The 57,671-nt window shown below is 62.5% G+C and carries 52 protein-coding genes (2 of these 52 running past the window's edge); 38 read left to right on the top strand and 14 right to left on the bottom strand.

All coding sequences use genetic code 11. The annotated features are described in order from the left end of the window. The 14 genes from PQR67_RS26040 to PQR67_RS26105 form a co-directional block, all read left to right on the top strand. Positions 1-1,280, top strand: partial view of a sugar ABC transporter ATP-binding protein gene (locus PQR67_RS26040; protein ID WP_408465630.1) — the 3' portion only. Its footprint begins 286 nt before the window's first position; the window shows 1,280 of its 1,566 coding nt (coding positions 287-1,566); the start codon falls outside the window, past its left edge; it ends in the stop codon at positions 1,278-1,280. Further along, positions 1,270-2,307, top strand: coding sequence for an ABC transporter permease (locus PQR67_RS26045; protein ID WP_408465518.1), 1,038 nt, complete (start codon positions 1,270-1,272; stop codon positions 2,305-2,307). The genes PQR67_RS26040 and PQR67_RS26045 overlap by 11 nt, the downstream gene beginning before the upstream one ends. A 29-nt stretch (positions 2,308-2,336) precedes the next feature. Beyond that, positions 2,337-3,296, top strand: coding sequence for an ABC transporter permease (locus PQR67_RS26050; RefSeq protein ID WP_408465520.1), 960 nt, complete (start codon positions 2,337-2,339; stop codon positions 3,294-3,296). Positions 3,297-3,720: 424 nt separating this feature from the next. Next, complete coding sequence (locus PQR67_RS26055; protein ID WP_408465522.1) at positions 3,721-4,491, top strand: ferredoxin--NADP reductase; 771 nt, start codon at positions 3,721-3,723, stop codon at positions 4,489-4,491. Between the two features lie 428 nt (positions 4,492-4,919). Further along, positions 4,920-5,768: a sensor histidine kinase gene (locus PQR67_RS26060; RefSeq protein ID WP_408465524.1), complete on the top strand. Its 849-nt coding sequence runs from the start codon at positions 4,920-4,922 to the stop codon at positions 5,766-5,768. A 10-nt stretch (positions 5,769-5,778) separates the two neighbouring features. Continuing rightward, positions 5,779-6,435, top strand: a complete 657-nt coding sequence (gene rqpR, locus PQR67_RS26065; RefSeq protein WP_408465526.1) for a response regulator transcription factor RqpR — start codon at positions 5,779-5,781, stop codon at positions 6,433-6,435. A 189-nt stretch (positions 6,436-6,624) separates the two neighbouring features. Further along, positions 6,625-8,016 carry a branched-chain amino acid transporter BcaP gene (gene bcaP / locus PQR67_RS26070; RefSeq protein WP_408465528.1) on the top strand — a complete coding sequence of 464 codons (1,392 nt, stop codon included), beginning with the start codon at positions 6,625-6,627 and terminating at the stop codon, positions 8,014-8,016. Positions 8,017-8,844: 828 nt separating this feature from the next. Beyond that, positions 8,845-9,363, top strand: a complete 519-nt coding sequence (locus PQR67_RS26075) for a (2Fe-2S)-binding protein (protein WP_408465530.1) — start codon at positions 8,845-8,847, stop codon at positions 9,361-9,363. A 10-nt stretch (positions 9,364-9,373) separates the two neighbouring features. Continuing rightward, positions 9,374-11,752 (top strand): xanthine dehydrogenase family protein molybdopterin-binding subunit, encoded by a 2,379-nt coding sequence (locus PQR67_RS26080; RefSeq protein ID WP_408465532.1) that lies wholly within the window; start codon positions 9,374-9,376, stop codon positions 11,750-11,752. Between the two features lie 22 nt (positions 11,753-11,774). Then, positions 11,775-12,572, top strand: a complete 798-nt coding sequence (locus tag PQR67_RS26085; RefSeq protein ID WP_408465534.1) for an FAD binding domain-containing protein — start codon at positions 11,775-11,777, stop codon at positions 12,570-12,572. Between the two features lie 178 nt (positions 12,573-12,750). Next, the gene (locus PQR67_RS26090; RefSeq protein WP_408465536.1) at positions 12,751-13,638 is read left to right on the top strand and encodes an AAA family ATPase; all 888 of its coding nucleotides are present in this window, start codon (positions 12,751-12,753) and stop codon (positions 13,636-13,638) included. 5 nt (positions 13,639-13,643) lie between these two features. Beyond that, entirely contained in the window at positions 13,644-14,984 is a 1,341-nt protein-coding gene (locus PQR67_RS26095) for a vWA domain-containing protein (protein WP_408465538.1), read from the top strand. After that, positions 14,975-15,571: an SRPBCC family protein gene (locus tag PQR67_RS26100; RefSeq protein WP_408465540.1), complete on the top strand. Its 597-nt coding sequence runs from the start codon at positions 14,975-14,977 to the stop codon at positions 15,569-15,571. Before PQR67_RS26095 ends, PQR67_RS26100 begins: the two co-directional genes overlap by 10 nt. Further along, a complete protein-coding gene (locus PQR67_RS26105) occupies positions 15,544-16,566 on the top strand; it encodes an XdhC family protein (RefSeq protein ID WP_408465542.1) in 1,023 nt (340 codons plus the stop codon). The genes PQR67_RS26100 and PQR67_RS26105 overlap by 28 nt, the downstream gene beginning before the upstream one ends. Positions 16,567-17,196: 630 nt before the next feature. Here PQR67_RS26105 and PQR67_RS26110 read toward each other — a convergent pair. Continuing rightward, a complete protein-coding gene (locus PQR67_RS26110; protein WP_408465632.1) occupies positions 17,197-17,937 on the bottom strand; it encodes a PepSY-associated TM helix domain-containing protein in 741 nt (246 codons plus the stop codon). Positions 17,938-18,275: 338 nt separating this feature from the next. On the opposite strand from PQR67_RS26110, the gene PQR67_RS26115 reads away from it, so the two are divergent. Next, positions 18,276-20,177, top strand: a complete 1,902-nt coding sequence (locus tag PQR67_RS26115; protein ID WP_408465544.1) for a DUF3857 domain-containing transglutaminase family protein — start codon at positions 18,276-18,278, stop codon at positions 20,175-20,177. A gap of 30 nt (positions 20,178-20,207) precedes the next feature. On the opposite strand, the gene PQR67_RS26120 is transcribed toward PQR67_RS26115, so the two are convergent. Both PQR67_RS26120 and PQR67_RS26125 read right to left on the bottom strand, forming a co-directional pair. Beyond that, a complete protein-coding gene (locus tag PQR67_RS26120; RefSeq protein ID WP_408465546.1) occupies positions 20,208-21,236 on the bottom strand; it encodes a serine/threonine protein kinase in 1,029 nt (342 codons plus the stop codon). A 134-nt stretch (positions 21,237-21,370) separates the two neighbouring features. Next, positions 21,371-21,583: a hypothetical protein gene (locus PQR67_RS26125; protein ID WP_028197750.1), complete on the bottom strand. Its 213-nt coding sequence runs from the start codon at positions 21,581-21,583 to the stop codon at positions 21,371-21,373. 515 nt (positions 21,584-22,098) lie between these two features. Between PQR67_RS26125 and PQR67_RS26130 the strand changes: the two genes are divergently transcribed. Together PQR67_RS26130 and PQR67_RS26135 are read left to right on the top strand one after the other, a co-directional pair. Continuing rightward, on the top strand, positions 22,099-23,310 hold the full coding sequence (locus PQR67_RS26130; protein ID WP_408465634.1) for an MFS transporter: 1,212 nt from the start codon (positions 22,099-22,101) through the stop codon (positions 23,308-23,310). A 360-nt stretch (positions 23,311-23,670) separates the two neighbouring features. Continuing rightward, positions 23,671-23,856, top strand: coding sequence for a hypothetical protein (locus PQR67_RS26135; protein ID WP_006050504.1), 186 nt, complete (start codon positions 23,671-23,673; stop codon positions 23,854-23,856). A gap of 160 nt (positions 23,857-24,016) precedes the next feature. On the opposite strand, the gene mgrA is transcribed toward PQR67_RS26135, so the two are convergent. After that, positions 24,017-25,060 (bottom strand): L-glyceraldehyde 3-phosphate reductase, encoded by a 1,044-nt coding sequence (gene mgrA / locus PQR67_RS26140; RefSeq protein ID WP_408465549.1) that lies wholly within the window; start codon positions 25,058-25,060, stop codon positions 24,017-24,019. A 223-nt stretch (positions 25,061-25,283) separates the two neighbouring features. On the opposite strand from mgrA, the gene PQR67_RS26145 reads away from it, so the two are divergent. Continuing rightward, entirely contained in the window at positions 25,284-25,490 is a 207-nt protein-coding gene (locus PQR67_RS26145; RefSeq protein ID WP_408433492.1) for a DUF3185 family protein, read from the top strand. Between the two features lie 61 nt (positions 25,491-25,551). Here the strand turns inward: PQR67_RS26145 and PQR67_RS26150 are convergent, their stop codons facing one another. Continuing rightward, on the bottom strand, positions 25,552-26,313 hold the full coding sequence (locus tag PQR67_RS26150) for a phytanoyl-CoA dioxygenase family protein (RefSeq protein ID WP_408465551.1): 762 nt from the start codon (positions 26,311-26,313) through the stop codon (positions 25,552-25,554). 472 nt (positions 26,314-26,785) lie between these two features. On the opposite strand from PQR67_RS26150, the gene PQR67_RS26155 reads away from it, so the two are divergent. Further along, entirely contained in the window at positions 26,786-27,160 is a 375-nt protein-coding gene (locus PQR67_RS26155) for a hypothetical protein (RefSeq protein ID WP_408465553.1), read from the top strand. A gap of 122 nt (positions 27,161-27,282) precedes the next feature. Here the strand turns inward: PQR67_RS26155 and metK are convergent, their stop codons facing one another. Beyond that, positions 27,283-28,470: a methionine adenosyltransferase gene (gene metK, locus PQR67_RS26160; protein ID WP_408465555.1), complete on the bottom strand. Its 1,188-nt coding sequence runs from the start codon at positions 28,468-28,470 to the stop codon at positions 27,283-27,285. 277 nt (positions 28,471-28,747) lie between these two features. On the opposite strand from metK, the gene PQR67_RS26165 reads away from it, so the two are divergent. From PQR67_RS26165 to hslU, 9 genes are all read left to right on the top strand, one after another. Beyond that, a complete protein-coding gene (locus tag PQR67_RS26165; protein WP_408465557.1) occupies positions 28,748-29,632 on the top strand; it encodes a lipid A biosynthesis lauroyl acyltransferase in 885 nt (294 codons plus the stop codon). A 103-nt stretch (positions 29,633-29,735) separates the two neighbouring features. After that, positions 29,736-30,599 carry a diaminopimelate epimerase gene (gene dapF / locus PQR67_RS26170; RefSeq protein ID WP_408465559.1) on the top strand — a complete coding sequence of 288 codons (864 nt, stop codon included), beginning with the start codon at positions 29,736-29,738 and terminating at the stop codon, positions 30,597-30,599. Between the two features lie 198 nt (positions 30,600-30,797). After that, positions 30,798-31,523 carry a DUF484 family protein gene (locus PQR67_RS26175; RefSeq protein WP_408465561.1) on the top strand — a complete coding sequence of 242 codons (726 nt, stop codon included), beginning with the start codon at positions 30,798-30,800 and terminating at the stop codon, positions 31,521-31,523. Positions 31,524-31,548: 25 nt separating this feature from the next. After that, the gene (xerC, locus tag PQR67_RS26180) at positions 31,549-32,472 is read left to right on the top strand and encodes a tyrosine recombinase XerC (RefSeq protein ID WP_408465563.1); all 924 of its coding nucleotides are present in this window, start codon (positions 31,549-31,551) and stop codon (positions 32,470-32,472) included. Positions 32,473-32,570: 98 nt separating this feature from the next. Beyond that, on the top strand, positions 32,571-33,773 hold the full coding sequence (locus PQR67_RS26185) for a class I SAM-dependent rRNA methyltransferase (RefSeq protein ID WP_408465565.1): 1,203 nt from the start codon (positions 32,571-32,573) through the stop codon (positions 33,771-33,773). A gap of 281 nt (positions 33,774-34,054) precedes the next feature. Continuing rightward, positions 34,055-35,158, top strand: a complete 1,104-nt coding sequence (locus PQR67_RS26190) for a CobW family GTP-binding protein (protein ID WP_408465567.1) — start codon at positions 34,055-34,057, stop codon at positions 35,156-35,158. A 652-nt stretch (positions 35,159-35,810) separates the two neighbouring features. Continuing rightward, positions 35,811-36,230, top strand: a complete 420-nt coding sequence (dksA, locus tag PQR67_RS26195) for an RNA polymerase-binding protein DksA (protein WP_035554081.1) — start codon at positions 35,811-35,813, stop codon at positions 36,228-36,230. Between the two features lie 420 nt (positions 36,231-36,650). Further along, positions 36,651-37,187, top strand: coding sequence for an ATP-dependent protease subunit HslV (hslV, locus tag PQR67_RS26200; RefSeq protein ID WP_028197737.1), 537 nt, complete (start codon positions 36,651-36,653; stop codon positions 37,185-37,187). Between the two features lie 9 nt (positions 37,188-37,196). Continuing rightward, positions 37,197-38,543: an ATP-dependent protease ATPase subunit HslU gene (gene hslU, locus PQR67_RS26205; RefSeq protein WP_408465570.1), complete on the top strand. Its 1,347-nt coding sequence runs from the start codon at positions 37,197-37,199 to the stop codon at positions 38,541-38,543. Positions 38,544-38,707: 164 nt separating this feature from the next. Here hslU and PQR67_RS26210 read toward each other — a convergent pair whose 3' ends face one another. Beyond that, entirely contained in the window at positions 38,708-39,250 is a 543-nt protein-coding gene (locus PQR67_RS26210) for a response regulator transcription factor (protein WP_408465572.1), read from the bottom strand. Continuing rightward, entirely contained in the window at positions 39,247-40,557 is a 1,311-nt protein-coding gene (locus PQR67_RS26215; protein ID WP_408465574.1) for an ATP-binding protein, read from the bottom strand. The genes PQR67_RS26210 and PQR67_RS26215 overlap by 4 nt, the downstream gene beginning before the upstream one ends. A gap of 129 nt (positions 40,558-40,686) precedes the next feature. On the opposite strand from PQR67_RS26215, the gene PQR67_RS26220 reads away from it, so the two are divergent. Then, positions 40,687-42,393: a tetratricopeptide repeat protein gene (locus tag PQR67_RS26220; RefSeq protein ID WP_408465576.1), complete on the top strand. Its 1,707-nt coding sequence runs from the start codon at positions 40,687-40,689 to the stop codon at positions 42,391-42,393. Here PQR67_RS26220 and PQR67_RS26225 read toward each other — a convergent pair. Then, the gene (locus PQR67_RS26225; RefSeq protein ID WP_408465578.1) at positions 42,363-42,587 is read right to left on the bottom strand and encodes a cysteine-rich CWC family protein; all 225 of its coding nucleotides are present in this window, start codon (positions 42,585-42,587) and stop codon (positions 42,363-42,365) included. The two genes, PQR67_RS26220 and PQR67_RS26225, sit on opposite strands and share 31 nt — an antisense overlap. Positions 42,588-42,850: 263 nt before the next feature. Between PQR67_RS26225 and argB the strand changes: the two genes are divergently transcribed. The 7 genes from argB (at position 42,851) to PQR67_RS26260 (ending at position 50,168) form a co-directional block, all read left to right on the top strand. Next, positions 42,851-43,750 (top strand): acetylglutamate kinase, encoded by a 900-nt coding sequence (argB, locus tag PQR67_RS26230; protein ID WP_028197732.1) that lies wholly within the window; start codon positions 42,851-42,853, stop codon positions 43,748-43,750. Positions 43,751-43,958: 208 nt separating this feature from the next. Then, positions 43,959-44,750 (top strand): pyrimidine 5'-nucleotidase, encoded by a 792-nt coding sequence (locus tag PQR67_RS26235; RefSeq protein WP_408465580.1) that lies wholly within the window; start codon positions 43,959-43,961, stop codon positions 44,748-44,750. Further along, positions 44,728-45,402, top strand: a complete 675-nt coding sequence (gene slmA / locus PQR67_RS26240) for a nucleoid occlusion factor SlmA (protein WP_408465582.1) — start codon at positions 44,728-44,730, stop codon at positions 45,400-45,402. The genes PQR67_RS26235 and slmA overlap by 23 nt, the downstream gene beginning before the upstream one ends. A gap of 308 nt (positions 45,403-45,710) precedes the next feature. Continuing rightward, positions 45,711-46,856, top strand: coding sequence for a homoserine O-succinyltransferase MetX (gene metX, locus PQR67_RS26245; protein ID WP_408465584.1), 1,146 nt, complete (start codon positions 45,711-45,713; stop codon positions 46,854-46,856). Then, positions 46,853-47,461 carry a methionine biosynthesis protein MetW gene (metW, locus tag PQR67_RS26250; RefSeq protein WP_408465586.1) on the top strand — a complete coding sequence of 203 codons (609 nt, stop codon included), beginning with the start codon at positions 46,853-46,855 and terminating at the stop codon, positions 47,459-47,461. Before metX ends, metW begins: the two co-directional genes overlap by 4 nt. Positions 47,462-47,475: 14 nt before the next feature. Next, a complete protein-coding gene (locus PQR67_RS26255) occupies positions 47,476-48,870 on the top strand; it encodes an AmpG family muropeptide MFS transporter (RefSeq protein WP_408465588.1) in 1,395 nt (464 codons plus the stop codon). 8 nt (positions 48,871-48,878) lie between these two features. Further along, positions 48,879-50,168 carry a M48 family metallopeptidase gene (locus PQR67_RS26260; protein WP_408465636.1) on the top strand — a complete coding sequence of 430 codons (1,290 nt, stop codon included), beginning with the start codon at positions 48,879-48,881 and terminating at the stop codon, positions 50,166-50,168. Between the two features lie 3 nt (positions 50,169-50,171). Here PQR67_RS26260 and PQR67_RS26265 read toward each other — a convergent pair whose 3' ends face one another. From PQR67_RS26265 to gatC, 5 genes are all read right to left on the bottom strand, one after another. After that, positions 50,172-50,951 carry an exodeoxyribonuclease III gene (locus PQR67_RS26265; RefSeq protein ID WP_408465590.1) on the bottom strand — a complete coding sequence of 260 codons (780 nt, stop codon included), beginning with the start codon at positions 50,949-50,951 and terminating at the stop codon, positions 50,172-50,174. A gap of 54 nt (positions 50,952-51,005) precedes the next feature. Next, positions 51,006-51,845 carry a PPK2 family polyphosphate kinase gene (locus PQR67_RS26270; RefSeq protein WP_408465592.1) on the bottom strand — a complete coding sequence of 280 codons (840 nt, stop codon included), beginning with the start codon at positions 51,843-51,845 and terminating at the stop codon, positions 51,006-51,008. Between the two features lie 132 nt (positions 51,846-51,977). Further along, positions 51,978-53,453 (bottom strand): Asp-tRNA(Asn)/Glu-tRNA(Gln) amidotransferase subunit GatB, encoded by a 1,476-nt coding sequence (gene gatB, locus PQR67_RS26275; protein ID WP_408465594.1) that lies wholly within the window; start codon positions 53,451-53,453, stop codon positions 51,978-51,980. Positions 53,454-53,458: 5 nt separating this feature from the next. Continuing rightward, the gene (gene gatA / locus PQR67_RS26280; RefSeq protein WP_408465596.1) at positions 53,459-54,946 is read right to left on the bottom strand and encodes an Asp-tRNA(Asn)/Glu-tRNA(Gln) amidotransferase subunit GatA; all 1,488 of its coding nucleotides are present in this window, start codon (positions 54,944-54,946) and stop codon (positions 53,459-53,461) included. Positions 54,947-54,989: 43 nt separating this feature from the next. Further along, the gene (gene gatC / locus PQR67_RS26285) at positions 54,990-55,289 is read right to left on the bottom strand and encodes an Asp-tRNA(Asn)/Glu-tRNA(Gln) amidotransferase subunit GatC (RefSeq protein WP_120345797.1); all 300 of its coding nucleotides are present in this window, start codon (positions 55,287-55,289) and stop codon (positions 54,990-54,992) included. Positions 55,290-55,669: 380 nt separating this feature from the next. Between gatC and PQR67_RS26290 the strand changes: the two genes are divergently transcribed. Both PQR67_RS26290 and mreC read left to right on the top strand, forming a co-directional pair. Next, positions 55,670-56,713, top strand: coding sequence for a rod shape-determining protein (locus tag PQR67_RS26290; protein ID WP_004189550.1), 1,044 nt, complete (start codon positions 55,670-55,672; stop codon positions 56,711-56,713). Positions 56,714-56,866: 153 nt separating this feature from the next. Next, positions 56,867-57,671: the 5' portion of a rod shape-determining protein MreC gene (gene mreC, locus PQR67_RS26295; protein ID WP_408465599.1), read on the top strand. Its footprint extends 296 nt past the window's final position; 805 of the gene's 1,101 nt are visible here — the first part of the coding sequence; the start codon lies at positions 56,867-56,869; its stop codon lies beyond the right edge, outside the window.

The raw sequence follows: 57,671 nt of genomic DNA on the forward strand, positions 1-57,671 counted from the left end.
TCGGCCGCGAGCCGCGCCGTTTCGGTCTGATCGACTGGCGCGCGGTGCAAACGCGCGCCGCCGCGCTGCTCGAATCGTTCGGCTTGCAGATCGATGTGAAGAAGCCGGTCGGCCGCTATTCGACCGCGATCCAGCAGATGGTGGCGCTGGCGCGCGCGGTGTCGTCGGACGCGAAGATGGTCATCATGGACGAGTCCACCTCCTCGCTCGACGAACGCGAAGTGGAACTGCTCTTCACCGTCGTGCGCAAACTGCGCGACGACGGCCGCGCGGTGATCTTCGTGTCGCACCGGCTCGACGAACTGTATGCCTTGTGCGACCGCGTCACCGTGATGCGCGACGGCCAGACGGTCGCGCAAAGCACGATGGCGGAGATGGACAAATTGCAACTCGTCACGACGATGCTCGGCCGCACGCTTGCCGCCGTCGTACAGGAAGACGCCGCCGCGCGCGAAGCGAACCTCGCGCGACGCGGCAAAGAGGCCATCGCCGTGACGCAACTGAGCGCGCATCCGAAAGTGAGCGACGTGTCGCTGCAAGTGCATGCGGGCGAAGCCGTCGGGCTCGCGGGCCTGCTGGGCTCGGGCCGGACCGAAACCATGCGCCTGATGTTCGGCGCGGATCCGCTCGAACGAGGCGCGCTGTCGATCGGCGGCGAAACAGTGACGTTGAAGTCGCCGCAGGACGCGATCGCGCGCGGCCTCGCTTACCTCACCGAAGACCGCAAGGCCGAAGGCATCGTCCCCGAACTCTCGGTGCGCGACAACCTCACGCTCGTCTGCTTGCGTACGCTGGCGAAGAACGGCGTGGTGGACGTGAAGAAACAGCAGGCGATCGTCGAGCGTTTCATTGCATCGCTCGGCATCAAGCTGCGTTCGGCCGATCAACCGATTCGCGAGTTGTCCGGCGGCAATCAGCAGAAGGTTCTGCTCGCCCGCTGGCTCGCCGCGCAGCCTTCACTCCTGCTGCTCGACGAACCGACCCGCGGCATCGACGTCGGCGCGAAAGCCGACGTGGCGAAGATCGTGCGCGAACTGCGCGATGCGGGGCTCGCGGTACTGCTGTCCGCTTCTGAACTTGAGGAACTGACCGCCGTGGCCGACCGCGCGGTGGTGATCCGCGACGGCCGCACCGTCGCCGAACTGAATGGCGCCGAGATGAGCGAGACCGCCATCATGGACGCCATCGCCTACGGCAGTGAAGGCCCGTCGCCACTGGCCGAAGCCGCCCAGTCCGCCCATATCGAAGACGCGTTGGAGGGCGACCGTCATGGCGCTTAAGTTGCACACCGAGTCGTTGCGCCCCCAGGCTAACCAAGCCGCACAGCCCATGCCGGCCGCCGCCGCGCCCCGCGCCACTGCGGCGTCGACGGTGAAAAAATGGCGGCATCTCGCCATGCAGCGCGAAGTGATCGTGCTGCTCGCGATGGTGCTCTTCAACCTGATCTTCACCCCGCACTTCTGGTCGCTGCAAACCTTCAACGTCAACATGACGCAGGTGGTGACGATCGTGATCGTCGGCATCGGCATGACACTGGTCGTGGCGACGGGCGGCATCGACCTGTCGGTGGGCGCGTCGATGGCGATCTCGGGCGCGCTCGCGCCGATGCTGTTCCTGAACATTGCGGGACCGGGCGGCATTGCGCTCGCGTTCGTGCTGCCGGTGCTGGCGGCGGCCGCGTGCGGTGTCTTCAACGGCTGGCTGGTGACGCGGCTATCCGTCCAGCCAATTGTCGCGACGCTGGTGCTGTTCATCGCCGGGCGGGGCATCGCCCAGGTCGTCACCGACGGCAGCCTGCAGGCGTTCAACACGCCCGCGTTCCAGTGGATCGCCTTAGGCAAGGTCGCCGGCGTGCCGTTTCAGGTGCTGCTGATGCTCGCGCTGGTCGTGCTGTTCGCGTGGATCGTGCGCAAAACGCTGTTCGGCCAGTATCTGCTGATCACCGGCGGCAACGAAAAGGCGGCCTATCTGTGCGGCGTGCCGACGGCCACCGTGAAGCTGATCGCCTACACGCTGTGCGCCGCGCTCGCGGGGCTGGCGGGACTGATCTCGATCTCGGTGAATTCGTCGTCGGATGCGAACGTGGTGGGGCTCGGCGTCGAACTCGATGCGATCGCCGCGGTGGCGGTCGGCGGCACGGCGCTGACCGGCGGCAAGGCGTATATCGGCGGCACGCTGATCGGGGCGCTGATTATCCAGTTGCTGCGCTATACGCTGCTCGCGCACGGCATTCCCGACGCGGCGGCGCTGGTGGTGAAGGCCGGCATCATCGTCGCGGCCGTTTATGTGCAGCGGCGCTCGCGGTAACGCCTCCAGGACACTTCGGATTCGATGCGATGAAAAAGAACCTTCCCATCCTGCTTGCCCTCGTCGCGCTCATCGTGCTCGGCCTCGTGCGCTATGACCATTTCGGCTCGGCCTACAACATCACCTCGTTCTGGCGCTACAACTCGATGTTCGCGCTCATCTCGATCGGCATGGCCTTCGTGATCATTACGGGCGGGATCGACCTGTCGGTCGGCACGGTGGCGGCTTTGGCGAGCGTAGTCGCCGCGTTGACCAGCGGGTACGGCGGCTGGGTCGCCGTCGTGGCGGGTTGCGCGGCGGGCACGGCCGTCGGCGTGCTCAACGGCCTGATCATCACGCGGCTGAAAATCCTGCCCTTCATCGTGACGCTCGCCACCAGTCTCGGCGCGCACGGCGTCGCGCTGCTGCTTGGCAAGAACGACGCCGTGTCGATTGCCGCCGATTCGAACTTCGGCAACTTCGGTCAAGGCGATCTGTTCGGCCTGCCGATCCCGGGGATCGTGGCGGTGGTCGCCGCCGTGGCCGGCTGGCTCGCGCTGCGCAGCACGCGCTTCGGGCGGCATTCGCTGGCCATCGGCGGCAGCGACGAAGCGGCGCGGCTGATGGGCCTGAACGTCGACCGCACGCTGGTGATGGCTTACGCGGTAAGCGGCCTGCTCGCCGGCATGGCGGGCGTGATCCTTGCCGCACAGTTCGGTGCGGGACAGCCGAATGAAGGCGTCGGCTGGGAGCTGTTCGCGATCTCGGCGGTGGTGCTCGGCGGCACGTTGCTCACCGGCGGCGAAGGCTCGATCGCGATGACAATCGCCGGCGTGTTACTGCTCGGACTGGTGTTCAACCTGCTGAACTTCGAGAATGGGCTCGGCTTCATCAGCCTCTCGGCGTACTGGCAATCGGTGATTCGCGGGGTGTTCCTGCTGCTGGTGATCGTGCTGCAGGCAAGGGTATTGAAGCAGCGCGGCAAGAAGCGAGTGACGGCCCCGGCCTGAGCGGCGGCGAACCCCATGGGATGCTTTGCCAGTTTTATCAGCAGGGTCAATGCTGCAGCGCACGGCGGGTTTCGGTATCATCCTGAAAATGTTGCCCGCGTGACGCGCCTATCCGGCGCATGCCGGACAGCCGGTGGCAGCCGCCCTGCGGCGGTTTTCGCCCATCGCCGTACCCTTGCTGGAGTGCCGCCGCAACGCGCCAACGTACTTCGCGGCGCCCATCGCGACAGCCGCTGGCGCCAACGCTTCCAGGTCCGGTAACCCGCTTCACCGCGCTAAACCGCCGCGCCGCAGCCCTCTGGCAGCGGGCGCGGTAAAATAGCAGATTGCGCGTGATTCCCGACCTCGGGTTAGCGCAGCATCGCCCTTGCCGTGCCGGCCGGCTCAAACGACTGGCCGCCTTTTTCGCACTATCCAAGAAGCCATGAGCAACCTGAATTCACAAACCGTCCTGAGCGTCCATCACTGGACCGATACGCTTTTCAGCTTCACCTGCACGCGCGATCCGTCGTTCCGTTTCGAAAACGGCCAGTTTACGATGGTGGGCCTCGAAGTGGACGGCAAGCCGCTGATCCGCGCCTACAGCCTTGCCAGTGCGAACTACGAAGAGCACCTCGAATTCCTGAGCATCAAGGTGCAGGACGGCCCGCTCACGTCGCGCCTGCAGCATTTGAAGGTCGGTGACGAGGTCCTGATCGGCAAGAAGCCGGTCGGCACGCTGATGGCAGACAACCTGCTGCCGGGCAAGACGCTGTGGCTGCTGTCCACCGGCACGGGCCTCGCGCCGTTCATGTCGATCATCAAGGATCCGGAGATTTACGACCGTTACGAGCGCGTGGTCCTGACCCACACCTGCCGTTTCGTCGACGAACTGGCGTACAAGGAATACATCACGGATCACCTGCCCGCGCACGAGCATCTGGGCGAGCTGGTGCAGGAAAAGCTGCTGTACTACCCGACGGTGACCCGTGAAGCGTTCCAGAACCGCGGCCGCATCACCGAACTGATCGAAACCGAAAAGCTGTTCGCCGACCTTGGCGTGCCGGGCTTCTCGCTCGAAGACGACCGCGTGATGCTGTGCGGCAGCCCGCACATGCTGCGCGACACGCGCAAGCTGCTCGACGACCTCGGCTTCGAGGAAGGCAGCAACAACGCACCGGGCCACTACGTGGTCGAAAAGGCGTTCGTAGGCTAAGCGAACACTTAGATCGGACGGTTAGCGCCGCGAATCACCAGAAAGGAGCCTTCGGGCTCCTTTTTTGTTGCGCGGTTACAAATCAGTGCCATCGCATTAACATTTGACGTCGGTATTATTCCTACAGACCTAACGTTGCAAAACATCAACCATTGCGTGAAATGTACGCGCTAACCCTTGGTGTGCCTGCATTTTTTCTTTTTTTAAGATATCATCGCGGCGCACGATCGGTGGGTTTACATGCCGCCCATGGCACGACCTGCATGTTACTGAATGTAAATTTCGTTACGCCGCAGCGTAGCAATTTGTCCGTCGCGCACAACGCTTCAAAGACATCACTGGAGGCCAGAGACTCGCATGCGTTCTTTTGTCTTCGCGCCGATGCGCACCCGCTTCGCCGTCCACACTGTTTCCTGAGAGGGAAAGTCATGGATACGTCGATTGTCGTCCCCCTTGTCGTCCCGTTTGGCTCCCACATTGCGCCCTCACCTGCTCACGCCGCGCCGCAATCCGCTGCTGAGCGCGAACTCGCGCTGCTGCGTGCCCGCGTGCGAGAGCTGTCGGCGGAACTCGTTCAGGCGCAGGAAGCGGCCTGCCGCCATGTGGCGCGCGAACTGCACGACGGCGTGGGTGCTGAGCTGACCGCGACGCGTTTCGCCCTTGCCGGCGTGGAAACCTGGCTGCCTGCCAATGCACCGCCGCAGTGCGCCGCCGCGCTCGCCGTCGCGAATCGTTCGCTCGACGCCGTATGCGCCGCCAGCCGCCAGGCCGTCGCCGAACTGCATGCCCCGTCGCTCGAAGCGGGCATCGTCGGGGCGCTGGCGCAATGGACCCGCGACTTCGCCGCGCGCACGAACCTGCGCACGAGTTTCGTCTGCGCCGCCGACGTCCGGCTTACGCGCCTGCCCGCGGACGCCACACTGGCCGTCTTCCGGGTCGCCCAGGAAGCACTGAACAACATCGCCAAGCACGCGCGCGCCGAATCCGCCGACGTGCGGATCGAAACCGGCCGCCGTCATCTGACGCTGATCGTCAGCGACGACGGCATCGGCGTGACGCGCAACGCGCGCAGCCGTCGCGGCCACTTCGGCCTGAGCGGCATGCAGGCGCGCTGCGCCGCCTTCGACGGCACCCTGCGCGTGAGCACCCGGCGGGTAGCTTCACGGCGCGGCGACAGCGGTGAGGGAGCGCGCGGCACGCTCGTGCGCGCACGCTTTGCGTGGGATGCGATGCTGGCGAGCGCACCGGGCGCCGGGCGTCGCGCGCTGCAATCGTGAGCACGCCATCATGAGCCTGCGCATTCTGCTCGCCGACGACCACGCGGTGGTTCGCCAGGGCGTTCGCCAGTTGCTGCTCGATCGCGGCATCGCGCGCGAAGTCACCGAGGCGCAAAGCGGCGCCGAGGCGCTCGACGCCGTCGCCCAACACAGCTACGACGTGGTGCTGCTCGACATTTCGCTGCCCGACATGAACGGCGTCGAAGTACTCAAGCGTCTGAAACGCAAGGCGCCGCGCGTCGCCGTGCTGATGTTCTCGATGTACCGCGAGGACCAGTACGCCGTGCGCGCGCTGAAGGCCGGCGCCGCCGGCTACCTGTCGAAGACCGTCGACGCCGCGCAGATGATCAGCGCGATCCAGCAAGTCGCGGCGGGCCGCAAATACGTCAGCCCGGCCATGGCCGAAGCGCTGGCCGACTATGTCTCGTTCGACGGCGAACAGTTGCCGCACGAAAAGCTGTCGGACCGCGAATACCAGACGCTGTGCATGCTGGCTTCCGGCAAGCGGCTGACGGATATCGCCACGACGTTATCGCTCTCGGTGAAGACGGTGAGCGTGTACCGCACGCGGCTGCTCGAGAAAATGAAGCTGCGCAATAACGCTGAGCTGACCTTCTACGTGATGAGCAACCGCCTCGTCGATCTGAATCCGGCAATGGCCGGCTGACGTTTTTCTTCGACGATCGCTGCGCCAGCATGCGATCGCCCGGCCCCGCCCTCCCCAAGCATTTCCCGCTCGCCGTACGGCGACGAAAAACGCCGTCCCAAAATGGTGCACAAGCGTGCATCCGTTAAAATCGCGGGTTTCCCGACATTCGGCGCGCAAGATGCGTGCACTACTGGAGACCCACCGCCAATGTCCCTGTTCCGCAAGAAGAACGTCGAGCACATGATCGCCGCGAGCGCTCAGAACGCCGGCCTGAAGAAAGCGCTTGGCGCGCTCGATCTGACTTTCCTTGGCGTCGGCGCCATTATCGGCACCGGTATTTTCGTGCTGACCGGCACGGGCGCCGTTCAGGCCGGCCCGGCGCTGATGGTGTCGTTCCTGATCGCGGCGGTGGCCTGCGGCTTTGCGGCGCTCGCCTATGCCGAATTCGCGTCGACGATTCCGGTCGCGGGATCCATTTACACGTATTCGTACGCGACGCTTGGCGAACTGGCCGCGTGGATCATCGGCTGGGACTTGATGCTCGAGTACGGGCTGGCGACGTCCGCGGTGTCGGTCGGCTGGTCGGGCTATCTGCAATCGCTGCTGTCGGGCTTCGGCGTGAACCTGCCGGTCGCGCTGAGCGCGGCGCCGGGCGCGTTGCCGGGCCACGAGACATGGTTCAACCTGCCGGCTTTCCTCGTGATGATGGTGATCACGGCACTGTTGTCGATTGGCATACGTGAATCCGCGCGGATCAACAACATCATGGTGGCGATCAAGGTGACCGTGGTGTTGCTGGTGATCGGCGTGGGCGTGTTCCACGTGACGCCGGCGAACTGGCATCCGTTCATGCCGAACGGCTGGAATGGCGTGTTCGGCGCGGCGGCGGTGATGTTCTTTGCGTTCATCGGTTTCGATTCGGTGTCTTCCGCTGCGGAAGAGGTGAAGAATCCGAAACGCGATTTGCCGATCGGGATCATTGCGTCGCTGGGCGTGTGCGCGGTGCTGTACGTCGCCGTGGCGGCTGTGGTTACCGGCATCGTGCCGTCGGCGCAGTTCGCAAACATTTCGCATCCGGTGTCTTATGCGTTGCAGGTAGTGGGTGAGAAGTGGGTTGCGGGTTTTATCGACCTTGGCGCGGTGCTGGGCATGCTGACGGTGATTCTGGTGATGGCATATGGCCAGACGCGCGTGATTTTCGCGATGTCGCGGGATGGGTTGTTGCCGGCGAAACTTTCGAAGGTGCATCCGAAGTTTGCTACGCCGTTCTTTACGACGTGGCTGGTGGGGATTTTCTTCGGGCTGATTGGCGCGCTGGTGCCGTTGAATGTGCTGGCTGAACTGATCAATATCGGCACGTTGGCCGCGTTTTCGATGGTGTCGATTGCGGTTCTGGTTTTGCGGAAGACGCATCCTGAGTTGCCGCGGGCATTCCGGTGTCCTGGTGTGCCGGTTGTGCCGGTGTTGGCTGTCGCGTCGTGTCTGTTTTTGATGGTTAATCTTCAGGCTGTGACATGGGTGGCGTTTGTGGTGTGGTTGCTCATTGGGATGGTGATTTACTTTGGGTATTCGCGGCGGCATTCCAAGTTGGCCAAATGAGGGTTTGAGGTTTTTTTGCCTGCTCGGCGTTTGGTTGTGGTTTTATGGTTTTGGCCTTTTCGTTGTTCTGGGTTTTTGGGCCTTTCCTTGCTTTGTTAGTGGTCTATTAGCGTTCCCCCTGTGCGGGGGGCACCTACTTTTCTTTGCCTGCCGCAAAGAAAAGTAGGCAAAAGAAAGCGGCTCACACCGCTAATTCTTAAGTGGGTCCCCTGGCTTGGAGGGGGCAGTGGTGCATCTGGAATCGGTGCTCTCGCACACTTCGCGTCAGTGACACAGCCGTCATACTTCCGGCGGCGCTGCGCGCGCCGAAACCCATTTCCAAAAACCATCAGTTTTACAAAGCGCAGTGCCTGATTTCCCTCGCAAACCCGTCCGCGACGCACGCAGTGCGGAGTGGGAGCGGATGAGCGCCTTGTCACCAGCGCGGAGTGTGCGGGGGCACCGATTCCAGATGCACCACTACCGTGGCTGTGCGGGGGACCCGCTTATGAGCTGGCGGTGTGAGCCGCTTTCTTTGCTTATCTTTCTTTGCGGCGGCAAAGAAAGTAAGTGCCGCCCCGCACAGGGGCAACGCTAATAGACCACTAACAAAACAAGGAAAGGCCAAATCCACAGGTGCAACCAACCCAACAAACCCAACCCCAAAACCCGCCGAGCAGGCACACAACCCAATAGCGCCCCCAAGCAATTTGTGCTTTACTTTTCGGCAGACCCATAAAAAAGAACCGCAAAACAGCAAACCCGCAGTCCCCTCATCGGACCCCACGAACAGGCAGCTGAAGGCAGGAAAAACAAAGGTCCGGTTTCACCCCATAAGGAGACAACTTCATGGCGATCAGCATCAGTCTGACGGTGAACGGCGCGCCCATCAGCGCCTCAATCGACCCTAATACCCTGCTTGTCCAGTTCCTGCGCGATCAACTTCGCCTCACAGGAACGCACATCGGCTGCGACACCGCCCAGTGCGGCGCATGCACGGTCCACCTGAACGGCCGTGCGATCAAATCCTGCAACATCCTCGCGCTCCAGGCCGAAGGCGCGGACATTACCACCATCGAAGGGCTCGCCAAAGACGGCGCCCTGCATCCAATGCAAGCCGCCTTCAAACACTGCCATGGCCTGCAGTGCGGTTTCTGTACGCCCGGCATGGTGATGAGCGCAATCGCACTCGTCGAACGTCAGCCCAATCTCACCGGCGACGACGTGCGTGCCCAGCTCGACGGCAATCTCTGCCGCTGTACGGGGTATCACAACATCGTCAAAGCAGTGCTCGAAGGCGCCGACGGCATGAAGTCCGCCGGCACGGCCAGCGCCACCGCCGCGGCCACTGCGCCCGCCACCGCCTGAGGAGACGACGATGAACGCACCCGACACCCACTTCATCGGCACCTCCGTCGAACGTAAGGAAGACTATCGGTTCCTCACCGGCAACGGTCAGTACACCGACGACATCGTCCTGCCGCAGCAAACTTATGCAGTGTTCCTGCGCTCGCCGCACGCGCACGCGAAAATCAACAGCATCGACATCAGCGCCGCCAAACAGTCGCCCGGCGTCGTCGCGATCTTCACGGGCGCGGATATGGCCGCGGACAACGTCGGCGGACTGCCTTGCGGCTGGCTGATCCACAGCACAGACGGCAAACCGATGAACGAGCCGCCGCACCCGATCATTGCGCACACGAAAGCACGCCACGTCGGCGATCAGGTTGCGCTCGTCATCGCCGATTCGATCAAGGCCGCGAAAGACGCCGCCGAACTGATCGAGGTCGACTACGACGTGTTGCCGGCCGTGGTCGACACGGCGCACGCGGCCGATCCGGGCCAGGCCGCGGTGCACGACGAAGTGCCGGACAACGTCTGCTACAACTGGGGCCACGGCGACAAAGCCGCGACCGACGCCGCCTTCGCCAAAGCCAAGCACGTCACCACGCTCGACATCGTCAACAACCGCCTGATCCCGAACGCGATCGAACCGCGCGCGGTTAACGCCAGTTACTCGGTGCAGGACGACAGCTACACGGTCTACGTCGCGAATCAGAATCCGCACGTGGAACGCCTGCTGATGGCCGCCTTCGTGCTGTCGCTGCCCGAATCGAAACTGCGTGTTATTGCGCCAGATGTCGGCGGCGGCTTCGGATCGAAGATTTTCCTGTACGCCGAAGATGTCGCGCTGACGTGGGCGTCGAAGAAGATTCGCCGCCCGGTCAAATGGACAGCGGAGCGCTCGGAAGCATTCGTGTCCGACGCGCACGGCCGCGATCACGTCACCAAAGCCGAACTGGCGATGGACGCCGACGGCAAATTCCTCGCGATGCGCGTTCATACCACCGCCAACATGGGCGCGTATCTGTCGACCTTCGCCTCGAGCGTGCCGACCATCCTGTACGCGACGCTGCTCGCCGGCCAGTACGCGACCCCCGCCATCTACGCCGAGGTGAAAGCGGTCTTCACCAACACCGTGCCGGTCGACGCGTACCGCGGCGCAGGCCGTCCGGAAGCGACGTACGTGGTCGAGCGTCTGGTCGAAACCGCAGCACGGGAGATGAAACTCGATCCCGCTGAAATCCGCCGCCGCAACTTCATCCGCGCGTTTCCGTACGCGACGCCGGTTGGGCTGACCTACGATACCGGTGACTACGACGCCACGCTGAACCGTGCGCTCGAACTCGCGGACGTGAAAGGCTTCGCCGCGCGCAAGCAGGAATCCGAAAAGAACGGCAAGCTGCGCGGCCTCGGCTACTCGTGCTACATCGAAGCCTGCGGGTTAGCGCCGTCGAACATCGCGGGTGCTTTGGGCGCACGGGCCGGGCTCTTCGAAGTCGGCCAGATTCGCGTGCATCCCACGGGTTCCGTCACCGTGTTCACCGGCTCGCACAGTCACGGCCAGGGGCATGAGACCACCTTCGCGCAGGTGGTCGCGGACCGGCTCGGCATTGCGCTGGAAAGCGTGGAGATCGTTCACGGCGACACCGGTCGCATTCCGTTCGGCATGGGCACGTACGGCTCGCGCTCGATCGCGGTTGGCGGCTCGGCGATCATGAAGGCGCTCGACAAGATCGAAACCAAGGCGAAGAAAATCGCCGCGCATCTGCTGGAAGCCGCGGTGGAAGACATCGAGTTCAAGGACGGCGTGTTTCGCGTCGCGGGCACCGATCGCACCAAAGCATTCGCCGACATTTCGCTCGCCGCGTACGTGCCGCACAACTATCCGCTCGACGTGCTGGAACCGGGTCTCGAAGAAAGCGCGTTCTACGATCCGACCAACTTCACCTATCCGGCCGGCTCCTACATCTGCGAGATCGAGGTCGATCCGGAAACGGGCGTGAGCCGCATCCAGCAGTTCACCGCGGTCGACGATTTCGGCAACGTGATCAATCCGATGATTGTCGAAGGCCAGGTGCACGGCGGGCTCGCTCAGGGCATCGGCCAGGCCATGCTGGAGCGCTGCGTGTACGACAAGGAAAGCGGCCAGTTGCTGTCCGGCTCCTACATGGACTACGCAATGCCGCATGCGTCCGATCTGCCGAACTTCACCGTCGAAACCGCGAAGGGCACGCCGTGCACACACAATCCGCTCGGCGTGAAAGGCTGCGGCGAGGCGGGCGCGATCGGCTCGCCACCGGCGGTGATCAACGCGATTCTCGACGCGCTTGCGCCGCTCGGCGTGACCGATCTGCAAATGCCGGCGACGCCACATCGCGTGTGGTCCGCGATTCACGCAGCCAAACCCCACTGAGATCCTGAGCGGAGCATTCGACATGTATTCATTCGAGTATCAACGCGCGACGGATCCGAAAGCGGCCGTCGCAGCCATGAACGCTGACAGCGACGCGAAATTTCTCGCTGGCGGACAAAGCCTGTTGCCGACCATGCGCCTGCGTCTCGCGCAGCCCTCGCAACTGATCGACGTGACGCGAATTCCGGCGCTCAAATCGATCACGGTCGATGCCGGCAAGGTGACAATCGGCGCCACCGTCTGTCACGCGGACGTCGCCGATCACGCCGAGCTTCAGCGCGTGTTGCCGGCGCTCGCGGACCTCGCCGGACACATCGGCGATCGCCAGGTGCGCGCGCTCGGCACCATCGGCGGTTCGCTCGCGAACAACGATCCGGCCGCCTGCTATCCGGCTGCGGCGATGGCCTTGGACGCGACCATCGTCACCGATCGGCGACGGATTTCGTCGGGCGATTTCTTCGTCGGCATGTATGAGACCGCGTTGGCGCCCGACGAACTGATCGTGGCCGTCGAGTTTCCGGTGCCCGAACGCGCGGCTTACGTGAAATTCGAGAATCCGGCGTCACACTTTGCGCTGGTCGGCGTATTCGTCGCGAAGTTCGCGAGCGGCGTGCGCGTCGCGGTGACCGGTGCGGGGTCTTCGGTATTTCGCATACCGGAGCTGGAAAGCGCGCTATCGGCGAATTTCGCACCGGAGGCTGCGCGAGCCGTGAGCGTCTCCGACGCCGGCCTGAACACCGACATGCATGCGAGCGCCGAATATCGCGCGCATCTGATTCCGGTATTGGCCGCGCGCGCGGTGACGAAGGCGAACGGTTAGCGATCCTTGCGGTTGGCGGCTGACGTGACATGCCTCGGCATGGCGCGTTAGCCGCGCTCCGGCCCGCGCTGTCGCTCACCGCCGCGCCTGCGGCCACGCTCATGGAGCACTTCCCTGTTGCGTCGCGGCCGCACCGCCGCACGTTTCACCCGTTTCACTGTGCAGATTCAGGAACACCATGCAGCCTGCTTCAATCGACGATACGCTCGCGCAACTTGAATCCCAAAGCTACTTCGCCAGCCGCGAACTCGCGACCGCGTTGTATCTCGCGCTGCGCATGGAGCGGCCGTTGTTTGTCGAAGGCGAGCCGGGCGTCGGCAAGACCGAACTCGCCAAAGCCGCGGCGGGGATGCTCGGCACCTCGATGCTGCGGCTGCAATGTTACGAGGGGCTCGACACCGCCAGCGCACTGTACGAATGGGACTATCCGCGCCAGATCATGGCGCTGCGCCTCGCCGAGGCCGCCGGCGAGCGGCCCGGCAACGACACGCTATACCGCAGCGAATTCCTGCTGAAGCGTCCACTGCTGCAGGCGCTGATGCCCGACGAGAATCATCCTGGCGCGCGGCGCGTGCTGCTGATCGACGAGATCGACCGCGCCGACGAACCGTTCGAAGCCTTCCTGCTGGAACTGCTGTCGGACTTCCAGATATCGATTCCCGAATACGGCACGGTGCGCGCGGCGCAGCGGCCGCTCGTCGTGATGACGTCGAACCGGACGCGCGAAGTACACGATGCATTGAAGCGCCGTTGCCTGTATCAGTGGATCGGCTATCCCGAGCGCGATCGCGAACTCGAAATCGTCGCCGCGCGCGCGCCGCAAACGTCGGCGGAATTGCAACGGCGTGCCGTCGATTTCGTGCATCGGCTGCGCGGCATGGATCTGTTCAAAGCGCCAGGCATCGCCGAAACAATCGACTGGTGCCGCGCTTTGGAAGCGCTGTCGGTGACGGAACTCGACCCGCAATCGGTGCAGAACACCCTGGGTGTCCTGCTCAAGTATCAGGACGACCTGGCGCGCGTCGATGCGGCGCAGATCGCGCAATGTCTCGCGGTGCGGGAGTAACGACGATGACGCAGGCAACGGACGGAGACGACGATGCGTCGGCTTGCAACGAAGCGCCCGCAGCCGAGGCGGGCGCCCGCCCGGTGAATGCTTCATCCGATACATCGGCCGCGCCGATCGATACGCCCACTTTGGCCCGCAACGTCGTGCACTTTGTGCGCGTGCTGCGTGGCGCGGGCTTGCCGATGTCACCCGCACAAGCGGTCGATGCACTCGCCGCGCTGCACTGGATCGAACTCGACCGGCGCGACGATGTACGCGCCGCGCTCGCCACGCTATTGGTCCGCGCGCCGGACGAACGCGACCTCTTCAACGCCGCGTTCGATCTGTTCTGGCGCGACCCGGATTGGGAAGGCAAGTTGCGCGCGCTATTGCTGCCCAAAGTCCGCGATGGCCTGCCGCCTCCCAAACGCAACAATCGTCTCGCCGATGCACTGGCCGTGCGCACACCGCCCTCGCCGCACCGCAAAGCACCGCAGGAAACCGAACAGCACGAACTGCATGCGCACGTCACCTTCAGTGCCGAGGAGCGGCTGCGTCATCGCGATTTCGACACGCTTTCCGCTGACGAATGGCGCACCTTGCGCCATCTGATCCGCGGCCAGCGTCTGCCGCTCGCCACTGAACCGACGCGCCGCCTGAAGGCCGCTTCGCACGGCACGCACGCGGACTTGCGCGCAAGCGCCAGGCACGCCGTACGCGCGGGCGGCGACTGGACGGTGTGGAAGTATCGCGCGGTAGTGGAGCGCAAACCGCCATTGGTCCTGCTGCTCGATATCTCCGGCTCGATGAGCAGCTATTCGCGTGCGGTGCTGTACTTCTGCCACGCGCTGCTGCAATCGCGCGAGCGCCTGCAGGTGTTCCTGTTCGGCACGCGCCTGACCAACGCCACGCGCGCGCTGCGCGAGCGCGATCCCGACGTGGCGATCGCGACGCTCACTGACCAGGTGGTCGACTGGTCGGGCGGCACACGGATCGGCGCCGCGCTTGCCGAATTCAACCGACGCTGGGCACGCCGCGTGCTGACCGGCAGAGCCACTGTGTTGCTCGTCACCGACGGCCTCGATCACGAAGCGATCGACGTGCTCGACACCGAAATGGCCAGGCTGCGCCGATTTGCACACCGTATCGTGTGGCTCAATCCGCTGCTGCGTTTCAGCGGTTTTTCACCGAAAGCGCGTGGCGTGCAGGCGATCCTGCCGTACGTCGACGCCCATCGCCCAGTCCATAACCTGGACAGTCTGGCCGCGTTCGGCCGCGATCTCGCGCAACTCACGCGCACGCCGCGTCTACCTCGTTTCGCCCTGTCCGCCACGACAATTGCAGGAGCATCGCCATGGAATTGAGTGAAACCCATACGCTGCCGGTTTCTCAGCAGCACGCGTGGGATGCGCTGAACGATACTGAAATCCTGCGCGCGTGTATTCCCGGTTGCGAGAGCATCGATCCGGATGGCGACAATGCGTACGCCGTGGTGATGAGCGCATCGGTCGGTCCCGTGAAGGCACGCTTCAAAGGGCGTATGCTGCTGACCGACATCGAGGCACCGAACGCTTACACCATCGCTTTCGAGGGCCAGGGTGGCGCGGCGGGCTTCGGCAAGGGCAATGCGCGCGTCACGCTCGAACCCGAAGGCGACGCCGCCACGAAGCTCACGTACGTGGCGACTGCGCAGGTCGGCGGCAAGCTCGCGCAGATCGGTTCCCGGCTGGTCGACGGCGCAGCGCGTAAAATCGCGGGCGAATTTTTCAAGCGCTTCGGCGCCCAGCTCGGCGGCGACATAGCCGACGCAGCAACCCCGCAAGAGCGGGACGCTGCAGCGACTGAAGCGGCAGCGCAGAATACAGAATCGGATGAGGCCGCGGACACTGAGTCCGGCGGCGACGGAACGAAAGGGAAGAAATCATGGAAAGCGTGGATCTCGAAGTTCTGAAGTCCAGCGCCCGTTGGCTGGCGGAGGGACACCGTGCGCTCCTGGTGACGGTGGTGAAGACGTGGGGCTCGTCGCCGCGCCCCGAGGGCGCGATGCTCTCGGTGCGTGACGACGGACTCGTGGTGGGGTCGGTGTCGGGTGGCTGTATCGAAGACGACCTGATCGACCGCGTGCGGAAAATGGGTATCGAGCAGACCCGTCCGGAGGCGGTGAAGTACGGCATCACGGCGGAAGAAGCGCATCGTTTCGGCCTGCCGTGTGGTGGCACGATCCAACTGGTGTTGGAGCCCTTGACGCCGCAAAGCGGGATTGCCGATCTGTGCAATGCAGTGGAGGACGGCCGTCTGGTGGCGCGCGAAGTCGACATGGTGACGGGCGCGGTGCGGCTCGATGTGGCGCAGGCGACGGACGGTGTGCATTTCGACGGCGAGCGTCTGCTGACGATTCACGGCCCGCGTTACCGGATGCTGGTGATCGGCGCGGGGCAGTTGTCGCGCTATCTGTGCAATATCGCGGTCGGGCTCGACTATCAGGTCACCGTATGCGATCCGCGCGAAGAGTACACCGAGGAGTGGAACATTCCCGGCACGAAGATCGTGCGGACGATGCCTGACGATACCGTGATCGAGATGAAGCTTGATGAGCGGTGCGCGGTGATTGCGCTGACGCATGATCCCAAGCTGGATGATCTTGCTTTGATGGAGGCGCTGAAGACGCCAGCTTTTTACGTGGGTGCTTTGGGGTCGAGAAGGAATAATCAGGCGCGGCGCGAGCGGTTGAAAGAGTTCGATCTGAATGAGGCCGAGTTGGCCCGGTTGCATGGGCCGGTGGGGATTTATATCGGTAGCCGGACGCCGCCTGAAATTGCTGTTTCTATTCTTGCCGAGGTGACGGCGGCCAAGAATGGGGTGTCGTTGCCGACTTTGTTGCAGGTTGAGGGGGCTAAGGCCGCGCGGGAGATAGCGGCTTCTGGGGGGGCTGCTTGTAGTGTCTAGGTTTTTTTTTGCCTGCGCGGCGCTTTGGTTGTTTGCTTTTGGTGTTGGCCTTTCCTTGATTTCTTATTGGTCTATTAGCGTTCCCCCTGTGCGGGGGGGGGCACCTACTTTTCTTTGCTTGCCGCAAAGAAAAGTAGGCAAAAGAAAGCGGCTCACACCGCTAACTCTTAAGCGGGTCCCTCGCGCAGCCACGGTAGTGGTGCATCTGGAATCCGTGTCCTCGCACCTTTTACGTACGTGACAAAGGGCTCATCCGCTCCCACTCCGCACTGCGTGCGTCGCGGACGGGTTTGCATGGGAAACCAAGGCTACGCTTTGCATAACTGATTATTTTTGGAAATGGGTTTCGGCGCGCGCAGCGCCGCCGGAAGTATGACTGCTGTGTCACTGACGCGAAGTGTGCGAGAGCACCGATTCCAGATGCACCACTGCCCCCTCCAAGCCAGGGGACCCACTTAAGGATTAGCGGTGTGAGCCGCTTTCTTTTGCCTACTTTTCTTTGCGGCAGGCAAAGAAAAGTAGGTGCCCCCCCCGCACAGGGGGAACGCTAATAGACCAATAAGAAATCAAGGAAAGGCCAAGACCATAAACAAACAACCAAAGCGCCGCGCAGGCAAAAAAAACCCAACCCTATATCACCCCACAAACCACAGCAGCAACCACCGACCCACCAATCAAAACCACCCCCACCACACGCCGCTTATTCAACTCAGTCCAAAGCAAAACACCCGTCAACGACAACAAAATCATCCCACCCGCAATCGTATCGATCAGCAAAACCCACCCAACACTCAACCCCACACCACGATGCAGATTATTCATCGTCGTAAGAAACGAGTTCTGCGTCCGTTTCACCGCAACAAACCCATTCCCAACCCAATATTCAGCCTGCACATTCTGAGTAGGCCCAAAAATCCCGACCTGCCAGAACTCCGGCTGCACCGTGCTGCGTTCACCCCATGCCACCGGATGCGCCGGCTCACGTTTCACTCGCCCCGGCTTGCCGTCGATCTTCAACTCGTCCTTGAGCCACTTCGCCATCTCCATCGGCGAACCCAGCTTTTTCTGCGGCACGGGAATCTGCATCTCTTCGACCTGCGGCTCACCCGACGACACCTTCAACGGTCCGCCCCGATGGTTCAGCAAAAACCCGGTCGCGCCGAACATCAATCCCAGCACCGCACCCCACAGCCCAACCCAGCCGTGCACCTTGCGCAACCACTTGATGAAATTCGCCCGCCGCGAACGCTGGCGCCGCGCGGCCTGCTCCGCGTCGTCCATCAGATGATGACCGCGCTCCGGCGTATGAGCCGTGTACTGCGTGCCGCCACCAACAGCAGGTTTCATATCGATCGAATCAGGCGCGTTCACATCCAGGCTCCAGGCGCAGCAAGTTAAACCCTCGCCAACGGGCGACGCGCGACGAAGGCGCTCGCTCACACCAGCGGTAAAGGAAAGTTTGAAAGGAGGGGCCGGACAAACCCGGCTTGCGGTCCAGGCCGTCCGGCTGAGAGGCTGGCTGGCAGTCACAGAGGAGGAGAAATGTGACAGAAAGCTGGCGACGCCTTTCAATTGAGAATGGATATCATTACATAATTGAGCCATTTGCTCAATCGCAATGCGCGGTATCCGCTTGACATTCAGGCGTCGTAAATCGACTCTAGCTGGCGATCCCGTCAACTTTGCCGTTCTCCGGACACCTGCCTGCCATGCGCTTCGCCTCCTGGGTCTATCTCGCGTCTCTCGGCTGGCTTGCGTGCACCCACGCCGCGAGCGCGAGCGTCTCTGCCAAACTGGACGATCCCTATACGAACGAGGGCGAAACGCAGACCTTCACCGTCAACGCCGACGGCTCCTTCTCGAAGCTCGATTCGATGACGCTGCGCGTGAACAACGAGGCAGGCGTCGCACGGGTGGCGCAGCAGTACGTCTGGTTCAACCGCAATATGGCGGACGTGCAGATCCTCGAGGCGTACACGACCACCGCCGACGGCGTGCGTCACGACGTGCAGCCGGACCAGATTCGCGACGTGCAGGAAGCCCGCTCATTCAATGCGCCGATGTTTCAGGACATCCAGGAAAAGGTGATCGTGTTTCCCGCCGTCGAACCCGGCGCGCGCGTGCACCTCACCTATCGCAAGACACAAAAGCAGTCGATCGTGCCAGGTGAATTCAGTGACTTCACGCCGCCCGATCTCGTGCCCACGCGTAACTTCCACCTGATCTACGACCTGCCCGTCGACAAGCCGCTTTATGCCGATGCGCGTGGCTTCACCGCACTGCAACCGGTCACGCGCGACGGCCGCACACGCTACGAATATCGTTACGACAAGGCGCATTTCAGCCGGATCGAACGCGGCTCGATCGCGTACGTATCGTATGGCGACCGGCTGATGGTCTCGACCTTTCCGGACTACGCCACGTTCGCCGCCAGCTACAAGGCATCCTCCGCCGACCCGACCACGAGCGATGTGGCCGTCACGCGTCTCGCGCAAAACCTGACCGCGCGTGACCACACGCCACGCGACAAAGCCAAGACGCTGTACGACTGGGTACGCCGCAACATCCGCTACGTGGCGATCTATGTCGGGCGCGGTTCGGTCGTGCCGCACAGCGCAAGCGCGATCCTCGCGAACCGCTATGGCGACTGCAAGGATCACGTGGCGTTATACGGCGCGCTGCTCGACGCGGTCGGTGTTCGCAACGACCCGGCCTTGATCAGTAGCGGCTCGATCTACACGTTGCCCAGCGTGCCGGGCTACGGCGTCATCAATCACGCCATCACGTGGCTGCCCGATTTGCAGCAATACGCTGATTCGACGGCGTCGAATGTCGAATTCGGCTTTCTGCCGTGGTCCGATATGAACCGGCCTACCGTCCTCGTCAACCAAGGGGTCGTCGCGCAAACACCGGCCACCGAATTGACGACGCGCAGCACCGACCTGTCGATCAAGGTCGAGCCCGATGGCTCAGCAAGCTTCACGTACCGGCTGGAAGCATCGGGCGCCACCGCCGAACAGGCCCGCGCGATGTTGCGCACGCAGACGCCCGCGCAACGCGAGGAGTCGATCCAGGCGGAGCTGCGTAGCGCCAACCTGCGCGGCACTGCCACGCTGACCACCAATGACCTCGGTGTGGCTGACGGCCCATTGACGATCACGATGGAAGGCACGCTCGAAAATCTCGTGGTGCCGGGCGCGGCGGCATCGATTCCGGCGCTGACGAGTCTCGCCGGCGGCCTGGATGCGGATACCCGCTATTGGCTCGGCGAACGGCAGCGCACGCAGCCATTCGTCTGCCATAACCTGGCGTTGCATGAACGCGCGCGCATTGAATTGCCCGCGAATTTCCGCGTGCTCGACATGCCGGAGGCGACACGGACCCAGGACCGCTTCGTCGATTTCCAATCGCAGTACACGTTCGATCCGCTCGGCAACGTGGTGACGATGGCGCGCGACGGCACCACCCATTTCGACAGCGATGTCTGCACACCCGACGACTTCGCGAAGATGCGTCCCGCGATCGAAGCGATTGGGCGCGACGTGCGCGCCGAAGTGATCGTCAAATCGACGCTGGTGGAGTCGTCGAGCGTGGCGTCGCAGGCGCCTTGAGATACCGTCAATGAGCCGTGGCGCAAACGCTCAGACCGGCCAGAGCGGCCCTTCCTGCATTGCGCCAAGCTGCTCGCGCAGTTCGAGAATGCGGTCTTCCCAATAGCGCTGCGTGTTGAACCACGGAAATGCCGCGGGGAAGGCCGGGTCGTCCCAGCGGCGCGCGAGCCACGCCTGGTAGTGGATCAGCCGCAACGTGCGCAACGCTTCGACGAGATACAGTTCGCGTGGCTCGAAGTCGCAGAAGTCTTCGTAACCGGCCAGCAGATCGGCCAGCGCACGCGAAGCCTCGGCACGCTCGCCCGGCAGCAACAGCCACAAATCCTGCACCGCCGGACCCATGCGGCTATCGTCGAAGTCGACAAAATGCGGGCCCGCATCGGTCCACAAGACATTGCTCGGATGACAATCGCCGTGCATTCGCAACATGCGAATATCGCCGGCGCGCTCGAACGCGCGTTCAACGCCTTCAAGCGCGAGATTCACCACGGTTTCCCACGCCGCTCGCACGTCGTCAGGCACGAATCGGTGTGACAGCAGGAAGTCGCGCGGCTCGTAGCCGAACGTATTGATATCGAGCGTGGGACGTTCGGTGTAGTTCTGCGTCTGCCCGACCGCATGAATGCGGCCGATGAAACGCCCGAGCCATTCGAGCGTGTCGCGCCGGTCGAGATCGGGTGCGCGGCCACCACGGCGTTCGAAGATCGAGAAACGAAAACCATCGAAGGCATGCAGCGTGCGGCCGTCGAAAACACGTGCGGGCACCGCCGGAATCTCACGCGCGGCGAGATCGGCGACAAAGGCATGTTCTTCGAGAATCGCAGCGTCGGTCCAACGCTCGGGACGGTAGAACTTGGCGACCACCGGCGGACCGTCTTCCACGCCCACCTGGTACACGCGGTTTTCGTAGCTGTTGAGCGGCAACATGCGACCGTCGGTGTACACACCGACGCTGCTGAGCACGCTGTCGAGCGCGTCGAGCACGATTTCCGGCTTGAGCCGGGCGAAAGGGACGGCGCTATCGGCGCCGTCCTGTGAGTCGAGATTGTCGTCGTTCATGTGCGCATTGTGCGCCGCGCCGCCGTCAAAAACGAGAGCGTCGGCTCACCTTGCGCCTGACTGCCTGCTGCAACGACGATGCAACGTCATGACAACGCGATGAAACGGACTCAAACATCGGACTCAATCCCGTATCAATGCACCTGCGCGCTTGCCGGGCGAACCTGCTCGCCCGTGTCGATCAAATCTTCGAGGAAAAAGGGTTCAGTGTTCAGATGCTCTGACGTGCCAGGTTCGCCGGCATACCAGGCCACCATCGCCATGTCGCCGAGAATTCGCATGACAATCCCGCGTGCGCCTTGCGGCACGGCGATATGCACCGATCGGACAATGGAACCGATTTGCATGATGTTTCCCCGTTTCTCCCATAGCCGGCTTTATGGTTTCCGCGCCGGTCAAGGTGATGATAAAAGCGCCGCTTCGCCGATAACGTTGCGTACGCACCCAATCTGCTGCGCGTAACACGCGTGAGAGGTTTGAGTCATTGTTCCCGTTTTGCGGGGCCATGGAAAGCGCGAATTCGAGGCTCTTTACCCGTCATTTCGCCCTGGTTCCATTACGGCGCGCAGGGCGATGATCTGCACATGACGCGTCGTAACGAGGCCATCATAAACCCTGCCGGGGCGATATTTCAAAATCATGCCGTCAGTGACGCCATCAACGCAAAAAGTGAATATTCACGTCCACGGCCCTTGCCTCGTGCACACCCGCACAGCTTTTTTCAGCGTATCCTTAACTTCTTTGTGTATGTTGCGTCCCCCGAGGAGATTTTTTCGTGACCGCATCGCCGGAATGCCACCGGACTGCTACTTCGGCTGTTCCCGCTTCGTCTGCTTCGTCCGCTGCTTCCACCTCCACTGCCGTGCCTGACGCCTCCACCACGCCTTATCTCGAACGCGGCACGCGTGCCTATTGGCGCGCCAGCATCGCACTGCTGTTCGCCGGTTACGCCACCTTCTCATTGCTGTATTGCGTACAGCCTTTGCTGCCTGCGTTTTCGACAGCATTCAGCGTGACGCCGGCACAGAGCAGTCTGTCGCTCTCGCTAACGACAGCAGCGCTCGCGCTCGCTATATTCGTGGCCGGCTTTGTTTCGGAAGGCTGGAGCCGTCACAAGCTGATGACCGCGTCGCTCACGCTGTCCGCGCTATTGACGATCGGTGTGTCAGTCGCGCCGCATTGGCATCAATTGCTCGTGTTGCGCACGCTCGAAGGTCTCGCGCTCGGTGGCGTTCCTGCGGTTGCCATGGCCTACCTCGCGGAAGAAGTACACCCCGATGGGCTCGGTCTTGCGATGGGGCTGTACGTGGGCGGCACGGCGATCGGCGGGATGGCGGGGCGCGTGATTACGGGCGTGGTCGCGGATCTGTTTTCGTGGCGCGTGGCAATCGGCACGATCGGCGTGCTCGGTATTCTCTCCATGCTCGCGTTTCGCGCGCTGCTGCCGCCATCGCGCCATTTCGTGCCGCGTCGCGGGCTCGGCTTTGCCCATCATCGCACTGCGCTGCTGAAGCAATTCACGCGGCCTGGTTTGCCGCTGCTGTTTCTGCTCGGCTTCGTGCTGATGGGCAGTTTCGTGACGCTGTACAACTACCTCGGCTACCGGCTGCTCGCGCCGCCCTACCTGCTGAGTCAAACGCAGATCGGCGCGATTTTCGTCGTCTATCTGACGGGCGTGGTTGCCTCGCCGTGGTCGGGCCGCATGGCCGACATCTTCGGCCGGGCGCGCGTGCTGAGCGGCAGCCTGTTGCTGATGGCGCTCGGACTCGCCCTCACGATGCTTCATCCGATCACGGCAATTGCAATCGGGATCGCCTGCGTGACCTTCGGATTCTTCGCCGGACACGCAGTGGCGAGCGGCTGGGTCGGACGCCTCGCAAAAGAAGCGAAGGGGCAAGCGGCGGCGCTGTATCTGCTCGCGTATTACATCGGTTCGAGTGTGGTCGGCTCTTATGGTGGCCAGGTATGGGCCGGTTATGGTTGGAACGGTATCGCTGGACTGGTGGGCGCATTGCTCGTCATCGGTATCGTCGCCGCCACGTGTTTGCATCAACGCGAACGCGCCGCCGTATGAGGGAATGCTACTGATCCGTTTCGGAAAAGCAGACTTGGGCGCAACATGGAGGCCATGCATAAGGGGCTTGCGTGGAGCAGATCCCAGCCGCGCGAGAACCATCCGCAGCGCATCGAACCGATCTAAAAAGTAAGGGCCGTGTAAGCAAACACTTCATTTTTTACGGTGTTTTTGCCGCACTGCGTCAATCGCGCCGCCCCTTACCGTACCGGGTTCAGCAGCCTGCGAAGACGGCGCTGCAGCGCCGCAAAGCGTTGTTATGTTGATCTAACCGTCGCCTATACTCGAATCGAGTGTTGGCAGTGCATGACTCCAGAAATAGAGCCACTGCCGGCGCCAGTACTAAATAAGGAGACGGGTATGACGACCTACTTCACGATTGGCGATTTCATCCTGGTCATTCCGATGGCGCTGGCCGGCGCGTTGTTTGTCGGTGCGCTGCCCTGCAAGACAGAGTTGCGTCATAACGCGCTGCGGGTACTAGGCGCGCTGCTCGGCGTGGTATTCGCGGTCGTGCTGGTCGAGGGCTTGCCTGCGCTGGTTTAGCGCGGTCCGGCGAAGACGGCCTCTACGCTTCGCCGACGGTTCGTTCGACTGAACGCAGTCGCTTCGGCCGCTGTGCTGGAAACGCACGCGCTTGAACGGATCGATAAAAAGCCGCCTCACGGGCGGCTTTTCTGTTTCTACGACATCAAAGGCGGTGCGATCAGATCGCCTGATCCGTCGACGGCTTTTCCCACAGGTTAACGCCACCTTCCGTCGCGTAGCGGTCGATCTCCGCCAGTTCTTCCTTCGAGAACGCGAGATTCTTCAGCGCGCCCACGTTCTCGCGTACCTGTTCCGCACGGCTTGCACCGATCAGCACCGATGTCACGCGCGGATCGCGCAACGCCCAGGCGAGGGCCATTTGCGCGAGGCTTTGGCCGCGACGCTGCGCGATGTCGTTGAGCTTGCGCACGTGTTCGATGTTTTGCGCGCTCAGATGCTCCTGCTTCAACGAACCGCCGCCCGGCTTGTTGACGCGCGCGTCTTCGGGCACGCCGTTCAGGTACTTGCCGGTGAGCAAACCCTGCGCGAGCGGCGTGAAGGCGATGGCGCCCGAGCCGACTTTCTCGAGTGTGTCCAACAGTTCGCGCTCGATCCAGCGGTTGAGCATGTTGTACGCGGGTTGATGGATCAGCAGCGGCACCTTGTACTCGGCGAGCAGCCTGGCCATTTCGAGCGTCTTGGTGGCCGAGTATGACGAAATACCGATGTACAACGCCTTGCCCTGCTGCACGGCGCTCGCCAATGCACCGGCGGTTTCTTCGAGCGGCGTATCGGCATCGAAACGGTGCGAATAGAAGATATCGACGTAGTCGAGGCCCATGCGCTGCAGGCTCTGATCGAGACTCGCGAGTACATATTTACGCGAACCGCCGCCCTGGCCGTACGGACCCGGCCACATGTCCCAACCCGCCTTCGACGAAATCAGGAGTTCGTCGCGATACGGCTTGAAGTCGTCTTTGAAAAGCCGGCCGAAATTGGTTTCGGCGCTGCCGTACGGCGGGCCGTAATTGTTGGCGAGATCGAAGTGCGTGATGCCCAGGTCGAAGGCCGTGCGCAGGATATCGCGCTGCGTGGAGATCGGCGTGGTATCGCCGAAGTTGTGCCAGAGGCCCAGCGACAGCGCCGGCAGTTTGAGACCCGACTTGCCGCAGACGCGGTATTGCATGTCCGAATAGCGTTCTGAAGCTGCTTCGTAAGCCATTGCTAGTGTCCTTGATGTTGAAGTCGCCCGGCGATCACGGGCGTGAGGGGATCATCACGTACTGCGGGAGGCGTGCAGGGTTTTATGTTCGAATAGGGATGAGACCAGAGCGCTATGGTAGCCAATCGCCGCGCAGCTTGCACACGCCCACTATGCGGGATGGACGACTGCTTGCGGCTCCCCTACACTTTGGCCGATCAAAGCTTATCGAAGGGACGGGTGTATGGCGAAGGCGATTTCAATCGCGCTGATTGTCGGCGGTATCGTGTTGTTGTATTTCGGCGGGCAGGCGTTCAACTCGGTCAGCAGCGAGGTATCTCGCGTGTTCACCGGGTCTCCGACCAACAAGGCGATCATGTTGATTGTAGGTGGCGTTATCGCCACCATCGCCGGGCTGACCGGTGTGGCTGTGTCGGGTCGCAAGCGGTAGAACGATGCCTGCCTGCGCGGCGCAAGACGACTAAACATCTGTGCCGCGCAAGGCAAAAAAACTAAAAGGCAATCTCAGGCTTGGCTGCCGAGCGGGATCCCGGCAGGGGCACATTGCTCGCCCCGTGATAGGTAAACACCAAAGAAAATTTCACCTGATCGCTGACATTCTTGCCAGCCGAATGCAGCGTGTTGCAATGGAAGAACACCACGTCACCGGCCTTGAGCTCCGGCGAAACCGCGGTACGAATCAACGCCTGATTCTCTTCCAGATCGGAACGGAAAAACTTGGCTTCGTCGAACCGGTCTGACGTGAACGCGACATTGTGCGACTTCGGCACCAGCCACAATGCGCCGTTATCGACCGTCTCCGACCCGACCGCGAGCCATACCGAGACCAGATCGTCACGCTCGAACGACCAGTACCTCACGTCACGATGCCAGCCGGTCAAGCTGCCATAAGCCGGGTGCTTGGTCATCATGCAATTGTGATGCGCCCGCGATAAGCGCGGCTCCTCGCCGAAGTACAACTCCATCCAGCCGCGAATTTCCGGCGCGGTCGCCCATTGCGCAAATTGCGGATGGCGCCCGTACGCATCGAGCAGCCGGCGAACCGTGTGGCCGCCCGGCGCATGCTTCGATTCCGGCGCGCCCGGATAGCGAAGATCCGCCTCGAACTCGATCGGCGCCGCCGCTTCCTGCAACTGCCGCTCCGCGATCTGCTTCAGTTCGCCGCAACGCTCGGGCGACACCAATCCAGGCACTACGACAAATCCTTGTTCCCGCAACGTTTGAATCTGTTCTTTCTTCGAGTGAAGTGACATGGTGTTCCGTTACTTTCGACTGACTGATGCTCGATTGTAAAACGGGCGCGATCGGACTGTGCGCAGTTTCGCCTTTGTAAAGCCAAGGTCCCGTGCACGCCTTAAGCACTACGCTCACGCGACATGGCGGTTGGCATGGCACGCTGTCAGGGCAAGCACGCACAAAAAGCGACCGCAAAGGGCGCGACCCCGTCAACATGCACAGTGTTCTTACCCGGTAAAAACCCGGATTCACAGGGTAAAAACCGACTTTCTGACGTCATGAATCCCGTGTAGCCTGCACGTATGTTGATCGCTACTCCCGCACTTTTGCGGCGCGCAAGCGCCGCTGTGACCGGCTCCGCCGTCATGCGTGCCCTTTTCCCTCGAATTCCAGGCTTTCGCGCCGTCCATCGCGACACCGCCGTTGGCACATTTGGTGCTCATTCTGGCGTACGCTCCTTCGCGCGACACGTTGCCTACTTGTGAAGCCATGCATACTCTTCTGAGCACCCGTCTTACCCGCGCCGCCTTGAAAGCGGCGCGTCCGGCGCGCCGCCACGTCGTGCGCGCGCTGCGTCACCATGCCACCCGCACTCGCGCATTGGGCGAACAATGGCGCGAAGCCAAAGCAGTCGACGGCATCCGCACGTGGTTCCATACGTTCTTCTCAGCGTTGCGCCTGCAAGGCGGTTCGCGCCGTTTTTCGCTGCGCACGCTGTTGCGCAAACCGACACCGCTGCGCCTCACGGCTACGCGCCGCGCGCCAGTCGCAGCGCCGCAAAACACGAGCCGCCGGCCGCGCCGTATGTCGACGAACGGCAGCACCGGCTGGTTTGCGTTCGCGTTCGCTTTTGCGAGCCGCTGAATGGGCCGTTCAACGGACCGCTAGGTGGGCCATTAAGCAAGGCGCCTTCGAAGACAATAAAAAAACCCCGCACGGCTCGCGCCGGCGGGGTTTTTTGCTGAAGCGGACTGCGCGCCTGCCTATCAGGCGAGCGCGGCGACCGGTTCCGTGCCGGCGGCTTCGGCGAGCACCAGAGCCTTGTCCGTGGCTTCCCACGTGAATTCCGGCTCTTCGCGGCCGAAGTGACCGTAGGCTGCGCTCTTCTCGTAGATCGGACGCAGCAGGTCGAGCATCTGGATGATGCCCTTCGGACGCAGATCGAAATGCTCCTGCACCAGCTTCGTGATCGTCGCATCCGACACGCGGCCCGTGCCGAACGTGTTGACCATCACCGACGTCGGCTGAGCAACGCCGATGGCGTACGACACCTGAATCAGGCAGCGCGACGCCAAACCGGCAGCCACGATGTTCTTGGCCACATAACGGCCGGCATACGCCGCCGAACGGTCGACCTTCGACGGATCCTTGCCCGAGAACGCGCCGCCGCCGTGCGGCGCAGCACCGCCGTACGTATCGACGATGATCTTACGGCCCGTCAGGCCGCAATCGCCTTGCGGACCGCCGATCACGAACCGGCCGGTCGGGTTCACCAGGAACTTGATGTCGCCCTTGATCAGATCGGCCGGCAGCGTCGGCTTGATGACTTCTTCGATCACGGCTTCGCGCAGCACGGCCAGATCGATGTCCGGCGAATGCTGCGTGGACAGCACGACGGTGTCGATCGAATGCGGCTTGCCGTCGACATAACGCACGGTGACCTGCGATTTCGCATCCGGACGCAGCCAGGGCAGACGGCCGTCGCGGCGCAGATTCGCCTGACGCTCCACCAGACGGTGCGACAGGTGGATCGGCAGCGGCATCAATTCCGGCGTTTCTTCGCACGCGTAACCGAACATCAAACCCTGGTCGCCGGCGCCCTGATCGAGGTTGTTGTCGTGCGCACGGTCCACGCCCTGGGCGATGTCCGGCGATTGCTTGTCGTACGCCACCAGCACCGCGCAGCCGCGGTAATCGATACCGTAATCGGTGTTGTCGTAGCCGATGCGCTTGATCGTATCGCGCGCGACCTGGATGTAATCGACGTTCGCGGTGGTGGTGATTTCACCGGCCAGCACGACGAGACCCGTGTTGCACAGCGTTTCAGCTGCGACACGCGAATACTTGTCCTGTGTCAGGATAGCGTCGAGGATAGCGTCCGAGATCTGATCCGCGACTTTGTCGGGATGGCCTTCGGAAACGGATTCGGAAGTGAAGAGATAATCGTTTGCCACGTTGCAGACTCCTGTTGTGTGGTTACGGTTGAGTTTCACGTAGCCAGCTTCGGGAGCCTTGAAGCGGCGACGCTTTAGCGGATTACCTTACCGGCAGGCGCATATCCCATGGATCGCACCCGCCAGCTTCGCCCCGCAAGTTGTCTATTAACTCGGCGAAGCCCTTATTATAGCGACTTCCTTTGATTGTCACAGAGTGTTCACCGGTGCTGCATTTCAACCCGTTTCCAGGTTCCTTGAGCAAAGCGTCGCTCGACGCCCTACACGGAGGGGCGGCATGCTGAGTCGTCTTGGTGCTCACCTCGCCATTGGACTGCTTAAATTTTTGGCATTGCTGCCGTACGGTTTCGTTGCACGACTGGGCGACGGATTGGGCTGGCTGCTCTATCAGGTCCCCAGCAACCGTAAGCGCATCGTCCACATCAATCTGAGCCTGTGTTTCCCGGAGTGGAGCGCGGAGCACCGCGAAGATATCGCGCAGAAACACTTCCGCCACGCGATTCGCAGTTATGTGGAACGCAGCGTCCAGTGGTTCTGGTCTGCGCAGAAGCTGGAGAAGCTCGTACAGGTGGATAGCGAAGTCGACCTGCTGGATCCCGACATGCCGCCCACCCTGCTGCTTGGCGCGCACTTCGTCGGCATCGAGGCAGGCTCCGTGTTCATCAATCACGCGCTGCGCCGGCAGTGCGGCGCGCTCTATCAGCCGATGTCCAACAAAGTGCTCGACGACGTGGCCAAGACCGCGCGCGGCCGCTTCGGCGCGGACATGGCAAGCCGCGCCGACAGCGCGCGCATCGTGCTGCGCTGGTTGCGCGACCGCAAGCCCGTGATGCTTGGCGCCGACATGGACTACGGCATGCGCAACTCGACGTTCGTACCGTTCTTCGGCGTACAGGCGTGCACGCTGACGGCCGTCGGGCGGCTCGCCGGGGTCGGCCATGCGCAAGTGGTGCCGTTTATCGGCGAGGTGCTGCCGAACTACCAGGGCTACCGTCTGAAGGTATTCAAGCCGTGGGAAAACTACCCGACCGGCAACGACGAAGCCGACGCGCGCCGTATGAACGTCTTCCTCGAAGAGCAGATTCCGCTGATCCCCGAGCAGTACTACTGGGTGCACAAGCGCTTCAAGACCCGTCCGCCGGGCGAGCCGAGCGTCTACTGAGCGTTTTTCGAAAAAAGCGCCTGAACGCGGAAATCAAGCGGCAAAAAATCGCAAATAAAGCGCCGTTCGGCGCATCTGCAGGCGCGTCACTTACAATAGCGTGATGAAACTGAAATTCACCAAAATGCACGGCGCGGGTAACGACTTCGTCATGCTCGACGGCTACACCCAACCGGTCAACCTGACGCCGGCGCAGGTGCGCGCGCTCGCGGACCGGCATTTTGGCGTCGGCGCCGACCAGTTGCTGCTGGTCGAAAAGCCCACCATGGAAGGCGTCGATTTCAGATATCGCATCTTCAATTGCGACGGCGGCGAGGTCGAGCACTGCGGCAACGGCGCGCGCTGCTTCGTCAAGTTTGTGCGCGACAACGGCCTGACCGACAAGCGCAGCGTGCGCGTGCAAGTGCAGAACGGCACCCTCCTGCTGACCATGCAGGAAAACGGCGAAGTGCTGGTCGATATGGGCACCCCCGTGTTCGAACCAGAGCGCGTACCGTTCGCCACCAAGGGTATCGAAGGCCGCCGCGAAGGCGCGGACACGCTCTGGCCGCTCGAGGTCAACGGCGTGACGCGCTGGATTTCGGTGGTGTCCATGGGCAATCCACACGCAGTGCAAGTGGTCGACGACGTCGAAGATTTCCCGGTGCTCGTCGAAGGCCCGGTGATCGAGCGGCACGCACGTTTCCCGCAGCGAGTGAACGCGGGCTTCATGCAAATCGTCGGCCGTAGCGAGATCAAGCTGCGGGTCTACGAACGCGGCGCCGGCGAAACCCTGGCATGCGGCACGGGCGCGTGCGCGGCAGTCGCTGCCGGCATTCGCCGCGGGCTGCTGGATGCGCCGGTGCTGGTGCACACGCACGGCGGCAAGCTGACCATCACGTGGGATAACGCTCAAGACGGCACCCCGCTGCTCATGGCCGGCCCCGCGGCAACCGTTTTCGAAGGCGAGATCGAACTGGCTGACTGAGTCGCGCCAGCGCTTTACCCGACGCACCAATCGATTCAACGGCCGAGCATCGGCCGAGGCAGTACCCGACACGTGGCCTCGAACGGGCCGCTGAACAGGCCGATGAAGAGCCGGACCAGGCGGCTCTTTCACCGGCGACCGAACTCATGACCGATGCGCCGCCCGAAGGTGTCGCCCCGTAGTCCTTTAGCCGAAACCATGAACGATCGCGAAGTCGCCGAATATCTGCTCGCCACCCCCGAATTCTTCGCCGACCACGCGGAAATGCTCGCGACGATCCGGCTTGCGAACCCGCACGGCAAAGCCGCGGTGTCGCTGCAGGAACGGCAGATGGAAATGCTGCGCGACAAGAACAAACATCTAGAACGGCGTCTGGCCGAGCTGCTGCGCTACGGTCACGAGAACGACAGCATTGCCTCGAAATTCAATCGCTGGACCATCCGTGTGATGGCCGAGCGTGATCCGTACGCGCTGCCGCGCACGATCGCCACAGGCTTGCGGGAAATTTTCGACGTGCCACAAGCCGCGCTACGCGTATGGGACGTTTCCGAGCCGTATGCACAGGCCGAATTCGCGCGCCATGTCGGCGAAGAAGTGCGAATCTTCGCCAATAGCCTCACTACGCCGTACTGTGGCGCGAACACTGGCTTCGAAGCCGCGCAATGGCTGACGCCGGCGGTCTCGGCGGTGAGCGACGACGCGTCCGCGGGCGGTACGGGGTCGGGCGAGTCCGCGCACGTTACCGAGTCGATTGCATTGCTGGCGCTGCGCGACCCCGAAGGCAAGGAAGAAGCCCCCACCTTCGGCCTGCTGGTGATGGGTTCGGCCGACGCACGCCGCTTCCACGACGGCATGGCCACCGATTTCCTGACGCAGATCGGCGCGTTGGCAAGCGCGGCGCTGAGCCGCCTGCTGCCGCGCTGAGCCGCCAAACCCGCAAAAGGCCATCGTGACCGACGCCGACCCGATCGCCGCCTATCTGTCGAATCTCGAACATGAGCGGCGGCTGTCGGCGCATACGCTGCGCGGCTACACCCACGAACTTGAGGAGCTCAAGCTGCTGGCCAAAGGCCGGCCGCTCGAAAGCCTCACCGCGGTCGATATTCGCGGCGCGGTTTCGCGGGCGCATGCCGGCGGCCTGACGGCGCGCTCGATCAGTCATCGGCTCTCGTGCTGGCGTGCGTTTTACCGCTGGTTCGCGGGCCGCGTCGATCTGCCGGCCAACCCGGTCGCCACCGTGCGGGCGCCGAAGCAGGCCAAGGCGCTCCCCAAAGCGCTCTCCGTCGACGACGCCACGCGCCTGATGGAAAGTCCGCCCGCCGCGACGCCCGAAGGCTTGCGCGACCACGCGATGCTCGAACTGTTCTACTCGTCGGGCCTGCGTCTGTCCGAACTGGTCGGCCTCGACGCCCGATTTGCCGATGCCGGCGGTTACCGCTCGGCGGGCTGGCTCAAGCTCGACTCCGCGGAAGTCGAAGTGCTCGGCAAGGGCAACCGGCGCCGCATCGTGCCGGTCGGCAGGAAAGCGCTCGAGGCCCTGAACGCGTGGCTCGCGGTGCGCGACCAGATGATTAAACATGATCCGCACCCGCTGTTTCTCTCGGCGCGCGGCAACCGGCTGTCGCCGAATGTCGTACGTGAGCGCGTGAAGCGCGCGGCGCTGGTCGCCGGCATTCCGGCCAACGTGCATCCGCACGTGCTGCGGCACTCGTTCGCCACGCACGTACTGCAGTCGAGCGGCGATCTGCGGGCCGTGCAGGAACTGCTCGGGCACGCCAGCATCACTGCCACGCAGGTCTACACCGCGCTCGATTTCCAGCATCTCGCGCACGTCTACGATCAGGCGCATCCACGCGCCAAAAAACGCGACTGATTCCGCTCTTTGCTAGTTTGCGGCTTGCGGTCTCGCCCTTTGCCTCACCTGCCGCGTGCCTATTTGCCCACGCGGCCTACTGGTCCTGCTGAATCCTGATGAATACCGTTACGCTCAAACCGTCCAAAGAAAAATCGCTGCAGCGCCGCCATCCGTGGGTCTATGCCAACGTGATCGATCGCGTCGACGGTAATCCCGCTCCGGGCGCGACCGTGCTGGTGCGCGCGCACGACGGCCGGTTCCTCGCGCGCGCGGCCTACAGCCCGCATTCGCAGATTCGCGCGCGTGTGTGGAGCTTCGACGAAGCCGAGCCGATCGACCATGCTTTCTTCAAACGCCGCGTGCAGCGCGCGCTCGCGCATCGTCAGACGATGGTGCACAACACCGGCGCCGTGCGGCTGATTTTCGGCGAAGCGGACGGCCTGCCTGGCCTGATCGTCGACCATTACGTCGCCGAGGACGAAGGCCAGCGCAGCCAGCTGGTGTGCCAGTTCATGGCGACGGGTGTCGAAGCATGGAAGGAAGCGATCGTCGCCGCCTTGACCGACGCGACCGGCTGCCCGAACGTCTACGAGCGCTCGGACGTGTCGATTCGTCAGAAGGAAGGGCTCGAGCAGCTCACCGGCGTACTGGCAGGCGAGGCGCCCTCGGAAGCGCTGATCGCGAGCGAAAACGGCGTGCGCTATCACGTCGACGTGCGCAACGGCCACAAAACCGGCTTCTACGTCGACCAGCGCGACAACCGCCTGCTGGTTCAGGAACTGGCGCAAGATCGCGACGTGTTGAACTGCTTCTGCTACACCGGCGGTTTTTCGCTGGCGGCGCTGAAAGGGGGAGCAAAGCGCGTGGTGTCGATCGATTCGTCCGGCGATGCGCTGGCGATCGCGCAACAGAACGTGGCCGCCAACGGTTTCGATGCCGGGCGCGCCACCTGGCTCGACGCCGACGCGTTCAAAACCCTGCGCCGCCTTTACGACGAAGGCGAACGCTTCGACCTGGTCGTGCTCGACCCGCCCAAATTCGCGCCCTCGCGTGAACACGTGGACCGCGCCGCGCGCGCCTATAAGGACATCAACCTGACCGGCCTGAAGCTGCTTCGCCCGGGCGGCCTGCTGTTCACCTACTCCTGCTCCGGCGCGATCGACCCGGAGCTGTTCCAGAAGATCGTGTCGGGCGCGGCGGCCGATGCACGTGTCGATGCGCGGATTCTCAAGCGCCTCGGCGCCGGGGTCGACCACCCGTTGCTCGCCGCTTTCCCTGAAGGCGAATACCTGAAGGGCCTGCTGTTGCAAATTGCCTGATCGCCCATAACTTCAGGCTTATTTCCCGCGTGCCGCGAAAGGGATTCGCCCCTGCCGCCAGCGCCGGCTTGACAGATATGTTTCAATATCCGGCTAGATCGGGTCGCGCGCCATCAGGCTGCCGCGCCCGGCAAACCGGATTCGCAGATGCATTCGCTGCAAATCCCGCGTGGCAGATTCCGCGCGGTTAATTTGCGCGGTTAATTTGCGCGGTTAATTTGCGCGGTTAATTTGCGCTTAATTCGATTACGCACAGACTCACGTACACACAGGCGACCAACATGATCCCAGTCACCATCCTGACCGGCTTTCTCGGCAGCGGCAAAACCACCCTGCTCAAGCGCATCCTGAACGAAAAACACGGCATGAAGATCGCCGTGATCGAAAACGAGTTCGGCGAAGAGAACATCGACAACGAAATCCTCGTGCAGGACACGAGCGAACAGATCATCCAGATGAGCAATGGCTGCATCTGCTGCACGATCCGCGGCGACCTGTCGCGCGTGCTGGGCGACCTGGCGGCGAAGAAACAGTCCGGCGAACTGGATTTCGACCGTGTCGTGATCGAAACCACCGGTCTCGCCAATCCGGGCCCGGTCGCGCAGACGTTCTTCATGGACGACCAGATCGCCAACGAATTCCTGCTCGACGCGATCATCACGCTGGTCGACGCGAAGCACGCGAACCATCAACTGGACGAGCATGAAGTGGTGCAGCGCCAGGTCGGCTTCGCCGATCGCCTGTTCATCACCAAGGCCGATCTGGTCGATGAAAAGCACGTGGACGATTTGCGCCATCGCCTGTTGCACATGAATCCGCGCGCGGCAATCAAGATGGTCAATTTCGGCGAAGCGGACATCAAGGAAATCTTCGACCTGCGCGGTTTCAATCTGAATTCGAAGCTCGAGATCGACCCGGACTTCCTCGCCGAAGACGAACACGCGCACAACCACGCTCACGCGCATGACGAGCACGGCCACACCCATGCCGATCACGACGGTCACGATCACGAAAACTGCGATCACGACCACGGCAAGTGCGACCACGAAGGCCACGACCATGCGCATCACCATCACGCGCACCATGACGACAAGATCAAATCGTTCGTCTACCGCAGCGATCGCCCGTTCGATCCGAACAAACTCGAGGACTTCCTCGGCGGCATTCTGCAGATCTACGGCGAGCGTCTGCTGCGCTATAAGGGCGTGCTCTATATGAAGGGGGTCGACCGTAAGGTGGTGTTCCAGGGCGTGCACCAGATGATGGGTAGCGATCTGGCCGCGAAATGGCAGCCCATCGAGAAGAAGACCAACAAGATGGTGTTCATCGGCATCGAACTGCCGCAAGACCTGATCACCGACGGTCTGGACGCCTGCCTGGCATAAATGTCATGCCCGCCGTGCCGTGCCCCGGTGGCACGGCACGCAGCGCATACTGCGCGCGCTGACAGCGAACGGCGCAACTTGCCGGCAACAGGACAATCATCTGCGGAATACGTGCAAGAAGCGGCCGAAAGCCGGCTGAAATGTCGGTTATGTGAAAAGCACGTGAAAACCCTGCTGTATTAAACCGTGCACGACCATCGCTTTTTGACCGTGCGCGCGTTATATTTTCGGGATATCGGTGCGCCGCCGGGGGATTTTCACCAGTTACGGCGCTGGATTGTGATTCAGTTACAATACGTGCCCACTGGAGAATGACAACGAATTGCCCGGTCTGCGCGTAGTCCGCGCCGGGCCTGAAACGGCGCCGGAAAACCTTGTCCGGAAATCACGCCGACAATGCCGGCTGGCACAGCTGATAAGGCACGCTGCCGGCAAGCAATGCCTCAGGAGCAATTGAGAAACGGTTTCCAGAGGAGTTCGGCCCCGCATTGGCGTAGCGCGCCCGGCGCGTGGGCGCAAGGCGCTTCGGCGTCACCGACAGCCCATCGTCCGTGCCCGCCCAGCGCTCAGCGTCCCCGTGGCGTCTTTGTGGGCAATACGAAAGTGCGGGCACTATGTAAGAGTTTTGCCTCACATTGAAGAAGCAAGCCAGATGACGACGAAACGACTCTTGACTGAAGCCGAAATCCTGAAGATGAGCGACAAGGATTACATGAATGCGGATCAGCTCGCTTTCTTCAAGAACAAGCTCGAACAGCTGCAGGCGGACATTCTCCGCAATGCCGGCCAGACAACCGAGAACCTGCGCGAAACAGTAATCGTGCCGGACCCGGCCGACCGTGCAACGATCGAGGAAGAGCATGCGCTGGAACTGCGCACGCGCGACCGCGAGCGCAAGCTGCTGAAGAAGGTGCAGCAATCAATTGCGCGCATCGACTCGGGCGACTACGGCTGGTGCGAAGAAACCGGCGAGCCGATCGGCATTCCGCGTCTGCTCGCGCGGCCCACGGCCACCCTGTCGCTCGAAGCGCAGGAACGCCGCGAACTGCGCCAGAAGCTGTTCGGCGACTGAACGCCTGCGGCGCGGCTTCGGCTCCGCGCCCTTTTAAGCTGCTTCGTCGAGAGGCGCACGGTGACCTGTGCGCCTTTTTTCTTTTGTGCGACGCTTTTCGGGCTTTGCTGAGCAGACCACTCTGAACGCCCGCTACGCGGCTGTTCAAGGGCGCGCCCAGTTCCGCCTACCGCCATCGCGCGGCCCGTATCTCTAAGCCCGCCCACCTCGGCGCAGCTCTCGCTCCCCCGTTTCAAGCCCTGTGTTTTTGTCTTATGCCATTTGCCGGCTCTTGATATGACCGCGCACGCCCTAAAATAAGTCGAACATGCGTTGCACGAGCGCACGCCGACCGGTTCATCGTTGCGCGCCGTCCGCGTCCAGGATTCATGCGGTGGTCCACGCCACCGCGTCCTACCCGTTTTGCACAGAGGAACGCATATGGAGCAATTTCACGGCACGACGATCGTCTCCGTGCGCCGCGGCGACAAGGTCGCCCTTGGCGGCGACGGTCAGGTCACGCTGGGCAACATCGTCATGAAAGGCGGCGCGAAGAAAGTCCGGCGCATCTATAACGGCAAGGTGATGGTCGGCTTCGCCGGCGGCACGGCCGACGCCTTCTCACTGCTCGACCGCTTCGAAGCGAAGCTGGAAAAACACCAGGGCAATCTGACCCGCGCCGCCGTCGAGCTCGCCAAAGACTGGCGCACCGACCGCATGCTGCGCCGCCTCGAAGCAATGCTGATCGCCGCGGATGCCACCACCACCCTCGTCATCACCGGTAACGGCGACGTGCTCGATCCGGAAGGCGGTATCTGCGCGATCGGTTCGGGCGGCGCTTACGCGCAAGCCGCCGCGAAGGCGCTGGTCGACAACACTGAACTGTCGCCGCGCGAAATCGTGGAGAAGTCGCTGGAAATCGCTGGCGACATGTGCATCTATACGAACCATAACCGCGTCATCGAGACGATCGAGTAAGGACCCACGATGAGCACCATGACCCCTGCCGAGATCGTCTCGGAACTCGACAAGCACATCATCGGCCAAGGCCGCGCGAAGAAAGCGGTTGCCGTGGCGCTGCGCAATCGCTGGCGCCGTCAGCAGGTTGCAGACCCGCTGCGCCAGGAAATCACGCCTAAGAACATTTTGATGATCGGACCGACCGGCGTCGGCAAAACAGAAATCGCACGGCGTCTCGCGAAACTGGCCGACGCACCGTTCATCAAGATCGAAGCCACCAAGTTCACCGAAGTCGGCTACGTGGGCCGCGACGTCGACAGCATCGTGCGCGATCTGATCGAAATCTCGGTCAAGCAGACGCGCGAAACAGAAATGCGCAAAGTGCGGACCAAGGCGGAAGATCAAGCCGAAGACCGCATCCTCGACATCCTTCTGCCGAGCGCTCGGCCGGTGGGATTCGGCGCGAGCTCGAGCGCGACGGATACCGCCGACGAAGGCAGCACCACGCGCCAGACCTTCCGCAAGCGTCTGCGCGAAGGCCTGCTCGACGACAAGGAAATCGAACTCGACGTCGAACAGCCGCAAGTGGGCATGGACATCATGGGGCCGCCGGGCATGGAAGACATGACCGAGCAGATCCGTTCGATGTTCGCGAACATCGGCGGCGGCAAGAAAGCGCGCCGCAAGCTGAAGGTGAAGGAAGCGCTCAAGGTTCTTACCGACGAAGAAGCCGGCAAGATGCTCAACGACGAAGAGGTGAAAGCCAAGGCAGTGCAGAACGTCGAGCAGAACGGCATCGTGTTTCTCGACGAAATCGACAAGATTGCGTCGCGCAGTGAAGCAGGCGGTGGCGAAGTATCGCGCCAGGGCGTGCAGCGCGATCTGCTGCCGCTCGTCGAAGGCACCACGATCAACACCAAGTACGGCATGGTGAAGACCGACCACATTCTGTTCATCGCGAGCGGTGCGTTTCATCTGGCCAAGCCGAGCGATCTGATTCCGGAACTGCAAGGCCGCTTCCCGATTCGGGTCGAACTGGATTCGCTGTCGGTGGGCGATTTCGAATCAATTCTGGTGTCGACCGACGCGAGCCTCGTCAAGCAATACCAGGCACTACTGGCTACGGAAGACGTGCACCTCGAATTCGCCGACGACGGCATTCGCCGTATGGCCGAAATCGCGTACTCGGTCAACGAGAAGACCGAGAATATCGGCGCGCGCCGCCTGTACACGGTGATCGAAAAACTGCTCGAAGACGTGTCGTTCGCAGCCGGCAATCATTCGGGCAAGACGGTGCAGATCGACGCGGCGTATGTCGATCGCGCGCTGAACGAAGTGGCGGAAGACGAGGATCTGTCGCGCTACGTGCTGTGATGCCAACGCCGCCGCGCTAACGCCGCGCGCCGCGTGCCTCGCGCGTGAGTCGATCGGGTATGAGGCGTAAAAAAACGGGCCGTCTTGTGAAAGACGGCCCGTTTTGCTTGATGCTTGACGATCCGACGACCCGACAACCCACCGGCGCGGGCAGGTCCCAGCGCTTACTGCTTGACCGGCCGCTTCGCCAGCTTGCGTTGCAGCGTTCGACGGTGCATGTTCAACGCGCGTGCCGTGGCCGAAATATTGCCGCCGTGTTCCGCGAGCACGCGTTGAATGTGCTCCCATTCCAGACGCGCAACCGACAACGGCATGGGATGCTCAATCGCCTCGTCAGCTTGCAACGCGCTCGCCTCGCTTTGCAGCGCCGACAAGATCGTCTCGACGTTGGCGGGCTTCGCAAGGTAGTTATCCGCGCCGTCTTTCACGGCCTGCACCGCTGTGGCGATGCTCGCATAACCAGTCAGCACCAGCATGCGCGCGTCCGGTTGCAAATCGCGCAAGGGCGCGACGAGCGTAAGGCCCGAATCGCTGCCGAGATGCAGGTCTACCGTGATCTGGCTGAACTTCTGCTGGTTCGCCAACTTGATCGCTTCATCCGCGTTGTGCGCTTCGGCCACCGTATAACCGCGCCGCGTCAAACCACGGGCGAGGATGCCGGAGAACACTTCATCGTCGTCGATCACCAGAAAATTCATATCGCTCATGCCTGTTTCTCCGTGTTGGATGGCGTAGCGCCTCGACGGCCCACCCCTGATAACTTGCGCGCTGCAAGCGGCAATCTCAATACTGCACGCGTGCCACGCGGCTTGATCTCGCTGACATCGGCCAGCTCGATCGATCCCTTCAGACGTGCCGCCGCTGAAAACGCCAGATACAGGCCCACGCCATGTCCACCCTGTGTACTGTCGACCGGCATCGTGCCGAGCGATCCGCGCAAGGCGGCGGGGATGCCGGGACCCGCGTCGCATACCTCGAGTACGATCTGGTCGCCGCGATCCGTGAGCGTGCACGTTAGCGTGACGTGATCGCGGCTCGCACGCGCGGCGTTGTCGAGCAGGATCGTGAGAATCTGACTGACGGCAACCGTGTCGTCAAGACTGACACCCGCAGGCGGCACACCGATCCGCTCGAACTTCACATGCGGATGACGCAAACGCCATTGCTCGCCAAACGACTCGAGCCACTCGCTCACCGCCTGCCGGTTGGTCGTTGTCGATGCACGGCTGCGCAGCCGCGCAAGCGCCGACGTACACAGCGTCATTTGCCGTTCGAGCAACTCCAGATCGGCGGCGTACGGCGCGAGCCCCTTGTCGGTTCTCGCGGCATCGCGCAGTTCTTCGGACAACATCGCAATTGTAGACAACGGCGTGCCGATTTCGTGAGCGACGGTGGCCGCCTGCACGCCGAGCGCGACAGCGCGTTCATCGTGAAGCAAGCGCTGCTGCGCGTCTCCGAGTGCTGCGTCACGTAGTCGCAGAGCGCGTGACATGCGCGCGACGAACCACGCAATCAGGCCCACGCTGACCATGAAGTTCACCCACATGCCGGCGCGATAGTAGTCGAACAGGTTGGCCGGGTTGTCGAGATTGAGCGGTACGGAATCGAAGCCGAGCACCGCGTAACAGGCCACGGCGAACGCGGCGAGCCATGCCATCAGTTGCCATGGCAGCACGGCTGCGGCAATCGCGAGCGATGGCAGGTACAACGAAACGAATGGGTTGGTGGTGCCACCGGAGAGGAACAGCAGCGCGGACAACGCGCCGAGATCGACCCAGATCTGGCCAAACAGTTCGAGATTGGACTCGGGCCGCTGCTGCGAGACACGCCACCACGTGAGTCCGTTGAAGATCACCTCGAGCGCGATCACAAGCAACATGGCGGGCAGCGGCAGGTGCACACCGAAGAATATCTGCACAACCGCGATCGTCACCAGTTGGCCGATGATGGCAAGGCTGCGCAGCCAGAACAGATGACCGAGATTGACGCGGCCGGTGTTGGTTATACGATGCATGACTTTAATTTACCTGTTCGGACTCGTCCGACTGACCTCGCGAACTCACGCCGCTAACATGGAATTTTTGCGATAGCGCTGCACAAGCCGATCGGTCATCATCTGTTCTTGCGCCGCCTCAACCCTTCCATGCTACCTACCTCTGACAGCGAAACCCCCACCTCGTCAGCTTTCCTGACTTTTCTGCGACATGCTGCCGCAGCCCGACAAAACGATACTGGGCACGCAGAGGCCAGGTGTCTCGATAGCGCCGCACAACTTCATTCGCTCGACGATGCCTCGATCGCATCACTCATCGCTACGCTGCTTGAGCAACACCGTCACAACGATGCAATCGAACTCGCCGCCATTATTGCCCAACTCGATCCCCATCGCGCGCTTGCACACTTCCGTGTCGGCTATGCGCTGCAAATGGTAAGCCGGCATGGCGAGGCAATCGCCCCCTATCGTCGCGCACTCGCGATCGATCCGACCTTGCCGCAGTTGCGCAACAATCTCGCCGGTGCCCTCGCGCTCACGGGCGGCGACCTCAACGAGCAACTCGCCCTGCTGGAAAGTACAGTTCATGACGATCCCGGCAATGGCGACGCATGGACCAATCTCATTCAGGCAAGCCGGGTCAATTTGAATCTGCCACGCGCGCTCGAAGCCGGCGCAAGAGCCGTGCAATGCGCGCCGCATAGTTCGCTGGCGTGCAACAACTATGCGCTGGCGCTGCGTGAAGCGCAACGCTGGGACGAAGCGGAGCAAGCCGCAAAAACGGCCTGTGCATTGGCGCCCGGCAACGCGACCATGCGCTCCAATCTCAGCATGCTGCAACTCATGCGCGGCGATTACGCGAACGGCTGGCAAACCCACGAAGCGCGCTGGGACGGCTCGCTTGAATTGGGCGGCAACCGCCCCGCAATGCCAGCGCCAACCTGGCAGGGTGAATCGCTCGCTGGCAAAACGCTGTTGGTGTGGGGCGAGCAGGGCATGGGCGACGTCTTGCAATTCAGCCGCTATATCCCTCTGCTGGCCTCACGCGTTCATCGCGAGGGCGGTCGACTCGTCTGGAATTCATTTCCGCAGATGGGTGCACTACTCGCTCGCAGCCTCTGTGATCAGGTGGACGCTTATTCGGCTGGCGGCGGCGTCGACTCCTTGCCGCCGTTTGACTACGAAATTCCTTTACTGAGCCTGCCTTTGATATTCGGCACGCGCGAAGAGACTATCCCCGCTGAGACTCCGTACTTGCATGCGGACATCGCAGCCGGCAAGTCGTGGCAAAAGAGGCTTAGCGGAGAAACGAGGCTCAAGGTCGGACTGACGTGGACAGGCAGCGCCGGCCATCAGCGCAATCCATTCCGGCGGGTGGGTTGGGAACGCTATGCGGAACATTTCGGCGACATGCAGAACGTGGCGTTCTATTCGCTGCAACCGGGTGCCGAGGCGGACGTCGTCGCCGCCCGAGCCGCGGGTCTGCCGATGTCGGACTACACCGCAGAATTCGCCAGCTTCGACGACACCGCGGCGTTTGTCCACGCGCTCGACCTCGTCATCACCGTTTGCACGTCCGTGGCGCATCTGAGCGGTGCGCTCGGCCAGCGCACATGGGTGCTGCTTGACGTCAATCCGCATTGGGTCTGGCTACTCGACCGGCCCGACAGCCCATGGTATCCAGGCGCAACGCTGTATCGGCAACCGCGGTTCGGCCAATGGGATCCGGCCTTGGGGGCCGTTGCACGCGATCTGGGCGCGCTCGCGGCCCGGCACCGCGCAGCATGGGCCGGCATCGCGACTACCCCAGCCGCAATGCGCCGCGCTCAGGGCGAACCGGCTCCGGGTGCCGGGTGAACGGCTCGTGCAAGCTCCGCTGCGAGGCACTCGGGACACAGGCAACGGCCGGACGGATCGACCCGGTCTGCCGGCAACGCCGGCATCTCGCGGCACCAGCAATTAAACGGTACCGCGTGCATGGCGCAATCGAACGCATGACCGCAGCGCGGACACAGCGCGCTGCTTTCAGTGCGGGAAGCTGACAATTTCATAAGGGCCGGATGATCTCGCTTCAGCCTGGATCTGCAAATAATGCCACGACCCGCGTGCCGCCGTCAGTCGGCCGTTCGGCCAATTCACGGGCTATCTGAACGGCGGTAAGCTTGATTGTCTGCCGCCGTTCCGGGCCGTCCATTGCGCAGTGCGCAAAGTCCGCGCCGCCCGTCACCGGCGACAGTATCGAAAACCCTGTTGCAGCGCGCCAGTCCTGTACAATTCGCCCTGTTTTAACTGTTCCGTGCCAGAGCCTGCCGCCATGTCCGAGCTTCCTGACCTTTCGCAGATCGCGCCCACCCTGAAGGCTGAAATCCTGGCCGAGGCGCTGCCCTACATTCGCCAGTATCACGGTAAGACCGTGGTCATCAAATACGGCGGCAACGCCATGACGGAAGAGCGCCTGAAGCAAGGCTTCGCGCGCGACGTGATTCTGCTGAAGCTGGTCGGTATCAATCCTGTCATCGTGCACGGCGGCGGTCCGCAAATCGACCAGGCGCTGAAGAAAATCGGCAAGCAGGGCACCTTCATCCAGGGCATGCGCGTCACCGACGAAGAGACGATGGAAGTCGTCGAATGGGTGCTCGGCGGCGAAGTGCAGCAGGACATCGTCACGCTGATCAACCATTTCGGCGGCCACGCGGTCGGCCTGACCGGCAAAGACGGCGGCCTGATCCACGCGCGCAAGATGCAGATGCCGGATCGCGATAATCCGGGCCAGTACGTCGATATCGGCCAGGTGGGCGAAGTCGAGGCGATCAATCCCGCGGTCGTGAAAGCGCTGCAGGACGACGCGTTCATTCCGGTGATCTCGCCGATCGGCTTTGGCGAAGACGGCCTGTCATACAACATTAATGCGGATCTGGTCGCGGGCAAACTGGCGGTCGTGCTGAACGCCGAAAAGCTTGTGATCATGACCAACATCCCGGGCGTGATGGATAAGGAAGGCAATCTGCTGACCGATCTGTCGGCGCGTGAAATCGACGGCCTGTTCGCAGACGGCACGATCTCCGGCGGCATGCTGCCGAAAATCTCGTCAGCGCTGGATGCAGCAAAGAGCGGCGTGCGTTCGGTACACATCATCGACGGGCGCATCGAGCACTCGGTGCTGCTGGAGATTCTCACCGAACAGCCGTTCGGCACGATGATCCGCTCGCATTGATTCCTGCCTCAAACCCGGCCCACACGGTACGCCAGTCAGGCGTGCCACGTGGGCCGTACAATTGCGCCACCGCGCCCAGTAGCGGTGCACAACGCGCCGCCCTCCGGCACAACAACACGTTCTCTTCTTCTATCGCCTTGCGCGTCGCGGACCGCCGTCAGCATTCGCCGCGTGAAGCGACTGCCTGCGCCTGAACGGCGTCCTTATCATGCGCACCCCCACTTCCCGACGCCGTCGTCCGCACATCGCAGGCGGCAGTCCGGTCTGGCTGTTCGATCTCGACAACACGCTGCACCATGCCTCGCACGCGATCTTTCCGGCGATCAACCAGGGCATGACGCAGTACATCATCGACACGCTGCAGGTCGACGTCGACGAAGCCAACCGTCTGCGTACCGGCTACACGCAACGCTACGGCGCGACGCTGCTTGGCCTGGCCCGCCATCATCCGCTCGACCCGCACGATTTTCTGAAAGTCGTCCACACGTTCCCCGATCTCGGTTCGATGATCCGCCACGAACGCGGTGTCGCGCGGCTTGTCGCCGCGCTGCCCGGCCGCAAGATCGTGCTGACCAATGCACCCGAGGCCTATGCGCGCGCGGTGCTCGCGGAGTTGCGCATCGAACGTCTGTTTGAACAGGTCATCGCCATCGAACATATGCGCGATCGCCAAAACTGGCGCGCCAAACCGGACCATGCGATGCTGCGCCGGGCGATGCGCGACGCGCGCGTTTCGCTCAAAGACGTCATCCTCGTGGAAGACACGCGCTCGCATCTGAAGAATTACCGGCAACTCGGCATCCGCACCGTGTGGATCACCGGCCATCTGCCGCGCAAACCACACGCGGACGGCATCCCGACGCGCCTGCCCGGCACCGGCCGGCCGCACTATGTCGATCGTTGCATTCGTTCGTTAAAATCGCTACGACTGGGCACCCGCTCGGTTCGATTGAAGGGACAGCAGACGGGACGCAGCCATGCAGCCGATCGACAAACCTGACGAAGCCGTAGCCGAACACGAACCCACCCCGTCGCCCGCCCCGCGGACGCCGCGCCTGAAGCCGGGCGAACGTCGCGTACACATCCTGCAGACGCTTGCCGCGATGCTGGAGGCGCCGAAGAGCGAAAAAATCACCACGGCGGCACTCGCCGCGCGGCTCGGCGTCTCGGAGGCCGCGCTATATCGCCATTTCGCCAGCAAGGCGCAAATGTTCGAAGGGCTGATCGAGTTCATCGAGCAGACCATCTTCGGCCTGATCAACCAGATCACCGACAAGGAAAGCAACGGCGTGCTGCAGGCCCGCGCGATCGCGTTGATGCTGCTCAACTTCCCCGCGAAGAATCCCGGCATGACGCGCGTGCTGACCTGCGAGGCGCTGGTCGGCGAGCACGAACGGCTGACCGAGCGGGTCAATCAGATGCTGGAGCGGGTCGAGGCATCGTTGAAGCAGTGTTTGCGCGTGGCTCAACTGGAAGCGAACGCAAGCGCCACCCCGCATGCGGCCCCGCTGCCCGCCGGCTACGATCCCGCGATCCGCGCGAGCTTGCTGCTGAGCTACATCATCGGTCGCTGGCATCGCTATGTGCGCAGCGGTTTTGCACGGCCGCCCGCCGAACATGCGGACGCCCAACTACTCCTGATTCTTCAGTAGTCCGCGCGGTGCGCGAGCTCGCAGCGGCGCCCGCGACGCTGCCGCATGAAATTTTCCGCTATACTTTGCGCCTGACCGCGGCTCGCCGAAACACCTGAGACCGCTGTCCAAAGCACCTTGAACACCTTGTACACGTACTATCACGCGCCGATTTGCTGACTCGATTGCGGGCGCGCGAACTGCCGGGAACGTTTCCCGCGGTTCACTATAAATGCGGCTAAAGAGGTCGTCAGCCGTGCACATTGCTTCTCCTCCGTGCCTCGCCGACGCCAATCTAGCCGCCCTGTATTTGCTAAACGGCGGAATGAATGGAATCGATCGGTATCGTCGCTCCCCAAAAAATGCATTTCACCGAGCCGCTGCTCATGCAGAACGGCAGCTCGCTGGCCGGTTACGACCTGATGGTCGAGACCTACGGCACGCTCAACGCCGCACGCAGCAACGCCGTGCTGGTGTGCCACGCGCTCAACGCGTCGCACCACGTGGCGGGCGTGTACGCGGACAATCCGAAAGACATCGGCTGGTGGGACAACATGGTCGGCCCGGGCAAGCCGCTCGACACCAACCGGTTCTTCGTGATCGGCGTGAACAACCTGGGTTCGTGCTTCGGCTCGACCGGACCGATGAGCACCGATCCGGCCACCGGCAATCCATACGGCGCGACCTTTCCTGTCGTCACGGTTGAAGACTGGGTGAACGCGCAGGCGCGCGTCGCCGATGAGTTCGGCATCACGCGCTTCGCGGCGGTGATGGGCGGCAGCCTCGGCGGCATGCAGGCGCTCGCGTGGAGCATGATGTACCCGGAGCGCGTGGGCCATTGCATCGTCGTTGCGTCCACCCCGAAGCTGTCCGCGCAGAACATCGCGTTCAACGAAGTGGCACGCTCGGCGATCCTGTCGGACCCCGACTTCCACGGCGGCAACTACTACGCACACAACGTGAAGCCGAAGCGCGGCTTGCGCGTCGCGCGGATGATCGGCCACATCACCTATCTGTCGGACGACGATATGGCCGAGAAATTCGGCCGTTCGCTGCGCCGCGCGGAAGGCGCCGTGGACGCGTACAACTTCAACTTCGACGTCGAATTCGAAGTGGAGTCGTATCTACGCTACCAGGGCGACAAATTCGCCGACTACTTCGACGCGAACACGTACCTGCTGATCACCCGCGCGCTCGACTATTTCGACCCGGCCAAAGCCTTCGACGGCGATCTGACCGCCGCCGTCGCGCACACCACGGCGAAATACCTGATCGCCAGCTTCTCGACCGACTGGCGGTTCGCGCCGGCCCGCTCGCGTGAACTGGTGAAGGCGCTGCTCGACCACAAACGCACCGTGACCTACGCGGAAATCGACGCGCCGCACGGCCACGACGCCTTCCTGCTCGACGACGCGCGCTATCACAACCTGATGCGCGCCTATTACGAACGTATTGCGAACGAGGTGAACGCATGAACCAGCGAGCACTCGATTATCTGGCGCTGCGCCCGGACTTCCGCGCGATCGCCCGCTGGGTCGAACCGCGCGCCACCGTGCTCGACCTGGGCTGCGGCGACGGCTCGTTGCTGTCGCTCCTGACCGAAGAACTGGACGTACAGGGCTACGGCATCGAAATCAACGACGCCGGCGTATTGGCGTCGACGCAGAACGGCGTCAACGTGATCCAGCAGAATCTGGAAGACGGCCTGCGTCTGTTCGAAGATCGCAGCTTCGATTTCGCGGTTCTGTCGCAGACGCTGCAAACCATCCATCAAACAGCCGCGATCCTGCGCGAGACGGTGCGGGTGGGCAAGGAATGCATCGTCTCGTTCCCGAATTTCGGTTACTGGGCACACCGGCTGTCGGTACTGAGAGGCCGTATGCCAGTGTCTAAATCGCTGCCTTACCAGTGGCACAACACGCCGAACGTGCGGGTGCTGACAATCAAGGATTTCGAGGCGCTGGCGCCGGAAGTCGGCATCGAGATTCTCGACCGCGTGGTGCTTCACGACGGCCAGGTGGTGCGATGGGGGGTGAACTGGCGTGGTAGTCTTGCGGTCTATCGCGTCAAGAAAAGCTAACACCACTTATCCACATGTCGAACCCGCCGCACGAGGCGCCTGCACTTACCGCTCACGAAGAACATCCCGGCTGGCGCGCGTTCCTGAATACGCGCATGCTGATCTGCGTCTTTCTCGGCTTCACGTCGGGATTGCCGCTGTTCACGCTCGTCTATCTGGTGCAGGCGTGGCTACGCTCCGAAGGCGTCAATCTGAAGGAAATCGGCCTTTTTGCGCTGATCCAGTTCCCGTACACCTGGAAATTCGTCTGGGCGCCGCTGATGGACCGCTACGTGCCGCGCTTGCCGGGCTGGCGTCCGGGCAGACGGCGCGGCTGGATGCTGGTCACGCAGATTCTGGTCGCGGGTGCGATTGCGACTTTGGGTTTCGTGTCGCCGCGCGATTCCATCTGGACGGTGGCCGCGTTGACGGCGCTGGTCGCGTTCTTCGGCGCGAGCCAGGACATCTCGATCGATGCCTACCGGCGCGAACTGCTGAGCGACACCCAACAAGGTCTCGGCAATGCGGTGCACGTGAACGCGTACAAGATCGCCGCGCTGGTGCCGGGGTCGCTGGCGCTGATTCTGTCCGACCATTTGCCGTGGACAACCGTTTTCATCGTCACGGCTGCCTTCATGGTGCCTGGCATGATCATGACGCTGGTGGTGCGCGAACCTGAGATACACGGCACGCCGCCGAAAAACCTGCGCGATGCGATCCTGCTGCCGTTCCGCGAATTTATCCAGCGCGACGGTTGGCGCGGCGCGCTCTTTGTACTGGCGTTCATCTTTCTGTACAAGCTCGGCGACACGATGGCAACCACGCTATCGACGTCATTCTTTCTCGACATCGGTTTCTCGCGCACGCAAATCGGTGTGATCGCCAAGACCACTGCGTTCGGCGCGAGTCTCGCGGGCGGGATCGTCGGCGGAATCTGGTTGATGAAGATTGGCATCGGCCGCGGGCTCTGGATCTTCGGCATCCTGCAGATGGTGTCCACGCTCGGCTTCGCATGGCTCGCGCATATTGGCCCAGCCTCGCCTGGATTGGCTGTCGTTTATGACATCGCGGTTGGGCTAAGCCAGGGTACGACGAAACTGCTGTCGGTGTTCGGCATCGACTGGACCGTCCAACTCGATCCGCGCTCGGTGGCGCTCGCGCTCGTCTACGGCCTTGAAACCTTTGCGACCGGCCTGACGATGTCTGCCTTCGTCGCCTATATCGCCAGCACCACCGACCCGCGCTACACCGCTACGCAGTTCGCGCTCTTCACGAGCCTGGCTTCGGTGCCGCGCACGCTGGCATCGGCGGCAAGTGGCTATGTGGTCGCGCGGATCGGCTGGTTCGATTATTTCATTGTGTGTACCGCGCTGGCGCTGCCCGGCATGCTGCTTCTGCTGCGCATCGCGCCCTGGAGAACCCGGTCGTGACGGTGCTCTTGCTCAAGCGCGTGGTGCGCACGGATTCGGATACCTCAGGGATAGCTTCGCCGAGGGCTAGCCGCGCGGCGCTGCGTACGGTCTTGGCGTTCGGTTGCGCGAGCCTCGCGCTGGGTGCGCCGCTGAGCGTGTATGCCGCGGCCCTGCCGGCCGCCGGCGCCAGCGCGCCGTCATCAGCGCCGACGCCGGCACCGGCACCCGCAGCGGCGCCGGCCGCAAAGTCAGCAGTCGGCGCGGCAAGCCCCGAAAGCGCGACATCGACGGCACCCGGCGCGAACAGCGCCACAAACGCCGGCAGCGCGCCCGCAGCCGCCACGCCGCCGGCCTCCGCCTCTACGCAGCAGTCACCCCCGGCACCGGTTACGGCAAGAACGCCTGCGGCTACTTCGGCACCGGCAACTGCAGCAAAAGCGCCTGCGGCCACGTCGGCGCCCACCGCAACGTCCAACGTCCCCGCGCCCCCAACTTACAGCGCGCCGAATACACAGTTGCGCTACGGCGGCTACCTCGTGTTTCGCAACCTGATCCCGTCGCCCATGCTCGAGGCGCAAGCCGCCCAGGAATTCAACGAGATCGTGTACGGCGCCGAGCACGCGAACAGTCTGTATGGCGACACCGACGCCCACGTCACGCGGGTACGGTCGATCGTCGACAAGCTGATTCCCTACTCGTTGAAATGGAACGAGCGGGCGAAGGGCTGGAAGTGGGATCTGGCGATGGTGCGTTCGCCCGATATCCGCATGTACTGCCTGCCAGGCGGCAAGATCGTTGTGTACAGCGGACTGCTCGATCGCGCGCGTCTGAACGACAACGAACTCGGCATGCTGATCGGTCACGAGATCGCGCACGCGCTGCGCGAGCATGCGCGCGAGCGGCTCGGCGAACTGCAGGCCAGCCAGCTCGACTCGTCCGGCACGATCCCGCAGCTCTTCGGGCTCGCCGATCTGGGCGCGGCGCCGCTCGGCATCGGTTCGCGCCTGCTGGAGATGAAGTACGAGAGTACCGACGAAACCGAGGCCGACGTGATCGGCAGCGATATCGCCTCGCGCGCCGGTTTCGATCCGCGCGCGGCCGTCACGCTATGGGACAAGCTGGCCACCGCGACGCGCAGCAACCGCGATCAGGGCTTTATCTACGTGCATCCCTACACGCCGTCGCGGCGCCAGGACATCATCAAGCGCTTGCCGGACATGCTGCCGCTCTACGCGAAGGCAATCGGCAAGAGCGTCGATGCGCTGCCGGACTATGCCGGCATGGGCCGCCCGCGCCGCAAACCGGTCACGGATTGACGCTTACTTCTTGAGCTTGTGGTCGTAATCGACCGTCAGCGGCGCATGGTCGCTGAACTTGATATCGCGGAACACGTCGGTGCGTTTCGCCTTGCCGGCGATGCCCTGCGTCGCGATCTGATAATCGATCCGCCACCCCACGTTCTTCGCATACGCCTGACCGCGGTTACTCCACCACGTGTACTGTTCCGGCCGCTGGTCGAGCGTGCGAAACACGTCGACGTAGCCGACCTCGTCAAACAGCTTGGTGAGCCACTCGCGCTCTTCCGGCAAGCAACCTGAGTTCTTCTGGTTGCTCTTCCAGTTCTTGATGTCGATCTCTTTGTGGACGATGTTCACGTCGCCGCACACGATCACTTCACGCTGCGCGGCCAACTCCGCGAGATGCGGCATGAACTCGTCCATGAACCGGAACTTGGCCTGCTGGCGTTCTTCACCGCTCGAGCCCGACGGCACGTACACCGAGATCACCGACAGTTTGCCGAAGCGCAATTCGACATAGCGGCCTTCGGGATCGAATTCCTCGCTGCCGAACCCGATCACCACTTCGTCCGGCTCATGTCGCGTGTACACGCCTGCGCCGCTATAACCCTTCTTTACCGCATGCTGAAAATAGCCGGTGAAATCGTGTGGCGACATGAACTCCGGCGTCAGATCGTCTTGCGAGCATTTGATTTCCTGCACGCACAGCACGTCGGCTTTCTGTTCGCCGAACCAGTCGAAAAAACCCTTCTTGGCCGCTGAGCGGATGCCGTTCAGGTTGGCGGTAATCACACGCAACATGTCGTTTCCTTTATGTTCAATTCGTTTCTGGAGCACGGGGCCTAAGGCACAGGGTCATTCGACCTTGATGCCCTTCAGCGATTCCTTGGCAGGCGGATACTCGAGCTTTAACGCTTCGAACGTGCGCAGCAACAACTCGGCAACCATCACATTGCGATGGGTCTTCGAATCGGCCGGTATCACATACCACGGCGCATAGTCGGTCGAAGTCACGGCCAGCGTCTCGCGGTATGCCGCCTGATATTTGTCCCACTGCTTGCGGGCTTCGAGATCGGAGACGTCAAATTTCCAGTGCTTGCTCGGATCGTCGATGCGCGCTTGCAGACGCTCACGCTGCTCGTCTTTCGAAATGTGCAGCATGCATTTGACGATGGCCGTACCGCTGTCGGCCAACAGCTTTTCGAACTGGCGAATGTGCCCACAGCGCTGCTCGAATGCTTCGGCATCCAGATTGCCCAGCACGGTCGGCACCAGCAAATCTTCGTAGTGGCTACGGTTGAAGATGGTCAATTCGCCGGCAGCCGGCGCCTGCGCATGCACACGCCAGAGAAAATCGTGCGCCAGCTCGACCGGTGTCGGCGCCTTGAACGCCACGATACGCAAACCAAGCGGATCGACCTCGTGAAACACCGCGCGGATCGTGCCATCTTTGCCGCTCGTGTCCATGCCTTGCAACACCAGCAATACCCGGCGTTTCTGCTGCGCGTGCAGGCATTCCTGCTGCGTGTCGAGGATCGCACCGATCTCCGACAACCGCGCCCGGTCGGCGTCTTTCGAACCGCTCGAAAAAGGTTTCGCGGCAGGGTCGAAAGCGTCGAGCGAGAATTTGCCGCTCTTCTTGCCGTCGTCGAAATACGGCACGCGGAAATCGTCGAGGTCGGGTTGCTTCGCCATTCACACTCCGTGATCTGCGTTCAGCGATATAAAAAAACGGGCCCGCAAAATGAAACGGGCCGTTGCCCCACTTTCGGTTCCGGCAACAGCCCGCGATGGCCGGCGCACTCGCACCGGTCACATTGCTTCAACTCAGGACAGCTTCTTCTTTAGCAATTCGTTGACCTGCGCCGGATTAGCCTTGCCCTTGGTGGCTTTCATCGCCTGACCGATCAGTGCGTTGAACGCCTTTTCCTTGCCAGCGCGGAATTCCTCAACCGACTTCGGGTTCGCGGCAAGCACTTCGTCGATGATCGCTTCCAGCGCGCCGGTGTCCGAAATCTGCTTCAACCCCTTCGCTTCAATGATGCGGTCGGCAGCGGCTTCGTCGGTGGCCTTCTCTTCCCAGATCGCGACGAAAATTTCCTTGGCGATCTTGTTCGAGATCGTGCCGTCGGCAATACGTTGCAGCAGCAGCGCGAGTTGCGCCGACGAAACCGGGCTCGCAGCAATGTCCAGGTCTTCGCGATTCAGTTGCGACGACACTTCACCCATCAGCCAGTTGGCCGCGACCTTGGCGTTCGCCGGGCCGACCTTGAGAACCACCGCTTCGTAGTACGCGGCCATGGCCTTGCTCGACGTCAGCACGTTCGCGTCGTAGGGCGTCAGGCCATATTGCGTGACGAAGCGCTGTTGAATCGCAACCGGCAGTTCCGGCATCTCACCCTTCACGCGCTCGACCCACGCGGCGTCGATCACGAGCGGCATCAGATCGGGATCGGGGAAATAGCGGTAATCGTGCGCGTCTTCCTTGCTGCGCATCGAGCGCGTTTCGCGCTTGTCCGGATCGTACAGACGCGTTTCCTGCACCACCGTGCCGCCATCTTCGATCAGCTCGATCTGACGACGCACTTCGTACTGGATCGCTTCTTCAAGAAAGCGGAACGAGTTCAGGTTCTTGATCTCGGCACGCGTGCCGAATTCCGCCTGACCGACCGGGCGCACCGACACGTTCGCGTCACAACGGAACGAGCCTTCCTGCATGTTGCCGTCGCAGATGCCAAGCCATGTGACCAGCGTATGCAGCGTCTTGGCATACGCGACAGCTTCAGCCGCGCTGCGCATTTCCGGCTCGGTAACGATTTCGAGCAGCGGTGTACCGGCACGATTCAGGTCGATACCGGTCATGCCCGCGAAGTCTTCGTGCAGCGACTTGCCCGCGTCTTCTTCGAGGTGGGCGCGCGTCAGGTTGACAACCTTCTCGTATGCTTCCTTGCCCGCCTTTTCGTTAGCCGGGACCTGAATCGTCACCTGGCCGCCCTGCACGACGGGGATTTCGTACTGGCTGATCTGATAGCCTTTCGGCAGATCAGGATAGAAATAATTCTTGCGCGCGAAAATGCTGCGCGGCGCAATCGTCGAGCCGATCGCGAGGCCGAGCTGAATCGCACGCTCCACGGCGCCACGGTTCATCACCGGCAGCGTACCCGGCAAGGCCAGATCAACGGGGCTGGCCTGCGTGTTCGGTGCAGCACCGAATTGCGTGGCGGTGCCCGAGAAAATCTTCGAATCAGTCGACAGTTGCGCGTGGGTCTCCAGACCGATCACGACTTCCCATTGCTTGGTCATGGTGCTCACACTCCTGCCGGCGCTTTGCGGTGCCAATCGGTCGCGCGCTGGAACGCGTCGGCCACTTGCAGCATCCGGGCTTCATTGAAATAGTTGCCGATGATCTGCAGACCCACCGGGCGCTGCGCATTCGCGCCCGCGCCGAAGCCGCACGGCACGCTCATGCCCGGCAAACCGGCAAGGCTCACCGACAACGTGTAGATGTCGGCCAGATACATCTGCACCGGATCGTCGCCCTTTGCGCCCAGGTCCCACGCCACCGACGGCGCCACCGGCCCCATGATCACGTCGCACTGCTTGAACGCTTCCTGGAAATCCTGCGCGATGATGCGGCGAATCTTTTGCGCCTGCAGGTAGTACGCGTCGTAGTAGCCGTGCGACAGCACGTAGGCGCCCACCAGAATGCGGCGTTTCACTTCCGGACCGAAGCCTTCCGCGCGCGACTTCTTGTACATGTCGAGCAGATCGCCGTATTCCGCCGCGCGATGGCCGAAGCGCACGCCGTCGAAACGCGACAGGTTCGACGAGGCTTCCGCCGGCGCGATCACGTAGTACACCGGGATCGACAGCTCGGTTTTCGGCAGCGAGACTTCCACCAGCGTGGCGCCGAGCGCTTCGTATTGTTTCAAGGCGGCGTCGATCGAGGCGCGCACGTCGGCGGCGAGGCCTTCGCCGAAATATTCTTTCGGCAGGCCGATGCGCAGGCCGGCGAGCGGTTTGTCCGCGCCATCCTCTTTCCACGTCTTGCCGATGTAGCGCGTGAAGTCTTCGTCTTCGCGCGTGAGACTGGTCGAATCCCGCTCGTCGAAACCGGCCATGGCGTTGAGCAGCGTGGCGCAATCCGCGGCGGTTTGAGCCATCGGGCCGCCCTGATCCAGCGACGACGCGAACGCGATCATGCCGTAGCGCGACACGCGGCCGTACGTCGGCTTGATGCCGGTGATACCCGAAAACGACGCCGGCTGACGAATCGAGCCGCCGGTATCCGTGCCGGTGGCAGCAGGCGCGAGACGCGCCGCGACCGCCGCCGCCGAGCCGCCGGATGAGCCGCCCGGCACAGCCAGACGATCCCACGGATTCTTCACGGGGCCAAAGTACGAATTCTCGTTGGACGAGCCCATCGCGAACTCGTCCATATTGGTTTTGCCCACGCACACCATGCCGGCGTTCTGCAGACGCGCGACCACCGTCGCGTCGAACGGGCTTTCGTAGTTCGACAGCATCTTCGAGCCGGCCGTGGAACGCCAGCCTTTGGTGACGAACACGTCCTTGTGGGCGATCGGCACGCCGACCAGCGGGCCGGCGTGGCCGGTCTGGAGCAGCGCGTCGGCCGCTTTCGCCTGCGCGAGCGTCAGGTCGGCGTCGACCTGAATGAAGGCGTTCAGGCTGTTGGCCGCGTCGATCCGCTTCAGATAGAGCTGCGCCAGTTCGACTGCCGAGCATTCCTTGGCTGCCAGTGCGGCGCGCAGTTCGGTCAAGCTTTTTTCATGCATTGCGTTTTATCCTGGGCTTGATTCGCGAGTCTAGGTCGATCACTTACTCGATCACCTTCGGCACGAGGTACAGACCGTCTTGCACGGCCGGCGCCGGGCGCTGGAAGGCTTCACGGTCGACCGTTTCGGTCACCGCGTCGTTACGCAGACGCAGCGCGACGTCTTCGATCTGCTCGATCGGGTGCGCAAGCGGGGCGATGCCGGTGGTATCGACCGCCTGCATTTGCTCGACGAGGCCGAAGAAATCATTGAGCTGGGCAAGCGTGTGCTCGGCGTCGGCTTCAGCCAGTTCGAGCCGCGCGAGGTGCGCGATGCGTTTAACATCGGTCAGGGTCAGAGCCATGCAGTCACCGGAAAATGTGGTGGACCGCCGCAGCGCGGGAAAAACGATGCTGCGACAGCGGGTTACGACACTGGAGGAAGACCTCGAAAAAGGGGCCAGCGGCGGCAAAAAGTGCCGTCCGTTTCCTTCAAAACATCCAAAATTATAAGGTATCATTACGCGTTCGACCCAAACCCGGACCGACTTACCAAGGCCTTTCTGAACAATTCCCAAAGATCGTTCGGATTTTTCTGTCTTGGCCTTGCACCGGCCTCCGGTAGACTCCCTCGCAGCTTCAAGTTCCTGTGGCGCCGCTTCCGCCCGGTTGAAGCTGTTATTTTTTCCGCTGCCGCCCTGCGCATTCGTTGTGAGGGCTGGCCCCAAGCGAGACAGGATTTTGAATGTTCGGTTTTTTGCGCAGCTACTTCTCCAACGACCTGGCGATTGACCTTGGCACTGCCAACACGCTGATCTACATGCGTGGCAAGGGTATCGTTCTTGATGAACCGTCGGTGGTCTCGATCCGCCAGGAAGGCGGTCCCAACGGTAAGAAAACCATTCAGGCCGTCGGCAAGGAAGCCAAGCAGATGCTTGGCAAGGTCCCCGGCAACATCGAGGCGATCCGCCCGATGAAAGACGGCGTGATCGCCGACTTCACCGTTACCGAACAGATGATCAAGCAGTTCATCAAAACTGCTCACGAATCGCGCATGTTCTCGCCGTCGCCGCGCATCATCATCTGCGTGCCGTGCGGTTCGACCCAGGTCGAGCGTCGCGCCATTAAAGAAGCCGCGCACGGTGCGGGCGCTTCGCAGGTCTACCTCATTGAAGAACCCATGGCCGCCGCAATCGGCGCCGGCCTGCCGGTGTCGGAAGCAACCGGCTCGATGGTCGTCGACATCGGCGGCGGCACGACCGAAGTCGGCGTGATCTCGCTTGGCGGCATCGTGTACAAGGGTTCGGTCCGCGTCGGCGGCGACAAGTTCGACGAAGCCATCGTCAACTACATCCGCCGCAACTACGGCATGCTGATCGGCGAACAAACCGCCGAGGCGATCAAGAAGGAAATCGGCTCCGCGTTCCCGGGTTCCGAAGTCAAGGAAATGGAAGTGAAGGGCCGCAATCTGTCGGAAGGCATTCCGCGCAGCTTCACGATCTCCAGCAACGAAATTCTCGAAGCCCTCACCGATCCGCTGAACCAGATCGTGTCGTCGGTGAAGATCGCGCTCGAACAAACGCCGCCGGAACTGGGCGCGGACATCGCCGAGCGCGGCATGATGCTTACGGGCGGTGGCGCATTGCTGCGCGATCTGGACCGCCTGCTCGCCGAAGAAACCGGCCTGCCGGTGCTCGTCGCCGAAGACCCGCTGACCTGCGTTGTGCGCGGCTCGGGCATGGCTCTCGAGCGCATGGACAAGCTGGGCAGCATCTTCTCGTACGAGTAAGCGAGCCCGTCTCCATGTCAGTAGCGCGGATCAGGCAAACGGCCCCTTGCGGGCCGGTTTGCCGTTGGCTGGGCCTGCCAGCCTCCGCGCGCTGAACGCGCGTCCCTCGCGCGCCGCCGTTTCACCCAACCGCTCACGCCCCCGGCGCCGACCATGGAATACAGTCCGCCGCCCCTGTTCAAGCAAGGCCCTTCCGCCCTCGCACGGCTGGTGTTTTTCGTCGTGCTGGCGCTCGCCTTGCTGATCTCCGATGCACGCTTCAAAACGCTCGAAATCGTTCGCGGCGTGCTCGGCGCGGGTCTTTATCCGTTGCAACGCGCCGCCCTCGTGCCGCGCGACATTTTCATGGGCGCCGCCGACCTGGCGGTGACCAGCGCCACCCTGCGCAGCGAGAACGACAAACTGCGCGCCAAAGATCTGCAACTCTCGCAGCAAGCCAATACGGCCGCCGAACTGGCCGCCGAAAACACTCATCTGCGCGCGCTGCTGCAACTCTCGCAGCGCTCGACCACGCAATCGCTGCCGGCTGAAATCCAGTACGACACGCGCGATCCGTTCACGCAGAAGGTCGTGATCGGCCGCGGTGCCCAGCAAGGCGTCCAGGACGGTTCGCCGGTCGTCAACGAAGACGGCGTGATCGGGCAAGTCACCCGTGTGTTCCCGCTGCAAGCCGAAGTGACGCTGCTTACCGACAAGGATCAGGCAGTGCCCGTGCAGATCGTGCGTACCGGCTTGCGCAGCGTGATTTACGGCACGCCGAAGGGCGATACGCTCGATCTGCGCTTCGTGCCGATCAGCGCCGACGTGCAAACCGGCGACGAACTCGTCACCAGCGGACTCGACGGCGTTTATCCGCCGGGGCTGCCGGTCGCCAAGGTCGTGCGGGTCGACAAGCAGGCCGATACGGCATTTGCGCGCGTGATCTGCTTGCCGGTGGCGCCGGTGCGCGGCGCGCGTC

The organism is Paraburkholderia fungorum, assembly GCF_046026025.1.
GTDB classification, from domain to species: domain Bacteria; phylum Pseudomonadota; class Gammaproteobacteria; order Burkholderiales; family Burkholderiaceae; genus Paraburkholderia; species Paraburkholderia fungorum_E.

Bases quoted from the DNA above. Each gene is read 5' to 3' on its own strand.
- PQR67_RS26095 (WP_408465538.1), top strand. From the start codon at position 13,644: ATGACGCAGGCAACGGACGGAGACGACGATGCGTCGGCTTGCAACGAA.
- bcaP (WP_408465528.1), top strand. From the start codon at position 6,625: ATGTCCCTGTTCCGCAAGAAGAACGTCGAGCACATGATCGCCGCGAGC.
- PQR67_RS26045 (WP_408465518.1), top strand. From the start codon at position 1,270: ATGGCGCTTAAGTTGCACACCGAGTCGTTGCGCCCCCAGGCTAACCAA.
- PQR67_RS26150 (WP_408465551.1), bottom strand. From the start codon at position 26,313: ATGTCACTTCACTCGAAGAAAGAACAGATTCAAACGTTGCGGGAACAA.
- PQR67_RS26085 (WP_408465534.1), top strand. From the start codon at position 11,775: ATGTATTCATTCGAGTATCAACGCGCGACGGATCCGAAAGCGGCCGTC.
- argB (WP_028197732.1), top strand. From the start codon at position 42,851: ATGTCCGAGCTTCCTGACCTTTCGCAGATCGCGCCCACCCTGAAGGCT.
- hslU (WP_408465570.1), top strand. From the start codon at position 37,197: ATGAGCACCATGACCCCTGCCGAGATCGTCTCGGAACTCGACAAGCAC.
- PQR67_RS26100 (WP_408465540.1), top strand. From the start codon at position 14,975: ATGGAATTGAGTGAAACCCATACGCTGCCGGTTTCTCAGCAGCACGCG.
- PQR67_RS26050 (WP_408465520.1), top strand. From the start codon at position 2,337: ATGAAAAAGAACCTTCCCATCCTGCTTGCCCTCGTCGCGCTCATCGTG.
- PQR67_RS26145 (WP_408433492.1), top strand. From the start codon at position 25,284: ATGGCGAAGGCGATTTCAATCGCGCTGATTGTCGGCGGTATCGTGTTG.
- PQR67_RS26190 (WP_408465567.1), top strand. From the start codon at position 34,055: ATGATCCCAGTCACCATCCTGACCGGCTTTCTCGGCAGCGGCAAAACC.
- PQR67_RS26125 (WP_028197750.1), bottom strand. From the start codon at position 21,583: ATGCAAATCGGTTCCATTGTCCGATCGGTGCATATCGCCGTGCCGCAA.
- PQR67_RS26225 (WP_408465578.1), bottom strand. From the start codon at position 42,587: ATGAAATTGTCAGCTTCCCGCACTGAAAGCAGCGCGCTGTGTCCGCGC.
- rqpR (WP_408465526.1), top strand. From the start codon at position 5,779: ATGAGCCTGCGCATTCTGCTCGCCGACGACCACGCGGTGGTTCGCCAG.
- PQR67_RS26235 (WP_408465580.1), top strand. From the start codon at position 43,959: ATGCGCACCCCCACTTCCCGACGCCGTCGTCCGCACATCGCAGGCGGC.
- PQR67_RS26135 (WP_006050504.1), top strand. From the start codon at position 23,671: ATGACGACCTACTTCACGATTGGCGATTTCATCCTGGTCATTCCGATG.
- gatB (WP_408465594.1), bottom strand. From the start codon at position 53,453: ATGACCAAGCAATGGGAAGTCGTGATCGGTCTGGAGACCCACGCGCAA.
- metW (WP_408465586.1), top strand. From the start codon at position 46,853: ATGAACCAGCGAGCACTCGATTATCTGGCGCTGCGCCCGGACTTCCGC.
- PQR67_RS26115 (WP_408465544.1), top strand. From the start codon at position 18,276: ATGCGCTTCGCCTCCTGGGTCTATCTCGCGTCTCTCGGCTGGCTTGCG.
- PQR67_RS26165 (WP_408465557.1), top strand. From the start codon at position 28,748: ATGCTGAGTCGTCTTGGTGCTCACCTCGCCATTGGACTGCTTAAATTT.
- PQR67_RS26290 (WP_004189550.1), top strand. From the start codon at position 55,670: ATGTTCGGTTTTTTGCGCAGCTACTTCTCCAACGACCTGGCGATTGAC.
- gatC (WP_120345797.1), bottom strand. From the start codon at position 55,289: ATGGCTCTGACCCTGACCGATGTTAAACGCATCGCGCACCTCGCGCGG.
- PQR67_RS26215 (WP_408465574.1), bottom strand. From the start codon at position 40,557: ATGCATCGTATAACCAACACCGGCCGCGTCAATCTCGGTCATCTGTTC.
- PQR67_RS26120 (WP_408465546.1), bottom strand. From the start codon at position 21,236: ATGAACGACGACAATCTCGACTCACAGGACGGCGCCGATAGCGCCGTC.
- dksA (WP_035554081.1), top strand. From the start codon at position 35,811: ATGACGACGAAACGACTCTTGACTGAAGCCGAAATCCTGAAGATGAGC.
- PQR67_RS26270 (WP_408465592.1), bottom strand. From the start codon at position 51,845: ATGGCGAAGCAACCCGACCTCGACGATTTCCGCGTGCCGTATTTCGAC.
- slmA (WP_408465582.1), top strand. From the start codon at position 44,728: ATGCAGCCGATCGACAAACCTGACGAAGCCGTAGCCGAACACGAACCC.
- PQR67_RS26210 (WP_408465572.1), bottom strand. From the start codon at position 39,250: ATGAGCGATATGAATTTTCTGGTGATCGACGACGATGAAGTGTTCTCC.
- hslV (WP_028197737.1), top strand. From the start codon at position 36,651: ATGGAGCAATTTCACGGCACGACGATCGTCTCCGTGCGCCGCGGCGAC.
- PQR67_RS26220 (WP_408465576.1), top strand. From the start codon at position 40,687: ATGCTACCTACCTCTGACAGCGAAACCCCCACCTCGTCAGCTTTCCTG.
- metX (WP_408465584.1), top strand. From the start codon at position 45,711: ATGGAATCGATCGGTATCGTCGCTCCCCAAAAAATGCATTTCACCGAG.
- dapF (WP_408465559.1), top strand. From the start codon at position 29,736: ATGAAACTGAAATTCACCAAAATGCACGGCGCGGGTAACGACTTCGTC.
- gatA (WP_408465596.1), bottom strand. From the start codon at position 54,946: ATGCATGAAAAAAGCTTGACCGAACTGCGCGCCGCACTGGCAGCCAAG.
- PQR67_RS26075 (WP_408465530.1), top strand. From the start codon at position 8,845: ATGGCGATCAGCATCAGTCTGACGGTGAACGGCGCGCCCATCAGCGCC.
- PQR67_RS26255 (WP_408465588.1), top strand. From the start codon at position 47,476: ATGTCGAACCCGCCGCACGAGGCGCCTGCACTTACCGCTCACGAAGAA.
- PQR67_RS26060 (WP_408465524.1), top strand. From the start codon at position 4,920: ATGGATACGTCGATTGTCGTCCCCCTTGTCGTCCCGTTTGGCTCCCAC.
- mgrA (WP_408465549.1), bottom strand. From the start codon at position 25,060: ATGGCTTACGAAGCAGCTTCAGAACGCTATTCGGACATGCAATACCGC.
- PQR67_RS26105 (WP_408465542.1), top strand. From the start codon at position 15,544: ATGGAAAGCGTGGATCTCGAAGTTCTGAAGTCCAGCGCCCGTTGGCTG.
- PQR67_RS26185 (WP_408465565.1), top strand. From the start codon at position 32,571: ATGAATACCGTTACGCTCAAACCGTCCAAAGAAAAATCGCTGCAGCGC.
- PQR67_RS26055 (WP_408465522.1), top strand. From the start codon at position 3,721: ATGAGCAACCTGAATTCACAAACCGTCCTGAGCGTCCATCACTGGACC.
- PQR67_RS26155 (WP_408465553.1), top strand. From the start codon at position 26,786: ATGCATACTCTTCTGAGCACCCGTCTTACCCGCGCCGCCTTGAAAGCG.
- PQR67_RS26265 (WP_408465590.1), bottom strand. From the start codon at position 50,951: ATGTTGCGTGTGATTACCGCCAACCTGAACGGCATCCGCTCAGCGGCC.
- PQR67_RS26175 (WP_408465561.1), top strand. From the start codon at position 30,798: ATGAACGATCGCGAAGTCGCCGAATATCTGCTCGCCACCCCCGAATTC.
- PQR67_RS26080 (WP_408465532.1), top strand. From the start codon at position 9,374: ATGAACGCACCCGACACCCACTTCATCGGCACCTCCGTCGAACGTAAG.
- PQR67_RS26090 (WP_408465536.1), top strand. From the start codon at position 12,751: ATGCAGCCTGCTTCAATCGACGATACGCTCGCGCAACTTGAATCCCAA.